Genomic DNA, 57,252 nt, shown 5'->3' on the forward strand with positions numbered 1-57,252 from the left:
TTGGCTGAGCTAGACTCCACCCTTTGGGAGTTTAGCTCAGCTGGGAGAGCATCTGCCTTACAAGCAGAGGGTCAGCGGTTCGATCCCGTTAACTCCCATATAGGTCCCGTAGTGTAGCGGTTATCACGTCGCCCTGTCACGGCGAAGATCGCGGGTTCGATTCCCGTCGGGACCGTTTAAGGTAACGGAAGTTATTTTAGACTCGTTAGCTCAGTTGGTAGAGCAATTGACTTTTAATCAATGGGTCACTGGTTCGAGCCCAGTACGGGTCATATTTGCGGGTTTGGCGGAATTGGCAGACGCACCAGATTTAGGATCTGGCGCTTAACGGCGTGGGGGTTCAAGTCCCTTAACCCGCATAATAGAAAGTAGCCGGCTTAGCTCAGTTGGTAGAGCATCTGATTTGTAATCAGAGGGTCGCGTGTTCAAGTCATGTAGCCGGCATTTTTTTATATAAAATAAGAGGTCGATGCGAACGTAGTTCAGTGGTAGAACACCACCTTGCCAAGGTGGGGGTCGCGGGTTCGAATCCCGTCGTTCGCTTAGAGAGGCCGGGGTGGCGGAACTGGCAGACGCACAGGACTTAAAATCCTGCGATTGGTAACGATCGTACCGGTTCGATTCCGGTCCTCGGCATATAATGATGAGCACCCTTAGCTCAACTGGATAGAGTACCTGACTACGAATCAGGCGGTTAGAGGTTCGACTCCTCTAGGGTGCATTTTTTTATTTAACGCGGGAAGTAGCTCAGCTTGGTAGAGTACTTGGTTTGGGACCAAGGTGTCGCAGGTTCGAATCCTGTCTTCCCGATTGAGTATGGGGATACTTAAGGGTATCTTTTTTATATGTGTTAAGGAGATTCTGAGAATCTTCTTTTTTGTTTTTAAGGAATGAATTTAGGAAAACTAGCAGTGCTTAAGGAATGATAGTGGCTATATATTTTCTTTAATTATGGTAAAATAGTAAGAGAATAATGTGAGGAAATTGAATGTCAAGTAAGTTTGAAATTTTAATGAATCAAATAGGAGTCTCTGATCAATTGAGACAGGATCCTGCTCTTGTTAATGCAAGTATTGAGTGTGTTGTGGTTCATAAAATTAGTAAGATTTGGGAATTTCATTTTGTATTTTCTAATATTTTACCGATTGAAATCTTTTTAGAGTTAAAGAAAGGGCTTAGTGAAGAATTTTCTAAGACAGGGAATCAAGCTGTTTTCGAAATCAAGGCTCTCTCTCAAGAATTTTCAAATGAAGTCTTGCAGGCCTATTATAAGGAGGCTTTTTCTGAAGGTCCATGTGCTAGTCAAGGGTTTAAGTCTCTTTATCAGAATTTGCAAGTTCGTGCAGAGGGAAATCAGCTATTTATTGAAGGTTCAGAGGTGATTGATAAGGAACACTTTAAGAAAAATCATCTTCCTAATTTAACAAAGCAACTTGAAAAGTTTGGTTTTCCAGCTTTTGTCTGCCAAATCGAAAAGAATGATGCTCTTACACAGGAGCAGGAAGCGGCCTTCCATACGGAGAATGAACAAATCGTTCAGGCTGCTAATGAAGAGGCTTTGCGTGCTATGGAACAACTGGAACAGATAGCTCCTCCTCCAGTAGAAGAGAAACCGGCCTTTGATTTTCAGGCTAAAAAGGTTGCGGCAAAACCAAAATTGGATAAGGCTGAAGTTACCCAGATGATTGATGTGACGACTGAGGAAAATCGTTTGGTTTTTGAAGGGGTCGTTTTTGATGTGGAGCATAAGGTGACCAGGACAGGGCGTGTTTTGATCAACTTTAAAATGACGGACTACACTTCAAGTTTTTCAATGCAAAAATGGGTTAAGAATGAAGAAGAGGCTCAGAAGTTTGACATCATTAAGAAAAATTCCTGGCTTCGTGTTCGTGGAAATGTGGAGATGAATAACTTCACACGAGATTTGACAATGAACGTGCAGGATGTGCAGGAAGTTGTTCACTATGAGCGGAAGGATTTGATGCCAGAAGGTGAGCGCCGGGTTGAGTTTCATGCTCATACTAATATGTCGACCATGGATGCTCTGCCAGAAGTAGAGGAAATTATTGCGACAGCTGCAAAGTGGGGACACAAGGCGGTTGCCATCACGGACCATGGGAATGTTCAGTCCTTTCCACATGGCTACAAGGCAGCTAAGAAAGCAGGAATTCAGCTGATCTATGGAATGGAAGCCAATATCGTTGAAGACCGTGTTCCTATCGTTTACAACGAAGTGGAGATGGACTTGTCAGAAGCGACCTACGTGGTTTTTGACGTGGAAACGACGGGACTTTCAGCTATCTATAATGACTTGATTCAAGTTGCGGCTTCTAAGATGTACAAGGGAAATGTTATTGCCGAATTTGATGAATTTATCAATCCTGGATATCCCTTGTCAGCCTTTACTACCGAGTTGACTGGAATTACAGATGACCATGTCAAAAATGCCAAACCACTGGAACAAGTTTTACAAGAATTCCAAGAATTTTGCAAGGATACAGTCTTAGTCGCCCACAATGCTACCTTTGACGTTGGCTTTATGAATGCTAACTATGAGCGTCATGGTCTTCCTAAGATTAGCCAGCCAGTTATTGATACGCTGGAGTTTGCTAGAAACCTCTATCCTGAGTATAAACGTCATGGTTTGGGACCTTTGACCAAGCGTTTTGGTGTGGCACTGGACCACCACCACATGGCCAACTACGATGCGGAAGCTACTGGTCGTTTGCTCTTTATCTTCATCAAGGATGTAGCAGAAAAACATGATGTGACTGATCTGGCTAGACTGAATATTGATTTGATTAGTCCAGACTCTTATAAAAAAGCTCGGATCAAGCATGCGACCATCTATGTCAAGAATCAAGTAGGTCTAAAAAATATCTTTAAGCTGGTTTCGTTGTCCAATACCAAATACTTTGAAGGGGTACCACGGATTCCGAGAACGGTTCTAGATGCTCATCGGGAGGGCTTGATTTTAGGAACAGCTTGTTCTGAAGGTGAAGTTTTTGATGCAGTCGTTTCCCAAGGTGTGGATGCGGCGGTTGAGGTGGCCAAGTATTATGACTTTATCGAGGTTATGCCACCAGCTATCTACGCTCCCTTGATTGCTAAAGAGCAGGTTAAGGATATGGAGGAACTCCAAACTATTATCAAGAGTCTGATAGAGGTCGGGGACCGTCTTGGCAAGCCCGTTTTGGCTACGGGAAATGTCCATTATATCGAACCGGAAGAAGAGATTTACCGTGAAATTATCGTCCGTAGTTTGGGACAGGGGGCTATGATTAACCGAACCATTGGTCACGGTGAACATGCCCAACCAGCTCCTCTGCCAAAGGCTCATTTTCGAACAACCAATGAGATGTTGGATGAATTTGCCTTTTTGGGCGAGGAACTGGCTCGTAAACTGGTTATTGAAAACACCAATGCCTTGGCAGAAACCTTTGAGCCTGTTGAGGTTGTTAAGGGTGACTTGTACACACCTTTCATTGACAAGGCAGAAGAAACGGTCGCCGAGCTGACCTATAAGAAAGCTTTTGAGATTTATGGAAATCCGCTGCCAGATATCGTTGATTTGCGGATTGAAAAAGAATTAACTTCCATTCTGGGGAATGGATTTGCCGTGATTTATCTGGCATCGCAGATGCTGGTGCAACGTTCCAATGAACGGGGCTACTTGGTTGGTTCTCGTGGGTCTGTTGGGTCCAGTTTTGTTGCGACTATGATTGGGATTACGGAGGTTAATCCCCTCTCTCCACACTACGTCTGTGGTCAGTGTCAGTACAGCGAGTTTATCACGGATGGTTCTTACGGTTCAGGTTTTGATATGCCTAATAAGGACTGTCCAAACTGTGGTCACAAACTCAGCAAAAATGGGCAGGATATTCCGTTCGAGACCTTTCTTGGTTTTGATGGAGACAAGGTTCCCGATATTGACTTGAACTTCTCGGGAGAAGACCAGCCTAGTGCTCACTTGGATGTGCGTGATATCTTTGGCGAGGAATATGCCTTCCGTGCGGGAACGGTTGGTACGGTGGCTGCCAAGACTGCCTATGGCTTTGTAAAGGGCTACGAGAGAGATTATGGCAAGTTCTATCGTGATGCAGAGGTGGAACGCCTTGCTCAAGGTGCTGCTGGTGTCAAGCGGACAACAGGACAACACCCGGGGGGAATCGTTGTTATTCCTAACTACATGGATGTTTACGATTTTACGCCTGTTCAGTATCCAGCAGATGACGTGACGGCTGAATGGCAGACGACTCACTTTAACTTCCACGATATCGATGAGAATGTCCTCAAACTTGATGTACTGGGGCATGATGATCCGACCATGATTCGGAAATTGCAGGACTTGTCTGGTATTGACCCTAATGAAATTCCCATGGATGATGAAAGCGTTATGGCTCTCTTTTCTGGAACGGAAGTTTTAGGGGTGACGCCTGAGCAAATTGGAACTCCAACAGGGATGCTGGGAATTCCAGAGTTTGGAACCAACTTTGTACGTGGAATGGTAGATGAGACACATCCGACGACTTTTGCGGAGTTGCTTCAGCTGTCTGGTCTATCCCACGGTACCGATGTCTGGCTGGGGAACGCCCAGGATCTGATCAAGCAAGGGATTGCGGACCTATCGACTGTTATCGGTTGTCGGGACGATATCATGGTTTATCTCATGCATGCTGGTCTTGAACCTAAGATGGCTTTTACTATCATGGAACGGGTACGTAAGGGCATGTGGCTAAAGATTTCCGAAGAGGAGCGAAATGGCTACATCGAGGCTATGAAGGCCAATAAGGTGCCAGAGTGGTATATCGAGTCCTGTGGGAAAATCAAGTACATGTTCCCTAAGGCCCATGCGGCTGCCTACGTTATGATGGCCTTGCGTGTGGCCTACTTCAAGGTTCACCATCCGATTTATTACTACTGTGCTTATTTCTCAATCCGAGCCAAGGCTTTTGATATCAAGACCATGGGGGCGGGTTTGGATGCCATCAAGCGCAAGATGCAAGAAATTGCTGAAAAACGGAAGAATAATGAAGCCTCTAATGTGGAAATTGACCTCTATACAACTCTTGAGATTGTCAATGAAATGTGGGAACGTGGTTTCAAGTTTGGCAAACTCGATCTCTACCGTAGTCAGGCAACAGAGTTCCTCATCGATGGGGATACCCTCATTCCACCATTTGTAGCAATGGATGGTCTGGGAGAGAACGTTGCCAAGCAGTTGGTGCGTGCGCGTGAAGAGGGAGAATTCCTCTCTAAGACAGAATTACGCAAACGCGGTGGACTGTCATCGACCTTGGTTGAAAAGATGGATGAAATGGGGATTCTCGGCAATATGCCAGAGGATAATCAGTTGAGTTTGTTTGATGATTTGTTTTAAGGATTAGAACGGAGAACATCTTTATGAAACTTAGAATCTTTGCGGAAGACAAACCTGCTGAAAAGATTTTTGACTATCAGCTAGAGCTGGCAGATGAAACAATTATCCTATCGACAGTGCTTCTGTCGGGTGCCATTGCTTTAGCAGGATTGTTTTCTGCTTTAAAAGAAAAATAGAAAAGGAAAAATAAAATGGTTTTACCAAATTTTAAAGAAAATCTAGAAAAATATGCGAAATTATTGGTTGCGAACGGAATTAACGTGCAACCTGGTCACACCTTGGCCCTTTCTATCGATGTGGAGCAACGCGAGTTAGCTCACTTGATCGTCAAAGAAGCCTATGCACTTGGTGCGCACGAAGTCATTGTTCAATGGGCGGATGACTTTATCAACCGCGAGAAATTCCTCCACGCGCCGATGGAGCGTTTGGACAATGTGCCAGAATACAAGATTGCTGAGATGAACTATCTCTTGGAGAATAAGGCTAGCCGTCTCGGTGTTCGTTCTTCTGACCCAGGTGCCTTGAACGGAGTGGATGCGGATAAGCTTTCAGCTTCTGCCAAAGCTATGGGACTTGCGATGAAGCCAATGCGCATCGCAACTCAATCCAACAAGGTTAGCTGGACTGTAGCAGCCGCTGCTGGACTTGAATGGGCTAAGAAAGTCTTTCCAAATGCTGCGAGCGATGAAGAAGCAGTTGATCTTCTTTGGGATCAAATCTTCAAAACTTGCCGTGTCTATGAAGAAGATCCAGTTAAGGCTTGGGAAGAACATGCAGCCATTCTTAAGAGTAAGGCAGAAATGCTTAATAAAGAGCAATTTTCAGCCCTTCATTACACAGCGCCAGGGACAGATTTGACACTTGGCTTGCCTAAGAATCACGTTTGGGAATCAGCTGGTGCAGTCAATGCACAGGGCGAAGGATTTTTGCCAAATATGCCAACAGAGGAAGTCTTTACGGCTCCTGACTTCCGTCGTGCAGAGGGCTATGTTACTTCTACAAAACCACTTAGCTATAATGGAAATATCATCGAAGGGATTAAAGTAACCTTCAAGGATGGTCAAATCGTAGATATCACTGCTGAGAAGGGTGATCAAGTCATGAAAGATCTTGTCTTTGAAAATACGGGCGCTCGTGCCTTGGGTGAATGTGCCTTGGTACCAGATCCGAGCCCAATTTCTCAATCAGGCATTACCTTCTTCAACACCCTTTTTGATGAAAATGCTTCAAACCACTTGGCTATCGGTGCAGCCTATGCGACCAGCGTTGTTGGTGGAGCAGAGATGAGCGAAGAAGAACTTGAAGCTGCAGGCCTGAACCGTTCAGATGTTCACGTGGACTTTATGATTGGTTCGAATCAAATGGATATCGATGGTATCCGTGAGGATGGAACACGCGTACCCCTTTTCCGTAATGGAGACTGGGCAAATTAAGGAGAAGCTATGATTGGAAGCATGTTTGCCGGCCTTTTAATTGGACTACTAGCAGGGGCTATCACCAATCGTGGAGAACGTATGGGATGCTTTGGGAAGATGTTTCTCGGTTGGATTGGTGCCTTTTTAGGACAATTACTATTTGGTTCTTGGGGGCCAAGCCTAAATGGTACAGCCATTATCCCAGCAGTTCTTGGTGCCATGATTGTGTTAGCTATCTTCTGGGAAAGAGGAAGTTAGCTTCCCGACTCTGAAAAGGAAAGGAGGTTGGCTATTGAGCCAGCCTCCTTTTGAGTATGATATAATAGTTCTATGAGATTAGATAAATTTTTAGTTGCCTGCGCTGTAGGGAGTCGGACAGAAGTCAAAAACTTGCTTAAAGCTGGGCGGGTGACGGTAAATGGTAAAAAAGAAAAATCAGCTAAACTGCAAATTAATGAAGTAAGAGATGAGATTCGCTTTGATGACCAAGTGCTGGAGTATGAAGAGTTTGTCTACTACATGATGAACAAGCCCCAAGGAGTCATTTCAGCGACTGAAGATTCCAAGCATAGAACGGTTCTAGACTTGCTGGATGATTTGGCTCGGACCAAGGAAGTTTTCCCAGTAGGGCGCTTGGATATTGACACGCATGGCCTCCTGCTTTTGACCAATGACGGCCAGCTTGCCCATGCTCTTCTTTCACCAAAACGTCATGTGGATAAGACCTATCTGGCACACGTCGAGGGAATTATGACTCAAGAAGATGTGGAGACATTTGTCAAGGGCATTCCGCTCAAGGATTTTACCTGCCAGCCAGCTAAGCTGGAGATTGTGTCGGTAGATTCAGTAAAGAATCAAAGTTTGGTTCGTGTAACCATTGCAGAAGGGAAGTTTCACCAGGTCAAACGCATGGTAGCATTCTGTGGCAAGGAAGTGGTGGACCTACAACGTTTGGCTATGGGAACTCTAGTCTTGGACGAGAACTTAGAACGAGGTGAATGGCGTCGCCTGACAAAGGAGGAGTTAGAGAATGTCCTTGCTAGTATTGCTTAGTTTGGATTATGTTAGAAAAGGTGAGGAGAATGTCCTTGCCTTTTTAAGTTTTTCGGTTGCTTCATTTGTGAAAAGAGTTATAATAGACAGTAGAATAAAAGGAGGAATCTATGAACGCGATTCAAGAATCATTTACAGATAAACTATTTGCCAACTATGAAGCAAATGTCAAATACCAAGCGATTGAAAATGCTGCCAGCCATAACGGAATTTTTGCAGCCCTAGAACGTCGCCAAAGCCATGTAGACAATACACCTGTTTTCTCATTGGATTTGACCAAGGACAAGGTTACTAACCAGAAAGCGTCTGGTCGTTGCTGGATGTTTGCAGCTCTCAACACCTTCCGCCACAAACTCATCTCTCAATACAAACTGGAAAACTTTGAGTTGTCACAAGCCCACACATTCTTCTGGGACAAGTACGAGAAATCCAACTGGTTCTTGGAGCAAGTCATTGCGACTGCAGACCAAGAATTGACGAGCCGCAAGGTTAGCTTTCTACTCCAAACTCCTCAACAAGACGGTGGTCAATGGGATATGGTTGTTGCCCTCTTTGAGAAATACGGTGTCGTTCCTAAGTCAGTTTACCCTGAGTCCGTTTCTTCTAGCAGCAGTCGTGAGCTCAATGCCATCCTTAACAAATTGCTTCGCCAAGATGCCCAAATCTTGCGTGACTTGCTCGCTTCTGGTGCAGACCAAGTGACTGTTCAAGCTAAGAAAGAAGACCTCTTGCAAGAAATCTTTAACTTCCTTGCTATGTCACTAGGACTTCCACCACGTAAATTTGACTTTGCTTATCGCGATAAGGATAACAATTACCAAAGTGAAAAAGGAATCACACCACAAGAATTTTACAAGAAATATGTTGACCTTCCTCTAGAAGCTTATGTTTCTGTTATCAATGCTCCAACTGCTGATAAACCTTACGGCAAATCTTACACAGTTGAGATGTTAGGAAATGTGGTTGGTAGCCGTGCAGTTCGCTACATCAACGTTCCAATGGAACGCTTGAAAGAATTGGCGATTGCCCAAATGCAAACAGGAGAAACTGTTTGGTTTGGTTCAGATGTTGGCCAACTTAGCAACCGCAAAGCTGGAATCCTTGCGACAGATGTTTATGACTTTGAATCAAGCATGGATATTCAACTCACTCAAGACAAAGCTGGACGTTTGGACTACAGCGAAAGTTTGATGACCCACGCCATGGTCTTGACAGGTGTGGACTTGGACGAAAATGGTAAGTCAACCAAGTGGAAGGTTGAAAACTCATGGGGAGACAAGGTCGGTACAGATGGTTACTTTGTTGCCTCAGACGCTTGGATGGATGAATATACATACCAAATCGTTGTCCGTAAGGAATTGCTGACAGCAGAAGAACAAGCTGCCTATGAAGCAGAACCAATCGTACTTGCACCATGGGATCCAATGGGTGCCTTGGCAGAATAAAGTATAAAGAAAAGAGGTTAGGGAAATCCTAGCCTCTTTTTAAGTTCTTCTTAAAGTGGCGATAGATGATGCTTGCCAAGGGAATTCTTCTTAGTTTGAGTATTTAAGTGACAGAGAAAAGGATATGTGTTACTATAGTAGTACAAAAGGATATCGGAGTAGAAATGAAGTATTTAAGTAGTCAAGACATCAAGGGGCGTCAACGAAATATCAGCGACATTAAACCTTATAAAACAACCAAGGAAATCATTTTTTCAAATATCTTTACCTTTTTTAATGCTATGAACTTGGCTCTGGCAGTTCTGGTAGCCACAACCTTGCGATTTGAAAATATGCTCTTTTTAGGTGTGATTGCTATCAATACAGCCATTGGGATTTTTCAAGAAGTGCGTTCAAAAAATGCTTTAGAAAAACTAAGTTTGCTTGGTAAAAGTAAGTACAAAGTCAATCGAGATGGTCAAACAATCGAGATTGATCCAGAGGACATCGTTCGGGGTGAGTATCTGCATCTCAATCTGGGTGATCAGGTGCCTGTCGATGCAGAAGTGCTTGAAGGAAATATTGAAGTGGATGAGTCTTTGCTGACTGGTGAGAGTGATTCTATCTTTAAAACGGTTGGTGACCAGCTGATGAGCGGAAGCAATGTCGTTAGCGGTACTTGTCTGGTTACGGCAACGGCGGTCGGACCCGATAGTTATATCAACAAACTCGCAAAATCCAGCAAGGAATTCAAAAAATACCCTTCTCAACTACGCGATTACATGGATAAGATTTTAAAAATCGTTTCCATCTTGCTGGTGCCAGTTGCCATTCTGCTCTATGTCAGAGGTTTTAGTCTAGGACGATCTTATGTTGAGATTGTCTTGGGAAGTTCTGGTGCCTTGGTCGGCATGATTCCAGAGGGCTTGATTCTCCTGGTCAGTGTATCCCTAGCAGTAGCTGCCATGAAGCTGGCTAGAAAGAATGTTCTGGTGCAGGAGCTATACTGTGTAGAGACCTTAGCGCGTGTAGATGTTCTTTGTTTTGATAAGACTGGAACCATCACTACTGGTAATATGAAGGTCCAAGAAATGGATTCTAATGTAGCAGAGAAACTATCTTCTTATCTGGCTTATTTCGAGGATGAAAATGCAACTTCCCGAGCTCTGAAGACTTACTTAACCTGTGAGAAAAAGTGGGAAGTTCAAGAAGTCGGTGCCTTTTCAAGCAAAAACAAGTATTCCTTTGTCCAAGTAAAAGATGGTGGGACCTATTTCTTCGGTGCCTATGAGTTTTTAGGCTTTACCCAGCCGATGGATGCCTACTATGAACATCTGAAGCAGCAAGGTTTTCGAATCTTAACACTTGCCCATAGTAAGGACCACATCACGAGTCCAGCCAATATGGAACTACTAGGGCACGTCGTTTTGTCGGATGAGATTAAGGACAATACCAAGGAAACCTTTGACTATTTCGAATCTCAAGGTGTTGAAGTGAAGATTATCAGTGGTGATAATCATGTGGCTGTATATGGGGTGGCTCGTAAGGCAGGTTTTAAGGAAGAAGCCCGTGCGATTGATATGACCAAGGTGAGCGATGATGACTTTGAGAGAGTGGTCTTGGAACACGAAATCTTTGGACGTGTGACACCTGAACAGAAAGAAAAGATGGTGGCTGTTCTACAAAATGCTGGTAAGACAGTTGCCATGAGTGGTGACGGGGTCAATGATGTTCTAGCTCTTAAGAAAGCAGATATTAGTTTCGCCATGAAGGGAGCAACGAGTGCAGCCAAAAGTGTATCCAATATTGTTTTTCTGACAGATGATTTTGCGGTATTTTATGATATCTTGATGGAAGGTCGCCGGGTTATCAATAACATCCAAAAGGTAGCCTCTCTCTTTCTGACAAAGACCTTCTTCTCCATCATGTTTGCGATTTTGAGTGTGATTTTTGGTTTGGAATTTGCCTTTATCCCCATTCAGTTTACAATCATTTCAGCCATTACGATTGGGATTCCATCCTTCTTCCTAACTTTTGAGTCCAATAAAGAAAGGGTCAGCACACATTTTATGCGAGATATTTTGACCGATGCTGCGATTGGTGGTGGCATTCTGGTTGTTAGTGTACTCTTGACGAACTTCTTTATCACTGTCCCAGGTCAAGTCAAATTCATTTGCTTCCTCCTTGCTTTGATCAATGGTCTGTGTCTAGTTGCCAAGGTCAGCCTACCTTTTAATCGATACAAACTAGCCTTGCTCACACTTTTGAGCCTTGCAGCCCTTGTTGGAGTGCTTGCCAATACCTTTATCCTGCTAGGAGCTTTTGTGCCTCTAGGAACCACTCGAGTGCTCTATGTAGCCGTCCTAGCAGTGGTGATTGGAGGCTTGCATTATCTGACTAGAAGAAAAAGTTGATACACAAAAAGAATCAGGATCAAATCCTGATTCTTTTTTTATCTATATTCTCGATGGCTTGGATTACATGATACCAAAGAAACGAGCTGCAATACCTACTGCAAAGAGAGCAAGGATGATTGCGATTGGTGATACTTTTTTCTTAAGCAACCACATGCAGAGGAAAGTAAGGAGAAGTCCCATCAATCCTGGAATCAATGAGTTCAACTGACCTTGAAGTGTTTGTGGTTGAACGCTATCCAAGCTCAAACCACTAAGAGCCTGACCAAGAATTCCCTTCAATTCTCCACCTGTTACAGGTCCTTCTGGGAAGTTGATGTAGGCACCTTCAGCCAATTGTTTACCAGGAAGGTTAACAGTGAAGTTGATAGATACCCAACGTTGTACAAGAACGGCAAGGATGAACATACCAAGGATAGATGCTCCTTTAGTGATGTCTTTCAAGATACCACCAGACATGTCTTTAGTGATTTCAGATCCAGCTTTGTAACCGAACTCTTGTGTGTACCATAGGAAGGCCATACGGATAGCATTCCATCCAAAGAAGAAGAGAAGGGGACCAACAATATTACCAGATGCAGCAAGTGATGCACCAAGGGCTCCAAGGATAGGACGAACTGTAAACCAGAATACTGGGTCACCGATACCAGCAAGAGGTCCCATCATACCGATCTTAACCCCTTGGATAGCCGCATCGTCGATTTCAACACCATTAGCGCGCTCTTCTTCAAGTGCAAGAGTAACCCCCATGATTGGAGCAGCTACGTATGGGTGAGTGTTGAAGAACTCAAGGTGACGCTCAAGAGCAGCCGCTTGGTCTTCTTTTTTAGTGTACAATTTTTTGATAGCTGGGATCAATGAGTAAGCCCAACCCAAGTTTTGCATACGTTCATAGTTCCAAGAACCTTGAAGGAATTGTGAACGCCACCAAACTTTTTGACGATCTGATTTTGATAATTGAATTTTTTCAGCCATGATTGTTCCCCTTTCTAGTAGTCTTCTAGGATATCACCGATTGGGTCGTTAGAAGTCGCAGCTCCGCCGCCACCGTTTCCACCTTGTTTTGTAAGGTTAAGGTAGATGAAGGCAAGGGCAACACCGATGACACCAAGGGCAATCAAAGTCAATTGAGAGATTGCTGCAAGAGCAAAACCGATAGCGAAGAATGGCCATACTTCACGAGTTGCCATCATGTTGATAACCATAGCGTAACCAACGGCAACGACCATAGCACCACCGACAGCCATACCACCATTCAACCATTCTGGCATTAGGCCAAGAGCGTCTTGAACAGCAGAAGCAGGGATAGCGATAAGGAAGGCTGCAGGGATAGCGATACGAAGACCTTGAAGAACAAGGGCAAAGTAGTGAGCGCGTTCAACAGCCGCAATGTTTCCTTCTTTTGCAGCTGCGTCAGCTGAGTGAACCAAGGCAACTGAGATTGTACGAACAATCATTGTCAAGAAAAGTCCAGCTACGGCAAGAGGGATAGCTGTGGCTGTTGCGACGGCGATACCTTCAGTAGTAAAGTTACCACCTTTGATCAAGATGATCGCTGCGGCAACAGATGCAAGAGCAGCGTCAGGAGCTACGGCAGCTCCGATGTTAGCCCAACCAAGGGCGATCATTTGAAGAGATCCACCAAGCATAACACCTGCTTCGAGGTTACCTGTTACAAGTCCGATAAGGGTACATGCGACGATTGGTTGATGGAATTGGAATTGGTCGAGGATACCTTCAAGACCTGCAAGGAAGGCAACAACTACAACCAAGATAGCAGAAATGATTGAAATATCTGACATGGTTTTATTCCTTTTCTATTTAGTTTTAATAAAGTATTTAATCCTGTTTTCAAAAATGATAGAAACAGATTAAAATTATTGAACGTTTGCTTTTTTAATCAAGTCAAACAAATCTTTTTTCGTGTCGTTTGGTACTTTACGTACGTCAAATTCAACACCGAGGTCACGCATTTTTTCAAATGTTGCAACATCATCTTTGTCCATAGACAAGACGTTGTTGATCATTGTTTTACCTGTTGAGTGGGCCATAGAACCAACGTTAAGGGTCTTGATTGGCACGCCACCTTCGATGGCACGAAGGGCATCTTGAGGTGTTTCAAACAAGATAAGAGCATGTGTGTTACCAAAACGAGGATCTTTTGCAACTTCAATCAATTTTTTGATTGGTACAACGTTCGCTTTTACTCCGTTAGGAGCTGCTTGTTTGATCAATTCTTTACGCAATTCGTCGTTTGCAACGTTATCTGAAGCAACGATGATACGGTCTGCTTTTGAATCTGGTGTCCAAGCAGTTGCGACTTGTCCGTGAAGAAGACGTGTGTCAAGACGGGCAAGATTGATTTTCAATTTACCGTCTCCGATAACAGTTCCTTCTGGAATAGCAGCTTGGGCAACTGGAGCAGCCGCAGCACTAGCCCCTTCCTCAACTGGATTGAGCTCTTCTGGAAGAGCTTTGATGCCATCTTTGGCTTCTTTAATGATATTCGCAGCGACTTTATCCACACCTGCAGTAGCGTCCATAAGGCGCTCAGTGTAGGCTTGAATCAACATCGGCAAGTTAAGCCCTGTGATGATGGCAAACTTACGCTCAGGATTTTCTCCCATCACGCGGCTAGCTTGGTTGAACGGAGATCCACTCCAAAGGTCAGCCAATACTAGAACCTCATCTTCTGCGTCAAATGCAGCCACAGCGTTGTTGAATTTAGCGTAAAGATCATCTGGACCTTCATTTGGCATAAAGGTTACAACTTGAACCTTTTCTTGTTCACCAAAGATCATAGATCCTGACTGATGAATACCCGCAGCAAATTCGCCGTGGCTCGCAATAATGATTCCGATACTCATTATTGTCATTCCTCCTTTTAAAATGTTTGACTTATAGGTTTCCTAAAAAACCTCAGACGTACCTAGTATAAATCGTTTTCATATAAAAATCAACTACTTTTTCGAAAATTGTAAAAGTTTTCAATGAAAATAGGCTTACAAAATGTTAATATATAAATAATTTCAAAAAATGTATGAAAATATCAATAGAAAATTTAATATAAAAATACTGAAAATGAGTGACCTTTATGAAAATAGAATGAAAATAAAAAGGAAAGATTGCAGGATAGCAATCCTCCTTTTTATAGGAATAAATTTTGTAAAGCGTGGGCTACCCCGTCTTCTTCGTTGGTCAGAGGAAGTTGTTCGTCTGCATATGGAAGAAGAGAAGGATTGGCGTTTTTCATAGCATATCCCTTGCCTGCAAATGCCAACATTTCCGTATCATTATGCTCATCACCAAAGGCGATTAAGTCTTTTTTATCACGATTCATCACATTGAGCAAGTACTCTAAAGCAAAGGCTTTGTTTACCCCCTTGGGAGTACACTCGAGGATGTTGAGGGGGCCACCCCAGGTGTTGATAGCTAGTTGGTGCTGATAAAAACGATTCATCTCGTCCGCTAGAGCGTATTTGTCTTCAACCCTTGTTTGCAAGAGAATGCAGTTAGGATTCTTGGTTACTCGTTCGGGTTTGAATTGATTTTCCGGTTGGAAGTTCTCTACGCCAAATAGTTTAGGGTCCGCAATTTCTTCATTCGGAGCTGTAATGTAAAATTTCTTACGGTATTCTCCTGCAATAAAGTCGGCCTGGATATCCTCTTTACGTTTGACCATATCTAGGAGGTATTTTTTGTCCAAGGTTAAGCACTTTTCATGCGCCCAATCCTGTCCTGGTAGATGGGTAAGGGAGCCGTTAAAGTTAATCATGGGAGTATGCAATTCTAGCTCACGGTAGAAATCTTTTGCCATACGATACGGACGACCTGTCGTGATGATAACATGGTGCCCTTTTTCTGAAATTTTTTTGATTGTCTCTTTGGTGAAATCGGAGAGCTTGCTTTCGCTATTCAACAGGGTTCCGTCCAAATCGACTGCGATAATTTTTTTAGTCATATAAACCTTCCTAGTCGTTTCCAGATAAGATGTCTACTATTATATCAAAAAGAAAGAAGAAAAGCAGACTCGAGATAAAAAACAAAAATTATTCCAATTTGGTAAATAAATCAAATAAACATATTGAAAAGGTGAATGATAAGTGATATAATACTAATATTGTTCGTAAAAAACAAAAGGAGATTCATAATGGATAAACTATTTAAACTAAAAGAGAACGGGACGGACGTTCGTACGGAGGTTCTCGCTGGTTTAACAACTTTCTTTGCAATGAGTTACATTCTCTTTGTAAACCCACAAATGCTTGCGCAGACAGGGATGCCTGCTCAAGGTGTTTTCCTAGCAACGATTATTGGTGCAGTGGCTGGTACCCTGATGATGGCCTTCTATGCGAACCTGCCATACGCTCAAGCACCAGGTATGGGACTCAATGCCTTCTTTACCTTTACAGTCGTATTTGGACTTGGTTATTCATGGCAAGAGGCCTTGGCTATGGTCTTTATCTGTGGAATTATTTCACTAATCATTACCTTAACAAATGTTCGTAAAATGATTATTGAATCCATTCCCAATGCGCTTCGTTCGGCTATTTCAGCAGGTATCGGTGTCTTCCTTGCCTATGTAGGGATTAAGAATGCTGGTCTTTTGAAATTCTCTATTGATCCAGGAAGTTATACAGTTGCTGGTGAGGGTGCTGATAAGGCCCAAGCAGCCATTACAGCAAACTCTTCAGCAGTTCCAGGTCTGGTTAGCTTTAATAATCCGGCTGTTTTAGTGGCTATTGCAGGTTTGGCGATTACGATTTTCTTTGTTATTAAGGGTATCAAGGGAGGAATTATTCTTTCTATCCTAACAACGACAGTTCTTGCTATCGCTGTTGGTTTGGTTGATGTATCAAGCATTGATTTTTCTAATAACCATGTGGGTGCAGCCTTTGAAGATTTGAAGACAATCTTTGGTGCAGCACTTGGCTCACAAGGATTGGGTGCTTTAATCTCAGACACTGCTCGTCTACCGGAAACACTTATGGCTATTCTGGCCTTCTCGTTGACAGATATTTTTGACACAATTGGTACCTTGATTGGTACAGGTGAAAAAGTCGGTATCGTAGCGACAAATGGTGAAAATCACCAATCAGATAAGTTGGATAAGGCTCTTTACTCTGACTTGATTGGTACTTCAATTGGTGCTATCGCAGGTACTTCAAACGTAACGACTTATGTTGAGTCTGCTGCCGGTATTGGTGCAGGTGGACGTACTGGATTGACTGCCTTGGTAGTTGCGATTTGTTTTGCAATTTCAAGTTTCTTTAGTCCACTTTTGGCAATTGTTCCATCAGCTGCGACGGCTCCAATTTTGATTATCGTTGGGATTATGATGCTTGGTAGCTTGAAAAACATCCATTGGGATGATATGGCTGAAGCTGTCCCTGCCTTCTTTACATCTATCTTCATGGGATTCAGCTACTCTATCACACAAGGGATTGCAGTTGGTTTCTTGACTTATACGTTAACAAAAGTTGTCAAAGGTCAAGCAAGGGACGTGCACGCGATGATTTGGATTTTGGATGCCTTGTTTATCCTTAACTATATCAGTATGGCGCTTTAAATGATATAATAGTAGAAAAGGGGTTACCCCCCTTTACTATAAGGAGGTATATCATGAAAGAAAAGACAATCTGGCAAGAGGTTTGGGACAGAGGGATGTGGATTCTCATCCTTTTAGCAGCTTTTGTCCTATCACAATTTCCTTTAGGGTTATCCGCTTGGTTGACTTCTAGACAATTTCCGCTTTTGCAGTCAGGATTCTTAGTTGGTATCTTGTCCATTGCCGTTCTGATAGTATTCATTATCGGTGCGCGGAAAACAAAGCTTGCTACCTTTAACCTATCCTTTTTTAAAGCTAAGGACCTAGCTCGCTTGGTATTGAGCTATCTAGTAATCTTTGCTACTAATTTGTTGGGCTCAGCTTTGCTTCGCATGATGAATGAAACAACGACGAGTAATCAATCAACGCTGAATGGTTTGGTTCAGAATAGTTCCTTGATTTCTACCTTCTTCTTGATTGTATTGGTTGCTCCGATTTGTGAGGAAATTTTGTGTCGTGGGATTATTCCCCAAAAGATTTTCCGTGGAAAAGAAAAACTAGGTTTTATTGTGGGTGCAATCGTCTTTGCCTTGCTTCATATGCCAACCAATCTACCTTCTGTGATTATTTATGGAGGAATGTCAACGGTTTTGACTTGGACAGCCTACAAGACGGAACGTTTGGAGATGTCAATTTTGCTTCATATGATTCTCAATGGTATTGCATTTTGTTTGATGGCCTTATTGGTATTGATTAGTAGAAATCTAGGCCTATCATTCTAAGCCATTGACCTACTTGGAAAAGATGAATACTAGCGTGTCCATCTTTTTCTTTTTATGGTAAAATAGAGAGATAATATGGTAAAGAACCTTAAGGAAGTGACCGTTATGTCCAATAAAGTCAACCACGGAAAAACAGCTATTTGTGGAATTATCAATGTAACACCAGATTCTTTTTCAGATGGTGGGCAGTTTTTTGCTCTTGAGCAGGCGCTCCAGCAGGCTCGTAAATTGATAGCAGAAGGAGCGAGCATGCTAGATATCGGTGGAGAATCGACTCGGCCGGGCAGTAGCTATGTTGAGATAGAAGAGGAAATCCAGCGTGTTGTTCCAGTGATTAAAGCTATCCGTGAGGAAAGTGATGTCCTCATTTCTATCGATACATGGAAAAGTCAGGTGGCAGAGGCTGCTTTGGCTGCTGGTGCCAATCTGGTAAATGACATCACGGGTCTCATGGGAGATGAGAAAATGGCGGATGTGGTTGCTAATGCTGGAGCAAAAGTGGTTATCATGTTTAATCCAGTTATGGCTCGTCCTCAGCATCCTAGCTCGCTCATCTTCCCTCGTTTTGGCTTTGGTCAGGCTTTTACAGAGGAAGAGTTAGCTGGCTTTGAAAAAATGCCAATCGAAGAGTTGATGGAGGCTTTCTTTGAACGAGCTCTAGCGAGAGCAGAGGAAGTCGGGATAGCAAGAGAAAACATTCTGCTGGATCCAGGAATTGGCTTTGGTCTGACCAAGAAGGAAAATCTGCTCCTTCTACGGGATCTAGATAAACTACACCAGCAAGGCTATCCAATCTTTCTTGGAGTTTCGCGTAAGCGATTTGTTATCAATATCCTGGAAGAAAATGGTTTTGAAGTTAATCCTGAAACGGAAGTCGGTTTTCGTAATCGAGACATAGCTTCGGCTCATGTAACTAGTATCGCTGCGAGACAGGGTGTCGAAGTAGTGCGTGTGCACGATGTAGCCAGTCACAGGATGGCGGTTGAAATTGCGTCAGCCATTCGTTTGGCAGATGATGCAGAAAATCTAGATTTAAAACAATATAAATAAGATGAACGAAATTCAAAACAATCAGTGGATTGCCCACTATCGGACGGACCAACCACATTTTGGTTTGGAGCGAATGGTAGAACTCCTAGCTTTACGTGGCAATCCCCATCTCAAACTCAAGGTTATCCATATCGGCGGAACAAATGGTAAAGGTTCGACCATTGCTTTTTTGAAAGAGATGCTGGAAAAGCTAGGCCTGAGAGTAGGGGTGTTCAGCTCGCCCTATCTCATTCATTATACAGATCAGATTAGCATCAATGGGGAATCTATCCCCGAGGCTAGGCTAGAAGCCCTCATGGCAGACTATCAGTCTTTGCTTGAGGGAGAATCGGCTGACAATTTGCAGGGACCAACCGAGTTTGAGATTATCACAGCTCTAGCTTATGATTACTTTGCCTTAGAGCAAGTAGATGTGGCTATCATGGAAGTCGGCATGGGTGGTCTTTTGGATAGTACTAATGTTTGTCAGCCAATTTTGACAGGGATTACGACCATTGGACTGGACCATGTAGCCCTACTTGGTGACACCTTGGAAGCCATAGCAGAGCAGAAGGCTGGTATTATCAAGCAAGGCATTCCCTTGGTGACAGGTCATATTGTTCCTGAAGCTTTGACTGTGATAGACTCTATTGCAAAAGCTAAAAATGCGCCTAGACTTGCCTATGGGAAAGATTACCAGGTCAGTCATCAAAAGAGTGTGGTGACGGGTGAAATCTTTGATTATACCAGTTCGGTCAGACAAGGTTGCTTTCAAACAGGCCTGCTTGGTTTACACCAGATAGAGAATGCGGGGATGGCCATAGCTTTACTTGATACTTTTTGTCAAGAAGATGGGCGGGAGTTGGCAAGTAATGACTTAATTGCTCAAGCTTTGAAAGAGACCAGATGGGCAGGGCGTTTGGAGGTCATGTCTAGCGACCCATTGTTGCTTTTGGATGGGGCCCACAATCCTCATGCTATCAAGGCTTTATTAGCAAACTTGCAAGAACGCTTTGCGGATTATCATAAGGAAATCCTCTTTACGTGTATTAAAACCAAGGCTTTGGAGGATATGCTGGATTTGCTAGAAACGGTGCCAGGTAGTCAATTGACTTTAACCCATTTTGACGATAGTCGGGCGACGGATGAAAGCGTGCTGAAAGAGACAGCCAAGTCTAGAAATCTCAATTACCAAAGTTGGCAGGATTTTCTAGAGCAGAAATTGACAGATAAAAATGAAGAGAAACAAACAGTTAGGATTATCACAGGTTCCTTGTATTTCTTGAGCCAAGTGAGAGCCTATCTGATGGAGAGGAAGAACGAGAATGGATACACAAAAGATTGAAACGGCTGTAAAAATGATTATTGAGGCTGTCGGTGAGGATGCTAACCGCGAGGGCTTGCAGGAAACACCTGCTCGCGTAGCCCGTATGTATCAAGAGATTTTTTCAGGTCTTGGCCAAACTGCTGAGGAACACCTGTCAAAATCTTTTGAGATTATTGATGACAATATGGTAGTGGAAAAGGATATTTTTTTCCACACCATGTGTGAACACCACTTCTTGCCCTTTTATGGGAGAGCGCACATTGCCTACATTCCAGATGGACGTGTAGCAGGCTTGTCTAAGCTAGCCCGTACGGTTGAAGTTTATTCGAAAAAACCACAAATTCAAGAGCGGTTAAATATCGAAGTAGCCGATGCCTTGATGGACTATCTGGGGGCTAAGGGAGCCTTTGTTGTCATTGAGGCGGAACATATGTGTATGAGTATGCGTGGTGTCAGAAAGCCAGGCACGGCAACCTTGACGACAGTAGCTCGTGGTCTATTTGAAACAGATAAAGACCTCCGAGACCAGGCTTATCGTTTAATGGGACTATAAAAGAATCCGCTTTAAGCGGATTTTTCTAGAAAGGACTAGTTATGGATCAACTGCAGATTAAAGATTTGGAAATTTTTGCCTATCATGGTCTTTTTCCTAGTGAGAAAGAATTAGGGCAGAAGTTTGTTATTTCCGCAAGCTTATCCTATGATATGACCAAGGCGGCGACAGACTTGGATTTAACAGCATCTATCCATTATGGAGAACTGTGTCAGCAGTGGACGACCTGGTTTCAGGAAACCACTGAGGACTTGATTGAAACGGTAGCCTACAAACTAGTTGAACGTACCTTTGAGACCTATCCTCTTGTCCAAGAGATTGAGTTGGAACTAAAAAAACCTTGGGCTCCAGTGCATTTACCGTTGGATACCTGCTCGGTAACCATTCACCGTCGTAAGCAACGGGCCTTTATCTCTCTGGGAAGTAATATGGGAGATAAGCAAGCAAACTTGGAACAAGCTATTGACAAATTGCGAGCTCGAGGTATCCATATTCTCAAAGAGTCCAGTGTCTTGACGACGGAGCCTTGGGGTGGTGTGGAACAGGATAGCTTTGTCAATCAGGTGATTGAAGTAGAAACCTGGCTACCAGCACCAGTCTTGTTAGAAACATTATTAGCCATTGAGTCAGAAATGGGACGGGTGAGAGAAGTGCATTGGGGGCCTCGTTTGATTGATTTGGACCTACTCTTTGTGGAGGACCAGATCATTTACACAGACGAACTCATCTTGCCTCATCCTTATATAGCAGAACGCCTCTTTGTCCTTGAGCCGTTAGTGGAAATAGCTCCCCATTTTATCCATCCAATCTTAAAACAACCAATTCGTTACTTGGTTGACCAGTTGGAGCAAGGAAATGCCTAAGCTTTCCGAGACCTATAGCAAGTGGAAGAGTATCGGGGAGGGACTACTTGCTATTGTTTTAGGGCTCCTCTTGATTCGTTTTGGACAAGTTATTCCGCGAATGGGGTACCAGTTGCTGATGGACTACTTTTCCTTATCAGCAGTTTGGCACTTGTTGACTCGCTGGTTTCAAGATAAAAAACGTCGGGAAAATATCTTTGTAACCTTGGGCAAGCTGGTGGTAGCAGCTCTCGTGTTTGACTCTATCATTTTGCAAGATTTTGCCCTCTATCTCTTGGTCTTTATCATTGCGAGCTACCAGTTGTTTACGGGCATCATTAGTCTTGTGACCTGGTCTCTCTATCGAAAAAATGCCATTCATCCTCGGATCCATCATCTCTTTGATGCTGTATGGATGATAGGATTCGGGCTTTATAGCATCTCTCCTTTTCATGATGCAGCGAATTTTGAATTGCTCTTGCTTGGATTTTACTTGCTCATGCTAGGAGCCAGTAGCCTCCGGGATGGTTTCTTTTTTGAAAGGATAGAAAACAATCCCAAGCTAAAACGACGAATGCGAATGACTTTGCCGATCTTTGTGACGGCTTTGATCCCTATCAGCACCTTGCGCAAATTGAATGAGTGGCTGTCAAATCATGAAAGTCAAGAAGGGAAAGTTCATTCAGAAAGAAAAAACGATCAGGTAGTTGATCTGGAAATTTTTATCCATACCTCAGAAACATCTTTCTTCCTCGCTATGGGACATGTGGATATTTGTTATCAAGGAAAGGTTATTTCCTATGGCTCGTATGACCCTCACTCGGAGCGTTTATTCGGTATGGTTGGAGACGGTGTTTTGTTTAAGGCCAATCGGGAAAAATACATCGAGCTCTGTAAGAGGGAAAGTCAGAAGACCTTGTTTGCTTATGGTCTGAGTTTGACGGACCAACAGAAAGCAGCCATCCAAGCGCGTTTAGCGGAGATAGAAGATCTGTTAATTCCTTGGGAACCAAGCTCGCAGTTGATGAAAAGAAGAGAGGGAGAGGTCAAGCATACCTACTCCTACCAACTAAAAGAGGAAGCAGATGCGACCCTCTATAAATTCAGCTCATCCGAGTTTAAGACCTACTTTGTTCTCAGTACCAATTGTGTTTTGCTGGCAGACTCTATCGTGGGAAAAGCTGGAACTGATATATTGAGTCCCCAAGGTTTCATTGTGCCAGGGACATATCAGGATTACCTTGATTTAGAGTATACAAAACCCAATGGTCTAGTAGTTAGTCGATCCATTTATTAGAAAAAGAAAACTCTAGTTCCTCAGCACTTTACGCCGAGAAGCTAGAGTTTTTAAAATAGGTCATTTTCTTCTGGAAGGAGGATGGTTTCTCTGCCGTCCATATCTAAAACAAGGACCCTAGGAGGATAAAGCGGATCGAAAGGATGATTGAAATCAAAATCGATGCTAGTCGGAAGGTGCTGGCTAGAAAAATGGAAGGTGATGGTCCCCTTATTGTTGAGCAGTTGAAACTCAAGTTCTTCTTCTAATTCAAAGACATTTTTCAGAAAATGATCGATAATATACCATAAAGAGTCAATGACATCGTCAGGCAGGCTGGTCACAACACCAAAACTAGCAGAACGTCTCTGAGTATTTGTAAAAGCCATAAGAGTCCCCTCCCCCTTTTATTTTTCCTTATCATACAGCAAAATATCTCAAAAATCAAGAAATCGTACTCGCTTTTTCAAAATGAGAATGAAGAATGAAATTTTTTCAAAGTTTCTCCTAAAAACACTTGAAAGTGTTTACAATAAGTGATAAAATGGAGTAAGTAGATGCGTGAAAGCGAAATTTTCATTATAGAAAGGAAACGGAATGAACACAGATGATACAGTAACGATTTATGACGTCGCCCGTGAAGCAGGAGTTTCGATGGCAACAGTTAGCCGTGTCGTTAATGGCAACAAGAATGTTAAAGAGAACACTCGAAAAAAAGTCCTAGAAGTGATTGATCGCTTGGACTATCGTCCCAATGCGGTAGCACGTGGTTTGGCTAGCAAGAAAACAACGACAGTCGGAGTTGTGATTCCTAACATTACCAATGGTTATTTCTCAACGCTTGCTAAGGGGATTGACGACATTGCTGAAATGTACAAGTATAACATTGTCCTTGCAAATAGTGATGAGGATGATGAAAAGGAAGTTTCAGTGGTCAACACTCTCTTTTCAAAACAAGTCGATGGGATTATCTTTATGGGCTATCACTTGACTGAAAAGATTCGTTCAGAGTTTTCTCGTTCACGTACACCGGTTGTTCTTGCTGGTACTGTGGATGTAGAACATCAACTTCCAAGTGTAAATATCGACTACAAACAAGCAACGATTGATGCCGTGAGCTACCTTCTTAAAGAAAACGAAAAAATTGCTTTTGTGAGTGGACCACTTGTCGATGATATCAATGGCAAGGTTCGTTTGATCGGTTACAAGGAAGCCTTGAAAAAAGCTGGACATTCTTATAGTGAGGGTTTGGTCTTTGAATCAAAATACAGCTATGACGATGGTTATGCCTTGGCAGAACGCTTGATTTCATCACAAGCTACAGCCGCAGTTGTAACAGGTGATGAATTGGCAGCAGGTGTGTTGAATGGTTTAGCTGACCATGGTGTATCTGTGCCGGAAGAGTTTGAAATCATTACGACAGATGACTCTCAGATTGCACGATTCACTCGTCCAAACTTGACTACTATTGCCCAACCTCTTTATGATCTAGGTGCTATCAGCATGCGTATGTTGACTAAGATTATGCATAAGGAAGAGTTGGAAGAACGTGAAGTTCTCTTGCCTCATGGTTTGACAGAGCGCCGCTCTACACGAAAACGTAAATAGAAAAAATCAGGAAATCGTGAGATTTCCTGATTTGCTTTCTAGAGAAGAGGTTTATCCTTCCATATAGTCTTTCAAAGCCTGTCCTTTTAATCCAGCATTAAGGGCAATTAATAATTTGAGGCGAGCTTTTTGAGCGTTGAGTTCTTTGACAAAGAAAACACCAGCTCGTTGCAACTGCACTCCTCCACCTTGGTAGGCGTAGACAGGTTCAGCAATGCCGTTAAAGCATCGTGAGACCAAGGCGACTGGAATTCCTTTTTGCAGGAGATTTTCCAACTTTTGAGCTGTTTCTTTGGGAACATTGCCTGCTCCAAAAGCCTGAATGACTAAGCCATCCAGTTGTTCCAAGTCTAACATATCGATCAGCTCGTCTGTCATACCTGCATAGGCTGAGATGATGGGAACCAGACCTTGAATATGCTCGAGATCAAACCGGACACGGGGTTCAGCCGTTTTAAAGTAGAGGATTTCTTGCTTCATGATGAGGCCAAGAGGTCCATGTGTTGGGGTTTGAAAGGTGCTGACGTTGGTCGTATGAGTTTTGGTAACATACTTGGCTGCGTGGATCTCGTCGTTCATGACAACCAGCACACCCTTGTCGGCTGCTTTATCATCACTGGCAACTCGCAGAGCGCTCAGATAGTTATATACACCGTCGCTACCAAGTTCATTAGAACTACGCATGGCCCCTGTTAGAACGATGGGGATGGGCGGAATTCTCATGGTATCAAGGAAGTAAGCTGTTTCTTCTAAGGTATCTGTACCATGTGTGATGACAACTCCATCGTAGTTGTCAGCTTCCTCTTTGATTTTATGATAGAGCGCAAGCATATGCTTGGGTTTGATATGAGGGCTTGGCAGATTAAAAAAGTCTAGGGCATGAACCTCAATCCCTTCAAGCGGATTGGAAACATGGTTCATGGGATTGTCCTGACTAGTTACAACTGCCCCAGTAGCGTCTGCTTGCATGGAAATAGTCCCACCTGTATGCAAAACAAGGATTTTCTTAGGCATGATTTAGTCACTCTTTCTGAAATGTGGTATAATCATTGTAACACAAAAGGGGAGAATGGGATAGGATGGAAGTCAAAGCTGTTTTTTTTGATATCGATGGAACGCTAGTCAACGATCGTAAGAGTGTTTTGAAATCCACTAAGGACGCGATTAAGATTGTCAAAGAGCAAGGTGTACTTGTCGGAGTAGCAACAGGACGAGGGCCGTTTTTTGTCAAGGAATTGATGGAAGACTTGGACTTGGATTTTGCGGTGACCTACAATGGCCAATACATTTTTAATAAGGAAAAGGTACTCTTTGCAAGTCCGATTGCTAAGTCAAGCCTGCGTCAACTGATTGCTTATGCTAAAAAGGAGCGTAAAGAAATCGCTCTTGGAACCGAGCATGCCGTTGTTGGTTCGAAAATTATGTCATTTGGTCTCGGCTCCTTTTCCCAACTGGTTAGTCGTTTTATTCCGACTGTGCTAACAAGAACCGTTAGTCGCTCTTTTAATCGGATGGTCAGCAAGGCAGTTCCTCAAAAGGAAGACGACTTGCTTAACTTGATTAATCAACCCATTTATCAAGTTTTGATGCTGATGACGCCAGAAGAATCTGAGAAAGCTGCAAGTGATTTTGAAGATTTGAAATTAACTCGAAGCAATCCTTTTGCAGCAGATATCATCAACCAAGGAAATTCTAAACTAGAAGGCATTCGCCGAGTCGGGAAAGAATATGGCTTTGATCTCAACCAAGTCATGGCCTTTGGTGATTCAGATAACGACCTGGAAATGTTAGCAGGTGTCGGTATGTCAGTCGCTATGGGAAATGGCAGTAGCAGTGCCAAAGAGGTTGCTAAACACATTACAGCAAGCAATCAACAAGATGGCATCCACAAGGCGCTTGAGCACTTTGGTGTTTTGGCTTCAGAAAAAGTGTTTGTCAGTCGGGACTACCACTTTAATAAAGTAAAGACCTTCCACCACACGATGGATGAACGAACTCAAGAAGAGCCACAAGCATGGGATGTTGAAGGTGCAACCCACCGCGCAGACTTTAAAATTGAAGAATTAGTAGAGTTTGTTCGCGCGGCAAGTTCTTCGGAGGAAGAATTCCAAGACTCCCTTGCAAGCATGCATGAGGCGCTTGATAAGGCAGCAGAGAAAGTGGCGAAAAAGACACCTGCGAAGCAAAATCTGGTTGGTCAAGTGGATGCTTTGATTGACACACTGTATTTCACGTACGGTAGTTTTGTTTTGATGGGAGTGGATCCAGAACGCATTTTTGATATTGTCCATGAAGCAAATATGGGGAAGGTTTTCCCTGATGGAAAAGCTCATTTTGACCCAGTCACGCACAAGATTTTAAAACCAGATGACTGGGAAGAAAAATATGCTCCAGAACCTGCCATTAAACAGGAGCTACAACGTCAGCTTAAGGCTTATGAGCGACATAAAGAAAGAAAAAATAAAAAATAAGAGAAAATTCTTTTCCCTGGATGAAAAATTCGGGGATCTTTTTGAATCTAAAAACCGAACGTTTATATGTACCACTAATTATTATAAGTATATTTATACTGAAAATAGAAAAGAAAGAATGAAAGGATAGTGAAAATAAAAAATAAGAAATTACGTTTTTGCAAAGAATATCAGAAACCGAGCCGGATTATTTGATATTTGAAACTTGATGTGTTAGAATAAATTCAGAAAGCGAATAAATATGAAATCCCTTATGTTGCTATAAAATGCTCTTTTATGAAAGGACAGAAAGTCAACTTGTTTATTTCAGGCCTGTTAACAAGCTGATGTGAAGAATTTACTCTAGTTTTGAGGTTTAGTTATAAAATTGTGCACAATTGCTTTCCAAATTTTTATTATTTTAATTTTCAAGTTTAAAAATTAAAGAATTAAGAGGTTGAAATGAAGAAAAAATATACCTATTTGACAGCTTCTGTTTTAACAGCTGTAACAATGCTTCCAACTTTTGCACCAAGTGAAGCTCACGCTGCTTACAATTGGAATGGAAATAATAGTTACTATACAAGAACTAGCCGCCGTTCAAGCAATCGTACTTCTAACCGTACTACTGCAAATCGTAGTCGCACATCAAACTATACTGTAAGAAGTTATGGCTACAACAGTTATTACCCAAGCTATAACTATGGCTACAATAGCTACTACCCAAGCTATAACTATGGATATGGTAGCTATTATCCAAGTTACAACTACGGTTACAATAATTGGAATAACTACTATGGCTATAGTAATGGTTATTATGGCTACAATAACTGGAATAACTATTATGGCGATGATAACAGTAGTAATTACTACGGCTACAACTATTGGAATAATTATTATGACTATGATAATGGCAGCAACTATTATGGTTACAACTATTGGAATAATTATAACAATCTTGCTAGCGATGAAAACTATATTTACTGGAATGGCAATCACTACTACCGTATGAACGATGGTAGCTACCGTATTTATCGTGACGGTCAGTGGAAACCTTTGACAAACAATAGTAACAACAACTCATCCACTAACAACTTGGAAAATGATCCGCATTATCGTTACGAAAATGGTTACCATTACTATGTATTGGACAATGGTGATTATTACTACTACCAAAATGGTAAGTGGGTATTGGTGAAAGATTCTGCTGATACAACACCAGCAGAACCAAAACCAGAACAACCAACAACTCCGGTTGAGCCAGCACAACCAAGTCAACCTGAAGTTCCTACTCCAACACCAGCAGAACCAGAGACTCCAACACCAGCTCCTAGTGATAAACCTGAAGAGCCAACAACACCAACTGAGCCAAAACCAGGACAACCAACAACTCCGGCTATCCCAGCAACGCCAGGTTTAGTAACGACTGATGAACCAAGTGAAAACCAAATTCCTGCCTATGTTGAAAAACCAGCTGAAGGATTGGAACACTTGGCTTGGGCACCAAATGGACAAACTCCTAAATTGGTTTACCCACCAGGAAAACCAGGAGACGAAGCTCTTAAGAATGATAAAAACTACTACTTCGACGGTAGTACACATTACTACTATGTACCATCTAACTCAGAGCGTACAGGTTACTCAGCATACTGGAAGTGGCTTGGAGGAAAATGGAAACTTCAAGGTATGACTGATCCAAACGATCCAGCTCTTGATCCGAAACTTCACGAAAATACTGCTGACGATGAATACATGTACAGTGATCAAAAGTCTAGCGTGAAACTCTATTCAACTAACCTAGTAACAACTGCCAAAGCAGGTCAACCATTACCATTCAAAAATGTTGAAGAATTTAAAAACTATGTCATCGAAAAAATGAATCCTAAGTTCCTTGATAACTCTGGTTGGGATGCTAAAGTTGAGTGGGAAATCGAAGATCCAGAAATCTTTGAGAAGACCAAAGAAAACCCATATGCTAAAGACTATGTCTTGGTCGCAAACCTCAAGAGTGGTGTTGAGGACAAGAAATACAGTGATGTAGAATTTGGTTATGTGAAGTTTATTTACCGCGTTGAAGCGACAAACGATACAAACTATGACTATGTTTCAAAAGCGAAAGAAGCTTTTGCTAAAATCAATGAAACTCGTAAAGCTCAAGGGTTGAAAGAATTGACTTGGTCGGAAGATATTTATCAAAATCAAGCACTTCCAAAAGTAAATGAAATCTCACGTCAGTATGATAGCGCAGGCTTTGTCGGACGTCGTGACGAAGATGCAGCTACTGTTGTTAAGAAATGGGCAAACAGTGGTTTGAGAGAATTGCTTCTTGATCCAAATGTCACAGAAGGGGCTGTAGCCACAGTCGTTGACGGAAACGGTGTATACTACTGGGCCTACAGTTACAAATAATTCGATCTTTTGGAATTGATCACTTTCTAAATAAGACAAAGGCTTTAAATAATTGTTTAAAGCCTTTTTGTGTAGATTAATCAGGGCAAACAAAAAGGAGTTCTAGGCTCCTTTTCTTACTATTTACAATGTTTTTTCACTTTCTCTTACGACCAGCAAATCGACTTTTGCATGGCGGAGAATATATTCAGATGAAGAACCGACTAAGAGGCGTTCAAAGGCATTGAGACCTGTAGCACCAACTAAAATCAAGTCAACATTTTCTGCGTCCGGAATCGTCCGAGCGAGGAGAGTTTTTGGATTTCCCATTTCGATGACGATGTGGATATCCGTTAAACCAGCGTCTTTTGCACGCTTTTCATACTCTTTCATCATACTTTCAGCATCGGCTTGGAGTTCTTCGTAAACTTCAGCATCAAAGGTAGATACGCTTTGAAGAGCGCGTGTGTCAATAACATGGACAATGGTGAGCTTGGATTCATTGCGTAGAGCAGTGTAAACACCTTTGACGAAAGCCAAGTCCGCTTCTTTAGAACCATCAATTGCGACCATAACATTTTGGTAACGTTGTGCCATAATGAAACCTCCTGAAATTTTCTTACTTTTATTGTAACCCTTTTCACTAAAGAAGTAAAGTAAAAATCATATTTTAAACCATATTGTTGGCCATAGACTTAGTAAGTATATAGAAATAAAAGAAAAGAGAATTGGTGAGAATTCCCATTGTCCATTTTTTTCTTTTGATTCCTTGTTTATGGAAGCTTGTCGCAGCGACTTTCTAGTGGTATAATGTTACTATCCTGACGAATTGAGGAAAAAAGATGAAAGAATTTAACAAATCTAGCAAGCTAGAGCATGTTGCTTATGATATCCGTGGTCCTGTTTTAGAAGAAGCCATGCGTATGCGAGCAAACGGAGAAAAGATTTTACGCCTGAATACAGGGAATCCAGCAGAATTTGGCTTTACAGCGCCAGATGAGGTCATTCATGACTTGATTATGAATGCGCGTGATAGTGAGGGATATTCTGATTCCAAAGGGATTTTCTCAGCCCGCAAGGCCATCATGCAGTATTGCCAACTGAAGAAATTCCCAAATGTGGATATTGATGATATTTACCTTGGAAATGGTGTCAGTGAACTGATTGTCATGTCCATGCAGGGGCTTTTGGACAATGGAGATGAGGTCTTGGTTCCTATGCCGGACTATCCTCTCTGGACAGCGGCTGTCAGCCTAGCTGGAGGAAATGCCGTCCACTATATCTGTGATGAGGCTGCAGAATGGTACCCAGATATTGACGATATCAAGTCAAAAATCACTTCAAATACCAAGGCTATTATTCTCATCAATCCAAATAATCCGACAGGAGCTCTCTATCCCAAGGAACTCTTGTTGGAGATTATTGAGATTGCCCGTCAAAACGATTTGATCATCTTTGCGGATGAAATTTATGATCGCATGGTGATGGATGGGCATGTGCATACGCCTGTGGCTAGCTTGGCACCAGATGTTTTCTGTGTCAGCATGAATGGTCTGTCAAAATCTCATCGCATCGCTGGTTTCCGTGTAGGATGGATGGTCTTGTCTGGTCCTAAGCACCATGTCAAGGGCTATATCGAAGGGCTCAATATGCTGTCCAATATGCGTCTTTGCTCTAACGTTTTGGCCCAGCAAGTCGTACAAACTTCACTAGGTGGGCACCAGTCAGTGGATGAATTGCTCCTTCCTGGTGGACGGATTTACGAGCAAAGAAACTTCATTTACAATGCCATTCAAGATATCCCAGGTTTGTCTGCGGTCAAGCCGAAGGCGGGTCTTTATATCTTCCCTAAAATCGACCGCAATATGTACCGCATTGATGATGATGAACAGTTTGTCCTCAATTTCTTGAAGCAAGAGAAGGTTCTCTTGGTTCATGGTCGCGGTTTTAACTGGCAAGAACCAGACCATTTCCGTATTGTTTATCTTCCTCGTGTAGATGAATTAGCACAAATCCAAGAAAAGATGACTCGTTTCTTGAAACAGTATCGTAGATAGGGCTTACATGAGAAAAAGCTGGAAACATTTGCCTAGAGCTATTGACAAAAGTATCAGAATCAGATAGAATAGTAAAGTATGTTTAGTAACTGATCACTTTATAGCCGGCTAAACGAATACAAAATCTATGAGGAGGTATTCATCGTGAAACGTACTTATCAACCAAGTAAAATTCGTCGTGCGCGCAAACACGGATTCCGTAACCGTATGTCAACTAAAAACGGTCGTCGCGTATTGGCAGCTCGTCGTCGTAAAGGACGCAAAGTTTTGGCTGCATAATCCAAACAAATTCAACAAAGAAGTCAGTAGGAACTCGAGTCTACTGGCTTTTGTTTTGCTCAACAAGTGTAGTTAGTGAAAGATTCATACATTTCAGTATAAGTTTTGTATCATGAAATAAGTCACTGATCTATAAGAAAATTTGAGAATTTTAGATAAAAAAGCTCAAAATCAAAAACAAATGATTTTGAGCTTTTGTTTATTCTTTTAAGTGATAAGAGTAGCTAGCGACAACGACGTCTTCGTGCCATCTGAGAGCGTATTTTAGTTTGAGGCTCATTTGATTGTGGAGGATATTTTGCCAAGGCTTGTTAGGGATGAACTGTGGGACAAGGACTGTAACAGTGTAGTTTTTTTGCTTAGCTTCTTGGGCGATTCGTTTGACATACTTAACGCTAGGGGTGATGATGTCGCGGTAGCTGGTGTTGATATTCTTCAGAGTGATATTTGGGAAGTAATCGGCAAATTCCTGAAGAATTTCTTGGTCTTTTTCTGCCGTTTCTTTAGTAGAAATGTGCATGGCTAACACTTCGTCACCGATACTTTGAGCGTAGTTAATGGCTCCGACACTTACTCGAGTAACATTTCCTACTAGGACAAGGACAAGGTTGCCGTCATAAGTGCGCTTTTCAATTCCTTCGTAGAGTCGTAGTTGTTTAGCCACCTTTTGGTAATGGTTGTGAATGGACAAAAAGAGGAAGGTTAAGACTAGAATAATTGGGAAGAATGGCCAGATATCACCCAGTCTGAAGAGGAGTAAAATGAGGACAATGGCATAACAAATGATGGCCCCAAGGATATTAGCGAAGGCAGATTTTAAGAAGTTTACTCCTTTTTCCTTTTTCCAATGGCGAATCATCCCAGTCTGAGAAAGGGCAAAGGGAACGAAGACCCCGATAGTATAAAGAGGAATCAAGCGTTCAGTATTCCCATTAAAAATGAGAAGAAGGATCATAGCCCCAAAGGCCAGAGTTAAGATACCGTTGGAGTAGCCAAGGCGATCCCCTTTTTCCATAAAGAGATGAGGCATGTACTTGTTTTTGGCCATATTGTAGGACAGCATAGGGAAGGCTGAAAAGCCAGTATTTGCAGCTACAGCTAGAATTAAGGCTGTTGAGAACTGGAAGAGATAGTAGCTAGCATGGCCAAAGAATGAATCACCAAGAATACCCTTGGCCATTTGCGAGAGGATGGTTTCTCCGTGTTGAGGCGTGATACCCATCCAGTAGTTTAGGAAGGTAATGCCTGCAAAAAGAAATCCTAAAATCAGCGACATGATGGTCAAAGTCTGAGCAGCATTCTTTTCTTTCGGAGTTTTAAAAAATGGTACCGCATTTGAAATAGCTTCAACCCCTGTCAGAGAGGCAGAGCCACTGGTAAAGGCTCTTAGTAGGAGAACGATGGAAAGACTCGGAACAGTTTGTCCAATGGTTGAAGTCGCCTGATAGTTTAGGGAACCTGTAAATAGTTGAAAGAACCCATAAAGTAAGAGAAAGACGGTACTGAAGATAAAGAGGTAGACGGGAATCATCAGAGAGCTGGCAGATTCTTTCAAGCCTCTTAAATTCAAGAGCATGAGCAGGCAGACTAGGAAAATAGAGATATGAAGATTGTAGGGATGGAGGGCAGGGATGGCTGCAGTAATAGCATCAGCTCCAGAAGCAACGGATACGGCTACTGTCAGCATATAGTCAACAAGGAGGCTGCCCCCTGCAATCAAGCCTAGTTCAGGGGAGAGGTTTTCCCGAGTGACCATATAAGCCCCACCACCTTGAGGATAGGCGTGGATGATTTGACGATAGGAAATGGTCAAACTAGCGAGCAGTAAGAGGACAAAAATACCGATAGGGAGGCTCCACCAAATGGCGAGAGGAGAGAGACTAACTAAAACGAGAATGACTTGTTCAGGCCCATAGGCAATAGAAGACAAGGCATCACTGGATAACATTGCAAGTGCCTGCATTTTTCCAAGTAATCCCCCTTCGCCGTCTGTGAGAGACTTGAGTGGTCGACCGATAAAGGTATATTTTAATTTTCTAAACATTTTCTTTTCCTTTGATGAAAATTTCAATAAGTGATATTATACTGCTTTGAAAAAGGGCAGTCAAGGGAGAATGACTGATTTTTGGATATTTTTCCAAGCCGAGGGATGCTATTTTTGGTATAATAGATGGAAGAATGAGGTTAGAAGAGATGATTTTTGATACGCACACACATTTAAATGTAGAAGAATTTGCAGGACGCGAGGCAGAAGAACTCGCCCTGGCTGCTGAGATGGGTGTGACTCGGATGAACATTGTTGGTTTTGATACACCGACCATTGAGCGAGCCCTAGAATTGACAGATGAGTATGAGCAACTCTACGCAACTATTGGCTGGCATCCGACGGAAGCAGGGACTTACACAGACGAGGTCGAAGCTTACTTGCTTGAAAAACTAAAACATCCCAAGGTCGTTGCCTTGGGGGAGATTGGTCTGGACTACCATTGGATGACAGCACCTAAGGAAGTGCAGGAGCAGGTTTTTCGCCGTCAGATTCAGTTGTCTAAGGATTTGAATTTGCCTTTTGTGGTCCATACCCGTGATGCGCTAGAAGATACTTATGAGATTATCAAGAGCGAGGGCGTTGGTCCTCGTGGTGGCATCATGCACTCATTCTCAGGTTCTTTGGAGTGGGCTGAGAAGTTTGTCGAGCTTGGCATGACCATTTCTTTCTCAGGTGTGGTGACCTTTAAGAAAGCGACGGATATCCAAGAGGCTGCTAGAGAACTTCCGTTAGACAAGATTTTGGTAGAAACGGATGCGCCCTATCTGGCTCCTGTTCCTAAACGTGGCCGTGAAAACAAAACAGCCTACACACGATACGTGGTGGACTTTATCGCCGACTTGCGTGGGATGACGACCGAGGAATTAGCAGCTATAACAACTGCAAATGCAGAGCGTATCTTTGGATTGGATAGCAAGTAATGAAAGAAAAAATTTCCCAAGTCATCGTGGTCGAAGGTCGCGATGATACGGCCAATCTCAAACGTTACTTTGATGTAGAGACCTATGAAACACGAGGTTCCGCAATAAATGACCAGGATATAGAGCGGATTCGTCGCCTGCATGAACTGCATGGAGTCATTGTCTTTACAGACCCTGACTTTAATGGGGAGCGCATTCGTCGCATGATTATGACGGCCATTCCAACAGTGCAGCATGCCTTTCTCAAGCGAGATGAAGCTGTTCCCAAATCTAAGTCCAAGGGACGTTCTCTGGGAATCGAACACGCCAGCTATGAAGATCTAAAAACAGCGCTGACTCAGGTGACAGAGCAATTTGAAAACGAGAACGAGTTTGACATCAGTCGTGGTGACTTGATTCGCCTAGGTTTCTTAGCGGGAGCAGACAGTCGTAGGCGCAGAGAGTATCTAGGCGAACAGCTCCGCATCGGCTATTCCAACGGTAAGCAACTCCTCAAGCGCTTAGAGTTGTTTGGCGTAACCTTGGCAGAAGTGGAAGAAGTTATGACAAAATATTCAATTTAAAGGAGTAAAGAATGGAAAAAGTAATTATTACCGGTGGTAACAGTGGCATCGGTTATCAAGCTGCAAGGCAGTTAGCTGAGAAAGGGTGGTCAGTGACCCTATTTTGTAGGCGGCAAGAGGCTGCCGAGCAAGCTTGTGAGGAAATTCGTCAGCAGACAGGAAATCCACATGTAGATTATATCTTGGCTGATTTATCTGATATGAAGAGTGTCAGGAAAGCAGCGGAACAGTATATTCAAAAAGAAGACGTTCTAGACGTTCTAATTAACAATGCAGCTGACTTTGATTTATCAGTCAAAAAGCCCATCCTGACTAAGGATAGACTAGAAAAACAATTTGCGACCAATGTTGTTGCGCCCTTCCTGCTTTCTTTCCTGTTGAAAGGTTTGTTGGAAAAGTCAGAGAGTGGACGGATTATTAATATTTCTTCCCAGGGGCTAGTGCTTTATCCCTTCATGAAACTTGATTTTGAAAATTTAGCTGGTCAAAAACATTACAGTCCTGCTAAGACTTATTATCAGAATAAATTAGCCTTGTTGATGCTGTCGCTTTATATGCGGGAACATTGGAAAGATATTAAAATTCAGGCAATTCGTGTGACCAATGTCAAAGTAGATATGCGCCGCTATAATCACCTCAGCGCTTTTATGAAAAATCTTTATAAAATCAAGTCAAGATTTTCGATTAGTCCTGAAGAAATGGCGAAAGTCTACACAGCCTTATCTACAGAAGACGGATATGACGGTTTTTTGTATGACGAGAAATGTAGGGAAGTAAAGGCAAATAGATCTGCTTACGAAGAAGAGGAGCAAGCAAAACTTTATTCCTTACTTGAGCAATTGACTTTTTCAAACGATGAATGATAAAGATTTTAAAAAATAGAACAGATTTTACAAGTTGTTTCAATAGTGAGTGAAAATTCCGTATATGGAGTTGTTTGATGTGTTCCTAATGAAAATGGAAGAAGCCAGGATAAGTTAAGGGATGTTAAATAGTTCCTCGTATATATGACGATGTATTATAGTTGATTTATTTCTAGGGCTATTTATTTTGATAGCGTTAAAATAGAAACTTATAAGGACAGTGCGAAATGAAAATTCGAGTTAATAGAGATTCTGTATGTATGGGGGACGATGTATTGCCTCATGAGACAGAATTTGAGATTCCTGAAGATATGACGGTGAAAGAATTTTTTGACTTTCTAGAAAAGGAACGTTATTTGCCGTCTGTTCAAGGAAACAATGTCGCTTGGGAACTCCGTAATCGAAATGGGGAACAAGGTGTTTATTTCACCAAAACACGAGAGATTATTCATCCAGATGCGGTCTTAAAAGAGATGTTGGAAGGAATTACTGAGACTCCCTTATTTGTTTTGCTCTATCATTATACCCCGGAAGCATACTATATTAGAAAAGAGAATAGATGAGAATTGCAGATTATAGCGTGACCAAGGCAGTGCTGGAGCGTCACGGTTTTACCTTTAAAAAGTCCTTCGGGCAAAATTTCCTGACGGATACCAATATCCTTCAAAAAATCGTGGATACAGCTGAAATTGATGATCAGGTTAACGTTATCGAAATCGGGCCAGGGATTGGTGCCTTGACAGAATTTTTGGCTGAGCGTGCAGCTCAAGTCATGGCATTTGAGATCGACCACCGTTTGGTACCGATTTTGGCAGATACCCTGCGTGATTTTGACAATGTAACAGTAGTCAACGAGGACATTCTCAAAGTTGACTTGGCGCAGTATATCAAGAATTTCAAAAATCCTGAATTGCCGATTAAGGTAGTTGCCAATTTGCCCTACTACATTACGACTCCTATTCTCATGCATTTAATCGAGAGTGGCATTCCTTTTAGTGAGTTTGTCGTCATGATGCAAAAAGAAGTGGCGGATCGCATCTCAGCACAGCCCAATACCAAAGCTTACGGTAGTTTGTCGATTGCTGTTCAATATTACATGACAGCCAAGGTTGCCTTCATCGTGCCTCGTACGGTCTTTGTGCCAGCCCCAAATGTGGACTCAGCCATTTTAAAAATGGTGCGCCGTCCAGAGCCTGCTGTAGCAGTGGAAGACGAGAACTTTTTCTTTAAGGTTTCCAAGGCTAGTTTCACCCATCGTCGCAAGACCTTATGGAATAACTTAACAGGCTACTTTGGCAAGACTGATGAAGTCAAGGAAAAGTTGACCAAGGCTTTGGATCAGGCAGGCTTGTCTCCATCTGTGCGTGGGGAAGCACTTAGCTTGGAAGAATTTGCTAGCCTTTCAGATGCGCTTAAAGGACAAGGACTCTAAGATGCAGGGACAAATCATTAAAGCCTTGGCGGGATTCTACTATGTGGAGAGTGATGGTCAGGTTTATCAGACACGTGCGCGTGGGAATTTCCGTAAAAAAGGCCATACACCCTACGTCGGGGACTGGGTAGATTTTTCTGCCGAGGAAAATTCAGAGGGCTATATCCTCAAGATACACGAACGGAAAAACAGTCTGGTTCGTCCGCCTATTGTCAATATCGATCAGGCTGTGGTAATCATGTCCGTCAAGGAACCGGACTTCAACAGCAACTTGCTGGATCGGTTCTTGGTTCTTTTGGAGCATAAGAGCATCCATCCTATTGTTTATATTTCTAAAATGGACTTGCTGGAAGATAGAGGAGAACTGGATTTTTACCAGCAGACTTACGGCGCCATTGGTTACGACTTTGTGACCAGTAAGGAGGAACTTTTGCCCTTGTTAACAGGCAAGGTTACGGTCTTTATGGGGCAGACAGGTGTTGGGAAGTCAACCCTTCTCAATAAAATCGCACCGGACCTTAATCTTGAAACAGGAGAAATCTCAGATAGTCTAGGTCGTGGTCGCCATACCACTCGAGCTGTTAGTTTTTACAACCTTAATGGAGGTAAAATCGCAGACACGCCAGGCTTTTCATCACTGGATTATGAAGTGTCAACGGCTGAAGACCTCAATCAGGCCTTTCCAGAGATTGCTAGTGTCAGTCGAGATTGTAAGTTCCGTACTTGTACCCATACCCATGAACCGTCCTGTGCGGTTAAGCCGGCTATAGAAGAAGGCGCTATTGCGACCTTCCGTTTTGACAACTACCTGCAATTCCTCAGTGAAATTGAAAATCGCAGAGAAACCTATAAAAAAGTCAGCAAAAAAATTCCAAAATAAGGAGAAACCTATGTCTCAATACAAGATTGCTCCGTCAATTCTGGCAGCAGATTATGCCAACTTTGAACGTGAAATCAAACGCCTAGAAGCAACTGGGGCAGAGTATGCCCATATCGATATCATGGATGGGCACTTTGTACCACAAATCAGTTTTGGTGCAGGTGTGGTTGAAGCTCTTCGCCCCCATAGCAAGATGGTCTTTGACTGCCACTTGATGGTATCAAATCCTGAGCATCATCTAGAAGATTTTGCGCGTGCAGGAGCGGATATCATCAGTATCCATGTGGAAGCAACGCCTCATATCCATGGCGCCCTCCAAAAAATTCGCTCTCTCGGTGTTAAACCTTCTGTGGTTATCAATCCTGGGACACCTGTCGAGGCGATTAAGCATGTTCTTCATCTAGTTGATCAAGTCTTGGTCATGACGGTTAACCCTGGATTTGGTGGGCAAACTTTTCTGCCTGAAACCATGGACAAGGTTCGTGAGTTGGTTGCCCTTCGTGAGGAAAAAGGTTTGAGCTTTGAGATCGAAGTCGATGGTGGGATTGATGTTCAAACCATTTCTCAGGCTAAAGAAGCTGGTGCTACCGTTTTTGTAGCAGGGTCTTATGTCTTTAAGGGAGATGTCAATGAACGAGTGCAAACTCTCAGAAAACAATTGGACTAGGGTTGCCGTTTTTGCCGGCGGAGATCGCGGTCATTATCGGACGGATTTTGATTGCTTTGTCGGTGTGGATCGAGGCTCGCTCTGGGTCTTGGAAGAAGACCTTCCTCTCGACCTAGCAGTTGGAGATTTTGATTCGGTGACTGCAGACGAACGTCAGTTGATTCAAAAACGTGCCCAGCATTTTGTTCAAGCCCAGCCAGAAAAGGATGATACGGATCTGGAACTAGCACTTTTAACGATTTTTGAAAAAAATCCTCAAGCCCAAGTGACCATTTTTGGGGCTTTGGGTGGTCGTATTGATCATATGCTGGCTAATGTCTTTCTGCCTAGCAATCCCAAGTTGGCACCCTATATGCGCCAGATAGCGATTGAGGATGGGCAAAATGTGATTGCCTATTGTCCAGAAGGGACCAGTCAGCTAGAGCCCCGTTCAGACTACGATTATCTAGCCTTTATGCCAGTTCGGGATAGCCAGCTGACTATTCTTGGTGCCAAGTACGAATTGACAGAGGAGAATTTTTTCTTTAAAAAAGTGTACGCTTCTAACGAATATATAGATAGGGAAGTTGCGGTAACTTGCCCAGATGGCTATGTCGTCGTGCTGCATAGCAAGGACAGGAGGTAGGATGGAGACTGTATTACTACTATTATTAATTGCCAACCTAGCTGGGCTCTTTCTGATTTGGCAAAGGCAGGATAAGCAAGACAAATACCTAGCCAAGAGTTTGGAGGATCAGGCAGACAATCTTTCAGATCAACTGGATTACCGCTTTGAACAAGCAAGACAAGTCAGCCAGCTGGATCAAAAAGATTTGGAAGTGGCTGTCAGTGACCGCTTGCAGGAAGTACGAATGGAATTGCACCAAGGCCTGACGCAAGTTAGACAGGAGATGAACGAGAATCTCCTTCAAACCAGAGATAAGACCGACCAACGTCTCCAAGCCCTGCAGGAGTCCAATGAGCAACGTTTGGAACAAATGCGTCAAACTGTCGAGGAAAAGTTAGAAAAGACCTTGCAGACGCGCTTGCAGGCTTCCTTTGAGACAGTTTCAAAGCAACTAGAGTCTGTCAATCGAGGTTTGGGAGAAATGCAGACAGTTGCCCGCGATGTTGGTGCCCTCAACAAGGTTCTCTCTGGGACCAAGACGCGAGGCATTCTGGGAGAATTGCAACTGGGGCAAATCATTGAAGACATCATGACACCTGCCCAGTACGAACGAGAATTTGCAACGGTTGAAAACTCTAGCGAGCGAGTAGAGTACGCCATCAAGTTGCCTGGGCAAGGCGACCAGGAATACGTCTATTTACCGATTGACTCCAAGTTTCCACTGGCGGATTATTACCGCTTAGAAGAAGCTTATGAAGCAGGCGATAAGGACGAAATCGAACGTTGTCGCAAGTCACTCCTAGCAAGCGTCAAGCGCTTTGCCAAGGATATCAAGAGCAAGTACATAGCGCCACCTCGGACGACCAATTTTGGAGTCTTGTTTGTTCCGACAGAAGGTCTTTATTCAGAGATTGTTCGCAATCCGGTCTTCTTTGATGATTTGAGGCGGGAGGAGCAGATTATTGTCGCAGGTCCAAGTACCCTATCAGCCCTGCTCAACTCCCTATCGGTTGGCTTCAAAACTCTCAATATCCAAAAGAGTGCCGACCATATCAGCAAGACTCTTGCCAGCGTCAAGACCGAGTTTGGCAAGTTTGGTGGCATTCTGGTCAAAGCACAAAAGCATCTCCAACATGCCTCTGGCAATATTGATGAATTATTAAACCGTCGTACCACAGCTATCGAGCGGACGCTCCGTCACATTGAATTATCAGAAGGTGAGCCTGCGCTTGATCTACTCCATTTCCAAGAAGATGAGGAAGAATATGAAGATTAGTCACATGAAAAAAGATGAGCTGTTTGAAGGTTTTTACCTGATTAAGTCAGCTGACCTGAGACAGACACGAGCTGGGAAAAACTACCTAGCCTTTACCTTCCAAGACGATAGTGGCGAGATTGAAGGGAAACTCTGGGATGCCCAACCTCATAACGTTGAGGCCTTTACCGCTGGGAAAGTTGTCCACATGCAGGGACGCAGAGAAGTCTATAATAATACTCCTCAAGTCAATCAAATTACGCTTCGTTTACCTCAACCTGGGGAACCCAATGATCCAGCTGACTTCAAGGTCAAGTCACCAGTCGATGTCAAGGAAATCCGTGACTACATGTCGCAAATGATTTTCAAGATTGAAAATCCTGTCTGGCAACGTATCGTGCGTAGTCTCTACACCAAGTACGATAAGGAATTCTACTCCTATCCAGCTGCCAAGACCAACCACCATGCCTTTGAAACGGGTTTGGCCTATCATACAGCAACCATGGTGCGCTTGGCAGATGCCATTAGCGAGATCTATCCTCAGCTCAATAAGAGCCTCCTCTATGCCGGGATTATGCTGCATGATTTGGCCAAGGTTATTGAGTTGACGGGACCAGACCATACGGAGTATACAGTGCGAGGCAATCTCATCGGCCATATAGCCCTCATCGATAGCGAAATTACCAAGACAGTCATGGAACTGGGCATTGATGATACTAGAGAAGAAGTGATGCTACTGCGCCATGTCATCCTCAGTCACCATGGCTTGCTGGAGTATGGAAGTCCAGTCCGTCCACGCATTATGGAGGCAGAGATTATTCATATGATTGACAATCTAGATGCCAGCATGATGATGATGTCAACGGCTCTAGCTTTGGTGGACAAAGGAGAGATGACCAATAAAATCTTCGCTATGGACAATCGTTCCTTCTATAAACCAGATTTAGATTAATAATTTAAGAAAAACGAGCATTTTTTACGCAATAATGTTCGTTTTTTTATGTGAATATGGTATAATGGATAAAATATTAAAATTAAATGGAATGGTAAATAAAAATGAAATTAAGAAGAAGTGATCGGATGGTTGTCATTTCCAACTATTTGATTAATAATCCATACAAACTAACAAGTCTCAATACCTTTGCAGAAAAGTACGAATCTGCCAAATCCTCTATCTCAGAGGATATCGTGATTATCAAGCGTGCCTTTGAGGAAATTGAAATCGGTCATATTCAGACTGTGACTGGAGCAGGTGGTGGCGTTATCTTTACACCATCAATCTCGAGTCATGAAGCCAAAGAAATGATCGCAGACTTGCGTGACAAACTTTCAGAAAGCGACCGTATCTTGCCAGGTGGCTACATCTACCTGTCTGATTTGCTCAGTACACCTGCCATTTTGAAAAATATTGGGCGCATCATTGCCAAGAGCTTTATGGACCAAAAAATCGATGCCGTTATGACAGTAGCAACAAAAGGTGTGCCACTCGCAAATGCAGTTGCCAATGTCCTCAATGTTCCATTTGTCATTGTGCGCCGTGACTTGAAAATTACCGAAGGTTCAACGGTCAGCGTCAACTATGTATCAGGTTCCAGCGGTGACCGCATTGAGAAAATGTTCCTTTCAAAACGCAGCCTCAAGGCAGGCAGTCGTGTCTTGATTGTGGATGACTTTTTGAAAGGCGGCGGAACTGTCAACGGGATGATTAGTCTCTTGCGTGAGTTCGACTCTGAACTAGCCGGTGTCGCAGTCTTTGCAGATAATGCCCAAGAAGAACGTGAAAAGCAGTTTGATTACAAGTCACTCTTGAAAGTAACCAATATTGATGTCAAGAACCAATCCATCGATGTTGAGATTGGAAATATCTTTGACGAAGACAAATAAGAGATAGAACTAAAGGTTGGAACGATTGTCCCAGCCTTTCTTTGCAAACAGAATAGAAGGATGCCTATGAAAACACCATTTATCAGCCGTGAAGATTTAGAAACAATTGTTGCAGAGTTCCCGACTCCCTTTCACCTGTATGACGAGAAGGGGATTCGTGAAAAAGCAAGAGCAGTCAACCAGGCCTTTTCTTGGAATAAGGGATTCAAAGAATATTTTGCCGTCAAGGCCACTCCAACACCAGCTATCTTGAAAATCCTCAAAGAGGAAGGTTGCGGTGTGGACTGTTCTAGTTACGTGGAGCTCTTGATGAGCCATAAACTGGATTTCCCCGGTTCTGAGATCATGTTCTCTTCTAACAACACGCCAGACAAGGAATATGCCTATGCGCGTGAATTGGGCGCAACTATTAACTTGGATGCCTTTGAAGACATTGAACGTCTAGAGCGTGCAGCAGGCATTCCAGAAATCATCTCTTGTCGTTACAATCCTGGTGGCGTTTTTGAGCTAGGAACAGATATCATGGACAATCCTGGGGAGGCCAAGTTTGGGATGACCAAGGACCAGCTTTTTGAAGCCTTTGCGATTTTGAAGGAAAAAGGAGCCAAGACTTTTGGGATTCACTCTTTCCTAGCATCCAATACTGTCACCCATCTCTACTACCCAGAGTTGGCGCGTCAGCTTTTTGAATTAGCTGTTGAAATCAAGGAAAAGTTGGGTATTTCGCTAGACTTTATCAATCTTTCCGGCGGAATCGGAGTCAATTATCGTCCTGAGCAGGAGCCAAATGACATCGCTGTGATTGGTGAAGGGGTGCGTAAGGTTTATGAGGAAGTTCTTACACCTGCAGGACTTGGTCAGGTTAAGATTTTCACAGAATTAGGCCGCTTTATGTTGGCCCCTCACGGAGCTTTGGTCACAAGAGTCACTCATAAGAAAAAAACCTATCGTACCTATCTAGGTGTGGATGCATCAGCAGTCAACCTCATGCGCCCCGCCATGTATGGAGCCTATCACCATATCACCAATCTGACTCATCCAGACGGACCTATTGAGGTGGTAGACGTGGTCGGTTCACTCTGTGAAAACAATGATAAATTTGCAGTGAACCGCGAACTACCTCATACAGAAATCGGTGATTTACTGGTGATTCATGATACAGGTGCACATGGATTCTCCATGGGTTACCAGTACAATGCCAAACTACGCTCGGCAGAAATCCTCTATACCGAAGAAGGAAAAGCCCGCCAAATCCGCCGTGCAGAGCGCCCTGAGGACTATTTCGCAACCTTGTATGGTTTTGATTTTGAATCGGATCAGTAAAAGAAATTGAAAATGAAAGTGAAAAACAGATTGCTTTCTAAAAAATAGACAAAAAAACCTTGTTTTTCACCTTACTCGTGATATAATAAAACTATAAAACGGTTTCAAGGAAGGTGACGATATGTCTGAAGAAACAATTGACTATGGACAAGTGACAGGAATGGTGCATTCGACAGAGAGTTTTGGGGCGGTAGATGGCCCCGGGATTCGTTTCATTGTCTTTTTGCAGGGTTGTCACATGCGTTGCCAGTACTGCCATAACCCTGATACATGGGCTATGGAGACCAATAAATCACGCGAACGGACAGTAGACGATGTCTTGACAGAAGCCCTTCGCTACCGTGGTTTCTGGGGAGACAAGGGGGGAATCACTGTTAGTGGAGGAGAAGCCCTCTTACAGATTGATTTCCTAATTGCCCTCTTTACCAAGGCCAAGGAAAAAGGAATCCACTGTACCTTGGATACCTGTGCCCTTCCGTTCCGTAATAAACCACGTTATCTCGAAAAGTTTAATAAACTCATGGCGGTGACAGATTTGGTTCTCTTGGATATCAAGGAAATCAACGATGAACAACACAGAATTGTTACCAGCCAAACCAATAAAAACATCTTGGCTTGTGCAAAATATCTATCAGATATTGGGAAGCCTGTGTGGATTCGCCATGTGCTGGTTCCAGGCTTGACAGATAGAGATGAGGACTTGATCGAACTTGGTAAATTCGTCAAAACCCTCAAAAACGTTGATAAGTTTGAAATTCTACCTTATCACACTATGGGAGAATTCAAGTGGCGTGAACTTGGAATTCCATACTCACTTGAAGGGGTAAAACCACCAACAGCAGACCGTGTCAAGAATGCCAAAAAACTCATGGATACGGAAAGCTATCAAGACTATATGAAACGTGTACATGGATAAAAAAGAAGCCTGATGGAAACATCAGGCTTTTGTGATGCAAAAAAGGCCTAGCCTTTCAGCTAAGCCGTTACCTTATTTTCTAGAATGTTGTTTACCAGCATTACGTTTTTTATGTTTCTTAGTAGTCGTAATTGCAGTTGCTTGGTTAGGGGTGACATCTTTTCGCCCGCCTGTAGTTGATGCTGAACTTGCTTTTGGTGGATTTTTGGCAAATTCTTCACGTACTTTTTGACGAAGTTTTGGACGAACAACATAGTTAACGATGAACTGTTGGAGAATCATCATGAAACCACCGACAACCCAGTAAAGTGTCACACTAGCTGGTGCGAAGAGGGAGAAGACGACAATCATGAGTGGGCTCATGTAAATCATTTTCTTGAGTTGATCTCTTTGCATCTCGTCTTCTACTCCGTGAAGTGAAAGGAGTGATTGGAGATAGTAGAGGATACCAGCGAAGGCGACAAGGATCATACTTGGGGAACCAAGATTGATACCCAAGAAGGTAGAGCTAGATACTCCATCAGTATACTGGGCTGCAAAGTAGATAGCAGAGAAGAAAGGCATCTGAATGAGGATAGGGAAGCATCCTACACCACCGAACATGCTGATGCCGTTTTCTTTTTGTGCAGCAAAGAGAGCCTGTTGTGCTTCTAGTTTTTCTTCTTGAGTTGTTGCCTCTTTAAGGCGTGTTTGATGTGGTTCAAGGACATGTTTGAGGGCATTCATCTTTTCAGAGTGAAGCGTTGCCTTCCATGATTGGTAGATACCAAGTGGCAAGATAATCAAGCGCACGATGATGGTTACGATAATGATAGCCACACCAAAGCCTAGACCTTTATCAGTAGCGAAGTACTTAATAGCCTCTGCCATAGGCGATCCGATAGTGTTCCAGATAAAACCAGTGGGTTGTCCTGTGGCTTTGTCTACTTGGACACAGCCTGACAAGACGAGTAGCATAGCCACTCCCATAGCAGAGAGGGCAAAACGTTTAATAGATTTCAATGTTTTCATTCCTTCTTTAAAAATTATACCTTTCTATTCTACTGTTTTTTTGTAAAATATACAATAGTTCTAGAGACCTAATTTGCGACTTTGAAGTCCGAATAGGATGAAAAGTTGCTCATTTGTACATCTAGATAGGTGACTTTTGAGAAAGGTGTCGGACCTTTTCGGATTTCTTGGATAAATTTTGCCATAGTGGCAGAGGAGTCTGCCTGAGCAAGAATTTCCACTGTGCCATCGTCGTTATTCCAGACACGACCAGTGATGCCACCGATTTCAAGAGCTAAAGTATAAACACCCCAGCGAAAACCAACACCCTGCACCCTACCTTGGGCAATCATTCTAACCTTTTGCATACCAAACCCCTTTGATTGTGTTATAATATTTCTATGACTATTATAACCTCAAAAGCCAATTCTGTGGTAAAAAATGCCAAGAAATTACATCAAAAAAAATATCGAAAGTCTGCTTACTTGATTGAGGGCTGGCACTTATTTGAAGAAGCTGTTCAAGCAGGAGTAACGATTGAGAAGATTTTTGCCTTAGAAAGTTACCGAGATCAGCTAGTCGCTTTTCCTCAAACTATCTGGGTTTCAGAGGAGATTTTGCTGGATTTGGCAGATACGCAAACTCCTCAAGGGATTGTTGCAGTGATTCAAAAAGAGGAAATAGGACTGCCTGATTTTCGTCAGGGTAAGTTTCTATTTTTAGAGGAAGTCCAAGATCCTGGTAATGTTGGCACCATGATTCGGACGGCGGATGCAGCAGGTTTTACAGGGGTTATTGTTTCAGACAAGTCAGCGGATATCTACAGTCTCAAGACCCTTCGTTCCATGCAAGGAAGTCATTTTCACTTGCCCATTTACCGGATGCCTAGCCAAACGCTTCTTGAGGAAGCTAAAGAAGCGGGTATTCCAGTGCTAGCAACCACTCTTTCCAAGGATTCTAAAGATTATCGTGACTTGCCTTACTTGGATCAGTTTGTCTTGGTCATGGGAAATGAAGGACAGGGGATTAGTTCTGTCATGGCTGAGAGTGCTGATCAACTGGTTCATATTGGCATGAAAGGTCGAGCAGAAAGTCTCAATGTTGCCATTGCCGCAGGCATATTGATGTTTTATTTTAGCTGATTTATAAAATCTTTGTTATAATCAAGACATATTTATAGAGAAAAGGAGAATCAGAATGAATCAAACGATTATTCAAGAACGTTCAGGTCTCAATCAATTTTACGCTAAGGTTTATGCCTTTGTGGGACTTGGGATTGGTCTATCGGCTCTCGTGTCAGCTTTGATGTTGACAGTCTTTCAGTCCCAATTGGTCTACTTTTTAATGCATGGCCGTCTCTGGCTGATGATTGCAACTTTTGCAGAACTTGCTCTGGTCTTTGTTGCAAGTAGCATGGCTGCGAAGAACAGCCCAGCAGCTCTCCCAGTATTTTTAGTTTATTCTGTTTTAAATGGATTTACGCTTAGTTTTGTCGTAGCCTTCTATACACCTGGGACCGTCTTATCAGCCTTTGTATCTAGTGCCCTTCTCTTCTTTGTCATGGCGGTAATCGGAATTTTCACCAAGAAAGATTTGGGTGGAATGGGACGAGCTTTGATGGCGGCGCTTGTCGGCCTCATCATTGCCATGGTTGTGAATCTATTTTTAGCCAATAGCTTCTTTGACTACATGATTAGTATTGCCATGGTCTTGGTCTTCTCAGGTTTGATTGCTTGGGACAACCAAAAGATTCGCTATGTTTATGAGCAGTCACGAGGACAAGTAGCGACAGGTTGGGTCATCTCAATGGCACTCAGCATCTACCTAGACTTTATCAACCTCTTCCTTAGCATCTTACGAATCTTTGGTCGAAACGATTAATGAATGACAGAGTCAGTGTTCGAAAGAGCACTGACTTTTTCTCGTTTACTCTTTTCTTTTCTTGGAAATAGGTGTATAATGCTTTTAACTAATTTTTGAGGAGCCGTTTATGAAGAAAAGTTTTATCCATCAGCAAGAAGAGATTTCCTTTGTCAAAAACACCTTTACCCAGTATTTGAAAGATAAGTTAGAAGTTGTTGAAGTTCAAGGTCCTATCTTGAGCAAGGTTGGTGATGGGATGCAGGATAACCTGTCCGGTGTCGAACATCCAGTATCCGTAAAGGTCTTGCAGATTCCAGATGAAACTTATGAAGTCGTTCACTCACTAGCCAAATGGAAGCGCCACACCTTGGCTCGCTTTGGTTTTGGAGAAGGTGAAGGTCTATTTGTTCATATGAAGGCCCTTCGTCCAGATGAAGATTCGCTTGATGCGACTCACTCAGTTTATGTGGACCAGTGGGACTGGGAAAAAGTGATTCCAAATGGTCAACGCAATATCGCTTATCTCAAAGAAACTGTTGAGAAGATTTACAAGGCTATTCGTCTGACAGAGCTAGCCGTAGAAGCGCGCTACGATATTGAATCCATCTTGCCAAAACAAATCACCTTTATCCATACAGAAGAGTTGGTGGAACGCTATCCAGATTTGACACCGAAAGAGCGTGAAAATGCAATCTGTAAAGAGTTTGGTGCTGTCTTCTTGATTGGTATTGGTGGCGAGTTGCCTGATGGCAAACCTCATGACGGCCGTGCACCTGACTACGATGACTGGACAACAGAGTCTGAAAATGGCTACAAAGGGTTGAATGGCGATATTCTAGTTTGGAACGAATCTCTTGGTTGTGCCTTTGAACTTTCTTCTATGGGGATTCGGGTAGATGAGGATACACTTCGTCGCCAAGTGGCTCTTACAGGAGACGAAGATCGTCTTGAGCTGGAATGGCATAAAGCCCTGCTTAACGGCCTTTTCCCACTGACAATCGGTGGAGGTATCGGACAGTCTCGGATGGCCATGTTCCTTCTTCGTAAGAAACACATCGGAGAAGTTCAGACCAGTGTCTGGCCTCAAGAAGTTCGCGATACGTACGAAAATATTTTGTAGAGAATCGAACCGCAAGGTTCGGTTTTCTTTCTCTTTTTGCCTATAATTTGGTATAATAAACGGTATGAAAATCGTATCAGGAATCTACGGAGGGCGTCCTCTCAAGACGCTAGAAGGAAAGACGACGAGGCCGACATCAGATAAGGTTCGTGGAGCTATCTTTAACATGATAGGCCCCTATTTTGAGGGCGGTCGTGTATTGGATCTCTATGCTGGCAGTGGCGGCTTATCTATTGAGGCAGTCTCGCGTGGGATGTCCCATGCTGTCTTAGTGGAACGGGATCGAAAGGCACAAGCTATCATCGCTGAAAATATCCAAATGACCAAGGAAGTTTCCAAATTTCAGCTCTTAAAGATGGAGGCTGAACGAGCCTTGGAGCATGTGAATGGTCCCTTTGACCTGGTCTTTTTAGATCCTCCCTATGCCAAGGAACAAATCGTTGCAGATATCGAAAAAATGGCAGAAAGAAACCTTTTCTCCCAAGAGGTCATGGTTGTCTGCGAAACCGATAAGTCTGTAGAACTTCCAGAAGAAATCGCTTGCTTAGGCATCTGGAAGGAAAAAATATATGGGATTAGTAAGGTGACAGTCTATGTCAGATAAAATTGGATTATTTACAGGATCATTTGATCCGATGACAAATGGACATCTGGATATCATTGAACGTGCTAGCAAACTCTTTGATAAGCTCTATGTTGGGGTGTTCTACAATCCCCACAAACAAGGTTTTCTCCCTGTTGAAAACCGCAAACGGGCAGTCGAAAAAGCGGTAGCGTATTTAGATAATGTAGAGGTGCTGGCTTCTCATGACCAACTAGTCGTCGATGTTGCAAGAAGATTGGGTGCTAAGACCCTTGTTCGTGGCTTGCGGAATGCCACCGACTTGCAATACGAGTCTAGTTTTGATTACTACAATCATCAACTGGCTCCAGAAATCGAAACCATTTACCTATATAGTCGCCCAGAGCATCTTTATATTAGCTCTTCAGCCATGAGAGAACTTCTGAAGTTTGGTCAGGAGATTCAGCAATATGTCCCAAACAGTGTTGTGGAGGAATTAGAACATGAAGAAAAAAACTAGATGGCCCTTATATGTCATTCTAGCACTAGTATTGACTTTTTTAGCCTTTGTAGTACCTTTACCTTACTACATAGAAGTTCCAGGTGGAGCGGAAGATATTCGTCGCGTTTTGAAAGTCAATGAAACAGAAGACACAGAAGCAGGAGCTTACCAGTTTGTGACAGTCGGTATTCGACACGCAACCCTATCACATCTTGTCTATGCTTGGTTAACGCCTTTCACGGATATTAGAAGTGCCAAGGAGACTACGGGTGGCTCTACTGATGCAGAATTTATGCGGATCAATCAGTTCTATATGCAAACGTCCCAAAACATGGCCAAGTATCAAGGATTGAAGACGGCTGGAAAGGATATCGAACTCAAGTATCTGGGAGTCTATGTCTTGACCGTGACGGATAATTCAACTTTTAAGGGCATTCTGAACATTGCAGATACCGTGACGGCTGTTAATGATAAAACGTTTGACAGTTCAAAAGACTTGGTCGACTATGTTAATTCTCAACAATTAGGAGATACGGTCAAGGTAACCTATGAAGAAGACGGAAAAGTCAAGTCTGCAGAAGGTAAAATTATCACTCTCGAAAACGGGAAAAACGGGATTGGGATTGGTCTGATTGACCGTACGGAAGTGACCAGTGATGTTCCGATTCGTTTTTCAACAGCTGGTATCGGGGGGCCAAGCGCCGGTCTCATGTTTAGCCTAGCTATTTACACCCAGATAGCAGATCCAGGTCTTCGTAATGGTCGCATTGTTGCGGGAACGGGAACCATTGATCGCGATGGAAATGTTGGCGATATTGGTGGAATTGACAAAAAAGTGGTTGCAGCCTCTCGTCAGGGAGCCAACATCTTTTTTGCTCCTGACAATCCAGTCACTGAGGAAGCAAAAAAAGCAGATCCCAATGCGAAAAGCAACTATGAAACAGCCCTAGAAGCTGCTAAAACGATCAAAACAGAGATGAAAATCGTTCCGGTTAAGACCTTGCAGGATGCGATTGATTACCTTAAAAACAATCCCTAATTCGTAGAAAAATTGAAAACTAGCGCGCAAGCCGATAAGATGGTATAATAGTCAAATGATTCAATTATTATTCACTCTAAGTAGTCATCTACTCTTTATTTATTTGAGTTTTTACCTTTTGAAGGATCTTGTGAGATGGGAAAAGGTTTTAAAAGTGACCGCTACTAACACAAAAAAGGTTCGTTTGTTGGTCGGCTTCTTTAGTATTGTGATGGGCTACATCTTGAGTTCATTCTTTATCAGTTTGTACCAACTGTGGCAAGAAGCACTTAGAGGACTATTATAAAATCAAAAGTAAAGGAAATAACTATGGAAAAAATTGTGGTTCAAGGCGGGGATAATCGTCTGGTCGGGAGTGTGACAATCGAGGGAGCAAAGAATGCAGTCTTGCCCTTGTTGGCAGCGACTATTCTAGCAAGCAAGGGTAAGACAGTCTTGCAGAACGTTCCTATCTTGTCAGATGTGTTCACCATGAATCAAGTAGTTCGTGGTCTGAATGCCAAGGTGGACTTTGATGAGGAAGCTCATATTGTCGAGGTTGATGCGACTGGTGATATCACGGAGGAAGCTCCTTATAAATATGTCAGCAAGATGCGAGCATCCATCGTTGTCTTGGGACCAATCCTTGCTCGTGTAGGTCATGCCAAGGTATCCATGCCAGGGGGATGCACTATCGGGAGTCGTCCGATCGACCTCCATCTCAAAGGTTTGGAAGCTATGGGGGCTAAAATCACTCAGACAGCTGGTTACATTGAAGCCAAGGCAGACCACTTGCATGGTGCTCATATCTACATGGACTTTCCTAGTGTCGGCGCAACACAAAACTTGATGATGGCAGCAACTCTAGCTGATGGTGTGACAGTGATTGAAAATGCTGCGCGTGAGCCAGAAATTGTTGATCTCGCTATCTTCCTTAATGAAATGGGAGCCAAGGTCAAGGGAGCTGGTACCGAAACAATCACAGTGACTGGTGTCGAGGACCTCCATGGTACGACTCATACTGTAGTACAGGACCGTATTGAAGCTGGAACCTTTATGGTAGCAGCAGCTATGACTGGTGGAGATGTCCTCGTTCGTGATGCAGTCTGGGAACACAATCGTCCCTTGATTTCAAAACTACTTGAGATGGGTGTTGAAGTGACAGAGGAGTCAGAAGGTATCCGTGTTCGTTCTCAACTTGAAAATCTCAAGGCTGTTCATGTAAAAACCTTACCACATCCAGGATTTCCAACAGATATGCAGGCGCAATTTACAGCTCTGATGACAGTCGCAAAAGGGGAATCCACCATGGTGGAAACGGTGTTTGAGAATCGCTTCCAACACTTAGAGGAAATGCGCCGTATGGGCTTGCATTCAGAGATTATCCGTGATACAGCTCGTATTGTTGGGGGACAGGCTTTACAGGGGGCAGAAGTTCTATCAACGGACCTTCGCGCTAGTGCGGCTTTGATTTTGACAGGTTTGGTGGCGCAGGGAGAGACAGTTGTTGGTAAATTAGTCCACCTTGATAGAGGTTACTACCGTTTCCATGAGAAGTTAGCTCAGTTAGGAGCGAAGATTCAGCGAATTGAGGCAAATGATGAAGAATAAAAACTTACGCTATGTACTCCGTCGCCTACTGTTGATTTTTATTGTTCTCTTGATAGGTTTCCTTGCTTTAGGAATCGGCTTGATGGTAGGCTATGGCATCCTAGGAAAGGGACAGGATCCATGGGCAATATTGTCTCCGGCAAAGTGGCAGGAATTGATTAGCAAATTTACAGGAAATTAGACTGGGAGACCAGTCTTTTTCTAAAGAAATAAGGAGAAAAATGGACAAAAAAACAAGACAAGCTCTGATAGGGTTACTTCTATTCTTACTCTTGGCTGCTGGAAGCTACTATATCAAGCAGATGCAGACAGCGCCAAACACCCCTAGAACTAAGGTTAGTCAGAAAAAGCAAGCTTCAGAAGCTCCCAGTCAGGAGCTGGCTGAAAGTGTCTTAACTGAGTCAATTAAGAACCAAATCAAGGGGGATCTCGAGTGGAATGGAGCAGGGGCTTTTGTTGTCAATGGCAATAAAACCAATCTAGATGCAAAGGTTTCAAGCAAACCCTATGCGGATAATAAAACAAAGACAGTTGGAAAAGAAACAGTCCCAACTGTTGCCAATGCCATCTTATCCAAAACGACTCGGCAGTATAAAAATCGTGAAGAAACAGGCAACGGCTCAACCTCCTGGACGCCATCAGGATGGCATCAGGTCAAGAATCTAAAGGGAACCTATACACATGCAGTCGATAGAGGACACCTGCTGGGTTATGCCTTGATAGGTGGTTTGGATGGTTTTGATGCCTCTACCAGCAATCCCAAGAACATTGCAGTCCAGACAGCTTGGGCAAACCAAGCACAGGCTGAAGATTCGACAGGTCAGAACTACTATGAGAGTTTGGTCAGAAAAGCCTTGGACCAAAATAAGAGGGTCCGTTATCGGGTGACGCTCCACTATGCGACAAATGAGGACTTAGTTCCATCCGCTTCACAAATCGAAGCCAAGTCTTCGGATGGCGAATTGGAGTTCAACGTGCTAATCCCCAATGTTCAAAAGGGAATCCAGCTTGATTACCGAACAGGTCAAGTGACAGTGACGAATTAGAAACAATGGATACTATATAAAACAGTTCCTTTGTCTTCTAGAGGCAGGGGAGTTGTTGTTTAAATGAAAAATAATGTGAATCCTGAAGAATTTTATGATATAATGAAACACAAGATACTATTTTAGGAGAAGGACTATGGAAGACCCGAGCAGTCAGCATTTGTTGCTACAGTTTGTATTATTATTTATCTTGACCTTGTTAAATGCTTTTTTCTCAGCCACTGAGATGGCAATGGTGTCACTAAACCGTTCCCGAGTAGAACAAAAGGCAGAAGAGGGAGACAAACGTTACATCCGTTTGTTAAAGGTACTTGAAAATCCTAACCACTTTTTATCAACGATTCAAGTTGGTATTACGTTAATTACCATCTTGTCTGGGGCCAGTTTAGCGGAGACTCTAGGACGCGAAATTGCCTCTTGGATAGGAAACAGTGAAACAGCTTCCGCTATTGCAAGTTTTCTATCTCTGGCATTTTTGACCTATATTTCCATTGTTTTTGGGGAACTTTATCCCAAGAGAATTGCTCTAAATCTGAAAGATACCTTGGCTATCCGAACAGCGCCAGTCATTATTGGTTTGGGGAAAATTGTCAGTCCCTTTGTTTGGCTTTTGTCAGCCTCAACGAATCTATTGAGCCGTGTGACGCCAATGACCTTTGATGATGCTGATGAAAAGATGACACGTGATGAAATTGAGTATATGCTTACCAATAGTGAAGAAACACTGGATGCAGATGAGATTGAAATGCTACAGGGAGTCTTTTCTTTAGATGAACTAATGGCTCGTGAGGTAATGGTGCCTCGAACAGATGCCTTTATGGTAGATATTCAGGATGACAGTCAAACGATTATCGAGAGTATTTTAAAGCAAAATTTTTCACGTATCCCTGTTTATGATGGGGATAAGGATAATGTTATTGGTTTGATTCACACCAAGCGCTTGTTGAATGCCGCTTTTGTGGATGGCTTTGACAATATTGTCTGGAAACGAATTCTCCAAACGCCACTGTTTGTTCCTGAGACTATCTTTGTGGACGATCTTCTTAAAGAACTTCGAAATACCCAAAATCAAATGGCCATCTTACTAGATGAATACGGTGGAATGGCTGGTTTGGTAACTCTGGAAGACCTCTTAGAAGAAATTGTTGGTGAGATTGATGATGAGACTGACAAGGCTGAAATTGAAGTCCATCAAATAGGAGAAGACACCTATATCGTTCAAGGTACCATGAATCTTAATGATTTTAATGACTACTTTGATGTGGAACTGGAAAGTGATGATGTTGATACCATCGCCGGTTATTATTTGACGGGTGTGGGAATGATTCCAACGACTGAAAAACTCAGTTATGAATTGGTCAGCCAAAACAAACAAATCATCCTAACCAATGACAAGGTGAAAAACGGACGTGTTACCAAGGTAAAAGTCCAAATCACTGAAATAGAGACTGAAGAAGAAACAGAATAAAGCAGTGACTTGAGTCACTGCTTTATATTTTCCCCAAATTCGCCCCAAAAGTTTTTCGAAGTTATCCGTATTTATCTGAAGAAAAATAAAAAAAGCCCGATTTTACGGGCTTTTCATTCGGTTAATTCCTGTTAATTCAGGTACTGAAAGGCGGTAGACGGATTTGAACCGACGATCAAGCTTTTGCAGAGCCGTGCCTTACCACTTGGCTATACCGCCTCAACGTTTATTATTATACCTTGAAAATCATTTCCCGTCAATAGTTTCTTATTCTAAAATCCAATTTAAGAAGATAGATTATGTCATGTGAAGAAAAAAGGGGAAAGCAACTTGTAAAAATCAAGCTTACAGAGTTAGACAAATTAATTTTCTTTTCTTATAAATACAAATAAAGAATAAGGAAATTCTGACAAAGAGAAGTTTTTTGTAGATATACGCCTAAATATTCTGAAAATTCGTTTACTTTTTAGAAGATATATGTTATAATTTCCAATAAGCCTAAATTTTTCAAGAGGAGTTATATACATGAAAAAAAGCAGAGTATTGGTTGCAGCAGGGGTTGCCTTATTAGCGACTGGCGTACTAGCTGCCTGCGGTTCTTCTAAATCATCTGATTCAACAGCACCAAAAAATTATGGTTATGTCTATTCAGCTGACCCAGAAACGTTGGATTACCTCATTTCAGGGAAACAAAGTACTAAGATTGCCACTTCAAATGGTATTGATGGTCTCTTCACAAATGACAAATATGGGAATTTGACTCCCGCAGTTGCAGAAGATTGGTCAGTCTCAAAAGATGGATTGACTTATACCTACAAAATCCGCAAAGGTGTTAAATGGATGACATCTGATGGGGAAGAGTACGCTGAAGTAACAGCTAAAGATTTCGTGAATGGTTTGAAACACGCAGCAGATAAGAAATCCGAAGCTTTATATCTAGCAGAAACTTCTGTTAAAGGATTGTCTGATTATTTGTCTGGAAATTCAAAAGACTTTTCTACGGTAGGTGTGAAGGCAGTTGATGATTATACTCTTGAGTATACCTTGAACCAGCCAGAACCATACTGGAACTCTAAGATGGCTTACTCAATCTTCTGGCCATTGAACGAAGATTTTGAAAAATCAAAAGGATCAGATTTTGCCAAAGCAACAGATCCTACGTCATTGCTTTATAATGGACCGTTCTTGCTAAAAGGTTTGACTACTAAATCTTCTATCGAATTTGCTAAGAATGAGCAGTACTGGGATAAGGATAACGTTCACCTTGATAAAGTTACCCTTGCTTTCTATGATGGTTCAGACCAAGAGTCCATTGAGCGTAACTTTACAAGTGGAGCATACAGCTATGCTCGCCTTTTCCCTACAAGTTCAAACTACTCTAAGGTAGCAGAAAGTTATAAGGATAATATCTTTTACACTCCATCGGGACCTGGTATTTTTGGTTTAGGTGTCAATATTGACCGTCAAGGTTACAAATACACTTCTAAGACAACTGATGAAGAAAAGTCTTCTACTAAGAAAGCCCTTCTTAACAAGGATTTCCGTCAGGCCTTGAACTTCGCCTTTGACCGTACAGCTTACTCCGCACAAGTAAATGGGACAGAAGCTGCTTCTCTTGCAGTTCGCAACCTCTTTGTGAAACCTGACTTTGTTTCTGCAGGGGACAAAACCTTCGGTGACTTGGTAACTGATAAGATGGCTACTTATGGTGATGAATGGAAGAATGTAAACTTTGCGGATGGTCAAGACGGTCTCTTCAATGCTGATAAAGCCAAGGCTGAATTTGCGAAAGCCAAAACTGCATTGGAAGCAGAAGGAGCAAAATTCCCTATCCATTTAGACATTCCAGTAGACCAAACCAATAAGAACTATATTGCTCGTATTCAATCC

Annotated in this window: 54 protein-coding genes and 10 tRNA genes (1 of these 64 only partly in view); 53 read left to right on the forward strand and 11 right to left on the reverse strand. The window is 42.8% G+C overall.

What is annotated here, in order from left to right; all coding sequences use genetic code 11:
- Window positions 1-25 precede the first annotated feature (25 nt).
- The 16 genes from HMPREF1149_RS10750 to HMPREF1149_RS10830 all read left to right on the forward strand — a co-directional run bounded on the left by HMPREF1149_RS10750 (window position 26) and on the right by HMPREF1149_RS10830 (window position 11,686).
- A tRNA-Val gene (locus HMPREF1149_RS10750) sits at window positions 26-98 on the forward strand.
- A 4-nt stretch (window positions 99-102) separates the two neighbouring features.
- Window positions 103-175, forward strand: a tRNA-Asp gene (locus tag HMPREF1149_RS10755).
- A gap of 24 nt (window positions 176-199) precedes the next feature.
- Window positions 200-272, forward strand: a tRNA-Lys gene (locus HMPREF1149_RS10760).
- Window positions 273-277: 5 nt separating this feature from the next.
- A tRNA-Leu gene (locus tag HMPREF1149_RS10765) sits at window positions 278-359 on the forward strand.
- 12 nt (window positions 360-371) lie between these two features.
- Window positions 372-444, forward strand: a tRNA-Thr gene (locus HMPREF1149_RS10770).
- A gap of 27 nt (window positions 445-471) precedes the next feature.
- A tRNA-Gly gene (locus tag HMPREF1149_RS10775) sits at window positions 472-543 on the forward strand.
- Window positions 544-550: 7 nt separating this feature from the next.
- Window positions 551-636: transfer RNA gene (locus HMPREF1149_RS10780), tRNA-Leu, on the forward strand.
- A gap of 11 nt (window positions 637-647) precedes the next feature.
- Window positions 648-721: transfer RNA gene (locus tag HMPREF1149_RS10785), tRNA-Arg, on the forward strand.
- Window positions 722-736: 15 nt separating this feature from the next.
- Window positions 737-810, forward strand: a tRNA-Pro gene (locus tag HMPREF1149_RS10790).
- A 178-nt stretch (window positions 811-988) separates the two neighbouring features.
- Window positions 989-5,380 (forward strand): PolC-type DNA polymerase III, encoded by a 4,392-nt coding sequence (locus HMPREF1149_RS10795; RefSeq protein WP_000095429.1) that lies wholly within the window; start codon window positions 989-991, stop codon window positions 5,378-5,380.
- Window positions 5,381-5,403: 23 nt separating this feature from the next.
- Window positions 5,404-5,556, forward strand: coding sequence for a hypothetical protein (locus HMPREF1149_RS10800; protein WP_000776614.1), 153 nt, complete (start codon window positions 5,404-5,406; stop codon window positions 5,554-5,556).
- 15 nt (window positions 5,557-5,571) lie between these two features.
- A complete protein-coding gene (locus tag HMPREF1149_RS10805) occupies window positions 5,572-6,813 on the forward strand; it encodes an aminopeptidase (RefSeq protein ID WP_000243903.1) in 1,242 nt (413 codons plus the stop codon).
- 9 nt (window positions 6,814-6,822) lie between these two features.
- The gene (locus tag HMPREF1149_RS10810; protein ID WP_000580437.1) at window positions 6,823-7,053 is read left to right on the forward strand and encodes a GlsB/YeaQ/YmgE family stress response membrane protein; all 231 of its coding nucleotides are present in this window, start codon (window positions 6,823-6,825) and stop codon (window positions 7,051-7,053) included.
- A gap of 72 nt (window positions 7,054-7,125) precedes the next feature.
- Window positions 7,126-7,848 (forward strand): pseudouridine synthase, encoded by a 723-nt coding sequence (locus HMPREF1149_RS10815; RefSeq protein WP_001234914.1) that lies wholly within the window; start codon window positions 7,126-7,128, stop codon window positions 7,846-7,848.
- Window positions 7,849-7,958: 110 nt separating this feature from the next.
- A complete protein-coding gene (gene pepC / locus HMPREF1149_RS10825) occupies window positions 7,959-9,293 on the forward strand; it encodes an aminopeptidase C (protein ID WP_000991663.1) in 1,335 nt (444 codons plus the stop codon).
- 164 nt (window positions 9,294-9,457) lie between these two features.
- Window positions 9,458-11,686 carry an HAD-IC family P-type ATPase gene (locus HMPREF1149_RS10830; RefSeq protein ID WP_000876392.1) on the forward strand — a complete coding sequence of 743 codons (2,229 nt, stop codon included), beginning with the start codon at window positions 9,458-9,460 and terminating at the stop codon, window positions 11,684-11,686.
- Window positions 11,687-11,749: 63 nt separating this feature from the next.
- Here HMPREF1149_RS10830 and HMPREF1149_RS10835 read toward each other — a convergent pair whose 3' ends face one another.
- The 4 genes from HMPREF1149_RS10835 to HMPREF1149_RS10850 form a co-directional block, all read right to left on the reverse strand.
- Window positions 11,750-12,661 carry a PTS system mannose/fructose/sorbose family transporter subunit IID gene (locus tag HMPREF1149_RS10835; protein WP_000818319.1) on the reverse strand — a complete coding sequence of 304 codons (912 nt, stop codon included), beginning with the start codon at window positions 12,659-12,661 and terminating at the stop codon, window positions 11,750-11,752.
- A 14-nt stretch (window positions 12,662-12,675) separates the two neighbouring features.
- Window positions 12,676-13,488 (reverse strand): PTS mannose/fructose/sorbose transporter subunit IIC, encoded by an 813-nt coding sequence (locus HMPREF1149_RS10840; RefSeq protein ID WP_001280326.1) that lies wholly within the window; start codon window positions 13,486-13,488, stop codon window positions 12,676-12,678.
- A 75-nt stretch (window positions 13,489-13,563) separates the two neighbouring features.
- On the reverse strand, window positions 13,564-14,553 hold the full coding sequence (locus tag HMPREF1149_RS10845) for a PTS sugar transporter subunit IIB (protein ID WP_000021989.1): 990 nt from the start codon (window positions 14,551-14,553) through the stop codon (window positions 13,564-13,566).
- A 281-nt stretch (window positions 14,554-14,834) separates the two neighbouring features.
- A complete protein-coding gene (locus HMPREF1149_RS10850; RefSeq protein ID WP_000162373.1) occupies window positions 14,835-15,647 on the reverse strand; it encodes a Cof-type HAD-IIB family hydrolase in 813 nt (270 codons plus the stop codon).
- 189 nt (window positions 15,648-15,836) lie between these two features.
- Between HMPREF1149_RS10850 and HMPREF1149_RS10855 the strand changes: the two genes are divergently transcribed.
- The 7 genes from HMPREF1149_RS10855 (at window position 15,837) to HMPREF1149_RS10885 (ending at window position 23,064) form a co-directional block, all read left to right on the forward strand.
- A complete protein-coding gene (locus tag HMPREF1149_RS10855) occupies window positions 15,837-17,255 on the forward strand; it encodes an NCS2 family permease (protein ID WP_000359304.1) in 1,419 nt (472 codons plus the stop codon).
- A 53-nt stretch (window positions 17,256-17,308) separates the two neighbouring features.
- Window positions 17,309-18,016: a CPBP family intramembrane glutamic endopeptidase gene (locus HMPREF1149_RS10860; protein ID WP_000660807.1), complete on the forward strand. Its 708-nt coding sequence runs from the start codon at window positions 17,309-17,311 to the stop codon at window positions 18,014-18,016.
- A gap of 75 nt (window positions 18,017-18,091) precedes the next feature.
- The gene (gene folP, locus HMPREF1149_RS10865; protein ID WP_000240375.1) at window positions 18,092-19,066 is read left to right on the forward strand and encodes a dihydropteroate synthase; all 975 of its coding nucleotides are present in this window, start codon (window positions 18,092-18,094) and stop codon (window positions 19,064-19,066) included.
- Between the two features lies 1 nt (window position 19,067).
- Window positions 19,068-20,390: a bifunctional folylpolyglutamate synthase/dihydrofolate synthase gene (locus tag HMPREF1149_RS10870; protein WP_009068081.1), complete on the forward strand. Its 1,323-nt coding sequence runs from the start codon at window positions 19,068-19,070 to the stop codon at window positions 20,388-20,390.
- On the forward strand, window positions 20,371-20,925 hold the full coding sequence (gene folE / locus HMPREF1149_RS10875) for a GTP cyclohydrolase I FolE (protein ID WP_000380931.1): 555 nt from the start codon (window positions 20,371-20,373) through the stop codon (window positions 20,923-20,925). The genes HMPREF1149_RS10870 and folE overlap by 20 nt, the downstream gene beginning before the upstream one ends.
- A 41-nt stretch (window positions 20,926-20,966) precedes the next feature.
- Entirely contained in the window at window positions 20,967-21,788 is an 822-nt protein-coding gene (gene folK, locus HMPREF1149_RS10880; protein ID WP_000372497.1) for a 2-amino-4-hydroxy-6-hydroxymethyldihydropteridine diphosphokinase, read from the forward strand.
- Window positions 21,781-23,064: a hypothetical protein gene (locus tag HMPREF1149_RS10885; protein WP_001125356.1), complete on the forward strand. Its 1,284-nt coding sequence runs from the start codon at window positions 21,781-21,783 to the stop codon at window positions 23,062-23,064. Before folK ends, HMPREF1149_RS10885 begins: the two co-directional genes overlap by 8 nt.
- 50 nt (window positions 23,065-23,114) lie before the next feature.
- Here HMPREF1149_RS10885 and HMPREF1149_RS10890 read toward each other — a convergent pair whose 3' ends face one another.
- Window positions 23,115-23,432, reverse strand: a complete 318-nt coding sequence (locus tag HMPREF1149_RS10890; protein WP_000886046.1) for a DUF960 domain-containing protein — start codon at window positions 23,430-23,432, stop codon at window positions 23,115-23,117.
- A gap of 208 nt (window positions 23,433-23,640) precedes the next feature.
- Between HMPREF1149_RS10890 and ccpA the strand changes: the two genes are divergently transcribed.
- Window positions 23,641-24,651, forward strand: coding sequence for a catabolite control protein A (gene ccpA / locus HMPREF1149_RS10895; protein WP_001090635.1), 1,011 nt, complete (start codon window positions 23,641-23,643; stop codon window positions 24,649-24,651).
- A gap of 51 nt (window positions 24,652-24,702) precedes the next feature.
- Here the strand turns inward: ccpA and HMPREF1149_RS10900 are convergent, their stop codons facing one another.
- Window positions 24,703-25,665: an asparaginase gene (locus HMPREF1149_RS10900; protein WP_001124802.1), complete on the reverse strand. Its 963-nt coding sequence runs from the start codon at window positions 25,663-25,665 to the stop codon at window positions 24,703-24,705.
- 65 nt (window positions 25,666-25,730) lie between these two features.
- Between HMPREF1149_RS10900 and HMPREF1149_RS10905 the strand changes: the two genes are divergently transcribed.
- Both HMPREF1149_RS10905 and HMPREF1149_RS10910 read left to right on the forward strand, forming a co-directional pair.
- Window positions 25,731-27,122 carry a Cof-type HAD-IIB family hydrolase gene (locus HMPREF1149_RS10905; protein ID WP_000453119.1) on the forward strand — a complete coding sequence of 464 codons (1,392 nt, stop codon included), beginning with the start codon at window positions 25,731-25,733 and terminating at the stop codon, window positions 27,120-27,122.
- 441 nt (window positions 27,123-27,563) lie between these two features.
- Entirely contained in the window at window positions 27,564-29,510 is a 1,947-nt protein-coding gene (locus HMPREF1149_RS10910) for a CAP domain-containing protein (protein ID WP_000731512.1), read from the forward strand.
- Between the two features lie 123 nt (window positions 29,511-29,633).
- On the opposite strand, the gene HMPREF1149_RS10915 is transcribed toward HMPREF1149_RS10910, so the two are convergent.
- Window positions 29,634-30,086 (reverse strand): universal stress protein, encoded by a 453-nt coding sequence (locus tag HMPREF1149_RS10915; RefSeq protein ID WP_000079164.1) that lies wholly within the window; start codon window positions 30,084-30,086, stop codon window positions 29,634-29,636.
- 245 nt (window positions 30,087-30,331) lie between these two features.
- On the opposite strand from HMPREF1149_RS10915, the gene HMPREF1149_RS10920 reads away from it, so the two are divergent.
- Together HMPREF1149_RS10920 and rpmH are read left to right on the forward strand one after the other, a co-directional pair.
- Complete coding sequence (locus tag HMPREF1149_RS10920) at window positions 30,332-31,546, forward strand: pyridoxal phosphate-dependent aminotransferase (RefSeq protein ID WP_000657747.1); 1,215 nt, start codon at window positions 30,332-30,334, stop codon at window positions 31,544-31,546.
- 144 nt (window positions 31,547-31,690) lie between these two features.
- Entirely contained in the window at window positions 31,691-31,825 is a 135-nt protein-coding gene (rpmH, locus tag HMPREF1149_RS10925; protein WP_000831902.1) for a 50S ribosomal protein L34, read from the forward strand.
- A gap of 199 nt (window positions 31,826-32,024) precedes the next feature.
- Here the strand turns inward: rpmH and HMPREF1149_RS10930 are convergent, their stop codons facing one another.
- Window positions 32,025-33,869, reverse strand: a complete 1,845-nt coding sequence (locus HMPREF1149_RS10930; RefSeq protein WP_000488827.1) for an APC family permease — start codon at window positions 33,867-33,869, stop codon at window positions 32,025-32,027.
- Between the two features lie 149 nt (window positions 33,870-34,018).
- On the opposite strand from HMPREF1149_RS10930, the gene HMPREF1149_RS10935 reads away from it, so the two are divergent.
- The 13 genes from HMPREF1149_RS10935 (at window position 34,019) to pflA (ending at window position 45,182) form a co-directional block, all read left to right on the forward strand.
- On the forward strand, window positions 34,019-34,792 hold the full coding sequence (locus tag HMPREF1149_RS10935) for a TatD family hydrolase (protein WP_000575647.1): 774 nt from the start codon (window positions 34,019-34,021) through the stop codon (window positions 34,790-34,792).
- On the forward strand, window positions 34,792-35,355 hold the full coding sequence (gene rnmV / locus HMPREF1149_RS10940; protein ID WP_000659988.1) for a ribonuclease M5: 564 nt from the start codon (window positions 34,792-34,794) through the stop codon (window positions 35,353-35,355). Before HMPREF1149_RS10935 ends, rnmV begins: the two co-directional genes overlap by 1 nt.
- An 11-nt stretch (window positions 35,356-35,366) precedes the next feature.
- Complete coding sequence (locus HMPREF1149_RS10945) at window positions 35,367-36,218, forward strand: SDR family NAD(P)-dependent oxidoreductase (RefSeq protein ID WP_000416622.1); 852 nt, start codon at window positions 35,367-35,369, stop codon at window positions 36,216-36,218.
- A gap of 227 nt (window positions 36,219-36,445) precedes the next feature.
- Complete coding sequence (locus HMPREF1149_RS10950) at window positions 36,446-36,781, forward strand: hypothetical protein (RefSeq protein WP_025170473.1); 336 nt, start codon at window positions 36,446-36,448, stop codon at window positions 36,779-36,781.
- Entirely contained in the window at window positions 36,778-37,650 is an 873-nt protein-coding gene (gene rsmA / locus HMPREF1149_RS10955) for a 16S rRNA (adenine(1518)-N(6)/adenine(1519)-N(6))-dimethyltransferase RsmA (RefSeq protein ID WP_001216875.1), read from the forward strand. Before HMPREF1149_RS10950 ends, rsmA begins: the two co-directional genes overlap by 4 nt.
- A 1-nt stretch (window position 37,651) precedes the next feature.
- Window positions 37,652-38,530, forward strand: a complete 879-nt coding sequence (gene rsgA, locus HMPREF1149_RS10960) for a ribosome small subunit-dependent GTPase A (RefSeq protein ID WP_001161996.1) — start codon at window positions 37,652-37,654, stop codon at window positions 38,528-38,530.
- A gap of 10 nt (window positions 38,531-38,540) precedes the next feature.
- Window positions 38,541-39,197: a ribulose-phosphate 3-epimerase gene (gene rpe, locus HMPREF1149_RS10965; protein ID WP_000085000.1), complete on the forward strand. Its 657-nt coding sequence runs from the start codon at window positions 38,541-38,543 to the stop codon at window positions 39,195-39,197.
- On the forward strand, window positions 39,160-39,822 hold the full coding sequence (locus HMPREF1149_RS10970) for a thiamine diphosphokinase (protein ID WP_001001244.1): 663 nt from the start codon (window positions 39,160-39,162) through the stop codon (window positions 39,820-39,822). Before rpe ends, HMPREF1149_RS10970 begins: the two co-directional genes overlap by 38 nt.
- A 1-nt stretch (window position 39,823) precedes the next feature.
- Window positions 39,824-41,080: a DNA recombination protein RmuC gene (gene rmuC / locus HMPREF1149_RS10975; RefSeq protein WP_000450908.1), complete on the forward strand. Its 1,257-nt coding sequence runs from the start codon at window positions 39,824-39,826 to the stop codon at window positions 41,078-41,080.
- The gene (locus HMPREF1149_RS10980; RefSeq protein WP_000703208.1) at window positions 41,070-42,011 is read left to right on the forward strand and encodes a 3'-5' exoribonuclease YhaM family protein; all 942 of its coding nucleotides are present in this window, start codon (window positions 41,070-41,072) and stop codon (window positions 42,009-42,011) included. The genes rmuC and HMPREF1149_RS10980 overlap by 11 nt, the downstream gene beginning before the upstream one ends.
- 104 nt (window positions 42,012-42,115) lie before the next feature.
- Entirely contained in the window at window positions 42,116-42,943 is an 828-nt protein-coding gene (purR, locus tag HMPREF1149_RS10985) for a pur operon repressor (protein WP_002874197.1), read from the forward strand.
- Window positions 42,944-43,009: 66 nt separating this feature from the next.
- On the forward strand, window positions 43,010-44,266 hold the full coding sequence (locus HMPREF1149_RS10990) for a diaminopimelate decarboxylase (RefSeq protein ID WP_000856546.1): 1,257 nt from the start codon (window positions 43,010-43,012) through the stop codon (window positions 44,264-44,266).
- 121 nt (window positions 44,267-44,387) lie between these two features.
- The gene (pflA, locus tag HMPREF1149_RS10995; RefSeq protein WP_001288279.1) at window positions 44,388-45,182 is read left to right on the forward strand and encodes a pyruvate formate-lyase-activating protein; all 795 of its coding nucleotides are present in this window, start codon (window positions 44,388-44,390) and stop codon (window positions 45,180-45,182) included.
- A 72-nt stretch (window positions 45,183-45,254) separates the two neighbouring features.
- On the opposite strand, the gene yidC is transcribed toward pflA, so the two are convergent.
- Window positions 45,255-46,184 (reverse strand): membrane protein insertase YidC, encoded by a 930-nt coding sequence (gene yidC, locus HMPREF1149_RS11000; protein WP_009068078.1) that lies wholly within the window; start codon window positions 46,182-46,184, stop codon window positions 45,255-45,257.
- 77 nt (window positions 46,185-46,261) lie between these two features.
- Window positions 46,262-46,540 carry an acylphosphatase gene (locus HMPREF1149_RS11005; protein WP_001174620.1) on the reverse strand — a complete coding sequence of 93 codons (279 nt, stop codon included), beginning with the start codon at window positions 46,538-46,540 and terminating at the stop codon, window positions 46,262-46,264.
- Window positions 46,541-46,573: 33 nt separating this feature from the next.
- Here HMPREF1149_RS11005 and HMPREF1149_RS11010 point away from each other — a divergent pair, with 33 nt between their 5' ends.
- From HMPREF1149_RS11010 to HMPREF1149_RS11055, 11 genes are all read left to right on the forward strand, one after another.
- Complete coding sequence (locus HMPREF1149_RS11010) at window positions 46,574-47,314, forward strand: TrmH family RNA methyltransferase (RefSeq protein ID WP_000152687.1); 741 nt, start codon at window positions 46,574-46,576, stop codon at window positions 47,312-47,314.
- A gap of 55 nt (window positions 47,315-47,369) precedes the next feature.
- Window positions 47,370-48,053, forward strand: coding sequence for a Bax inhibitor-1/YccA family protein (locus tag HMPREF1149_RS11015; RefSeq protein ID WP_001076871.1), 684 nt, complete (start codon window positions 47,370-47,372; stop codon window positions 48,051-48,053).
- Between the two features lie 109 nt (window positions 48,054-48,162).
- A complete protein-coding gene (asnA, locus tag HMPREF1149_RS11020; protein WP_000747987.1) occupies window positions 48,163-49,155 on the forward strand; it encodes an aspartate--ammonia ligase in 993 nt (330 codons plus the stop codon).
- 64 nt (window positions 49,156-49,219) lie between these two features.
- On the forward strand, window positions 49,220-49,759 hold the full coding sequence (gene rsmD / locus HMPREF1149_RS11025) for a 16S rRNA (guanine(966)-N(2))-methyltransferase RsmD (RefSeq protein ID WP_000706941.1): 540 nt from the start codon (window positions 49,220-49,222) through the stop codon (window positions 49,757-49,759).
- On the forward strand, window positions 49,749-50,237 hold the full coding sequence (gene coaD / locus HMPREF1149_RS11030) for a pantetheine-phosphate adenylyltransferase (RefSeq protein WP_001280718.1): 489 nt from the start codon (window positions 49,749-49,751) through the stop codon (window positions 50,235-50,237). The genes rsmD and coaD overlap by 11 nt, the downstream gene beginning before the upstream one ends.
- Window positions 50,221-51,258: a SepM family pheromone-processing serine protease gene (locus HMPREF1149_RS11035; RefSeq protein ID WP_000730772.1), complete on the forward strand. Its 1,038-nt coding sequence runs from the start codon at window positions 50,221-50,223 to the stop codon at window positions 51,256-51,258. Before coaD ends, HMPREF1149_RS11035 begins: the two co-directional genes overlap by 17 nt.
- A 55-nt stretch (window positions 51,259-51,313) precedes the next feature.
- On the forward strand, window positions 51,314-51,544 hold the full coding sequence (locus HMPREF1149_RS11435) for a DUF1146 family protein (protein ID WP_081502351.1): 231 nt from the start codon (window positions 51,314-51,316) through the stop codon (window positions 51,542-51,544).
- A 23-nt stretch (window positions 51,545-51,567) separates the two neighbouring features.
- Window positions 51,568-52,848 carry a UDP-N-acetylglucosamine 1-carboxyvinyltransferase gene (gene murA, locus HMPREF1149_RS11040; RefSeq protein ID WP_000411912.1) on the forward strand — a complete coding sequence of 427 codons (1,281 nt, stop codon included), beginning with the start codon at window positions 51,568-51,570 and terminating at the stop codon, window positions 52,846-52,848.
- Entirely contained in the window at window positions 52,835-53,029 is a 195-nt protein-coding gene (locus HMPREF1149_RS11045; protein ID WP_000977279.1) for a DNA-directed RNA polymerase subunit beta, read from the forward strand. The genes murA and HMPREF1149_RS11045 overlap by 14 nt, the downstream gene beginning before the upstream one ends.
- A 40-nt stretch (window positions 53,030-53,069) precedes the next feature.
- The gene (locus tag HMPREF1149_RS11050; RefSeq protein ID WP_000359007.1) at window positions 53,070-53,894 is read left to right on the forward strand and encodes a DNA/RNA non-specific endonuclease; all 825 of its coding nucleotides are present in this window, start codon (window positions 53,070-53,072) and stop codon (window positions 53,892-53,894) included.
- A gap of 136 nt (window positions 53,895-54,030) precedes the next feature.
- On the forward strand, window positions 54,031-55,362 hold the full coding sequence (locus tag HMPREF1149_RS11055; protein ID WP_000390009.1) for a hemolysin family protein: 1,332 nt from the start codon (window positions 54,031-54,033) through the stop codon (window positions 55,360-55,362).
- Window positions 55,363-55,510: 148 nt separating this feature from the next.
- Here the strand turns inward: HMPREF1149_RS11055 and HMPREF1149_RS11060 are convergent.
- Window positions 55,511-55,581, reverse strand: a tRNA-Cys gene (locus HMPREF1149_RS11060).
- A 306-nt stretch (window positions 55,582-55,887) separates the two neighbouring features.
- Between HMPREF1149_RS11060 and HMPREF1149_RS11065 the strand changes: the two genes are divergently transcribed.
- A protein-coding gene (locus HMPREF1149_RS11065; RefSeq protein WP_000749719.1) for a peptide ABC transporter substrate-binding protein crosses the window boundary here: on the forward strand, window positions 55,888-57,252 show its 5' portion. The gene runs 615 nt beyond the window's last position; 1,365 of the gene's 1,980 nt are visible here — the first part of the coding sequence; it begins with the start codon at window positions 55,888-55,890; its stop codon lies beyond the right edge, outside the window.

The sequence above is a fragment of the Streptococcus sp. BS35b genome (assembly GCF_000286475.1).
Taxonomy (GTDB): domain Bacteria; phylum Bacillota; class Bacilli; order Lactobacillales; family Streptococcaceae; genus Streptococcus; species Streptococcus oralis_W.

Coding starts and splice junctions, on each gene's coding strand:
- HMPREF1149_RS10930 (WP_000488827.1), bottom strand. CDS start 33,869: ATGTTTAGAAAATTAAAATATACCTTTATCGGTCGACCACTCAAGTCT.
- purR (WP_002874197.1), top strand. CDS start 42,116: ATGAAATTAAGAAGAAGTGATCGGATGGTTGTCATTTCCAACTATTTG.
- rpe (WP_000085000.1), top strand. CDS start 38,541: ATGTCTCAATACAAGATTGCTCCGTCAATTCTGGCAGCAGATTATGCC.
- HMPREF1149_RS11050 (WP_000359007.1), top strand. CDS start 53,070: ATGGACAAAAAAACAAGACAAGCTCTGATAGGGTTACTTCTATTCTTA.
- HMPREF1149_RS10800 (WP_000776614.1), top strand. CDS start 5,404: ATGAAACTTAGAATCTTTGCGGAAGACAAACCTGCTGAAAAGATTTTT.
- HMPREF1149_RS10840 (WP_001280326.1), bottom strand. CDS start 13,488: ATGTCAGATATTTCAATCATTTCTGCTATCTTGGTTGTAGTTGTTGCC.
- HMPREF1149_RS11010 (WP_000152687.1), top strand. CDS start 46,574: ATGACTATTATAACCTCAAAAGCCAATTCTGTGGTAAAAAATGCCAAG.
- HMPREF1149_RS10810 (WP_000580437.1), top strand. CDS start 6,823: ATGATTGGAAGCATGTTTGCCGGCCTTTTAATTGGACTACTAGCAGGG.
- HMPREF1149_RS10835 (WP_000818319.1), bottom strand. CDS start 12,661: ATGGCTGAAAAAATTCAATTATCAAAATCAGATCGTCAAAAAGTTTGG.
- folP (WP_000240375.1), top strand. CDS start 18,092: ATGGTAAAGAACCTTAAGGAAGTGACCGTTATGTCCAATAAAGTCAAC.
- folK (WP_000372497.1), top strand. CDS start 20,967: ATGGATCAACTGCAGATTAAAGATTTGGAAATTTTTGCCTATCATGGT.
- ccpA (WP_001090635.1), top strand. CDS start 23,641: ATGAACACAGATGATACAGTAACGATTTATGACGTCGCCCGTGAAGCA.
- rsmD (WP_000706941.1), top strand. CDS start 49,220: ATGAAAATCGTATCAGGAATCTACGGAGGGCGTCCTCTCAAGACGCTA.
- HMPREF1149_RS10915 (WP_000079164.1), bottom strand. CDS start 30,086: ATGGCACAACGTTACCAAAATGTTATGGTCGCAATTGATGGTTCTAAA.
- HMPREF1149_RS10970 (WP_001001244.1), top strand. CDS start 39,160: ATGAACGAGTGCAAACTCTCAGAAAACAATTGGACTAGGGTTGCCGTT.
- HMPREF1149_RS10845 (WP_000021989.1), bottom strand. CDS start 14,553: ATGAGTATCGGAATCATTATTGCGAGCCACGGCGAATTTGCTGCGGGT.
- HMPREF1149_RS10850 (WP_000162373.1), bottom strand. CDS start 15,647: ATGACTAAAAAAATTATCGCAGTCGATTTGGACGGAACCCTGTTGAAT.
- HMPREF1149_RS10795 (WP_000095429.1), top strand. CDS start 989: ATGTCAAGTAAGTTTGAAATTTTAATGAATCAAATAGGAGTCTCTGAT.
- HMPREF1149_RS10860 (WP_000660807.1), top strand. CDS start 17,309: ATGAAAGAAAAGACAATCTGGCAAGAGGTTTGGGACAGAGGGATGTGG.
- HMPREF1149_RS10920 (WP_000657747.1), top strand. CDS start 30,332: ATGAAAGAATTTAACAAATCTAGCAAGCTAGAGCATGTTGCTTATGAT.
- HMPREF1149_RS10980 (WP_000703208.1), top strand. CDS start 41,070: ATGAAGATTAGTCACATGAAAAAAGATGAGCTGTTTGAAGGTTTTTAC.
- HMPREF1149_RS10815 (WP_001234914.1), top strand. CDS start 7,126: ATGAGATTAGATAAATTTTTAGTTGCCTGCGCTGTAGGGAGTCGGACA.
- rsmA (WP_001216875.1), top strand. CDS start 36,778: ATGAGAATTGCAGATTATAGCGTGACCAAGGCAGTGCTGGAGCGTCAC.
- HMPREF1149_RS10990 (WP_000856546.1), top strand. CDS start 43,010: ATGAAAACACCATTTATCAGCCGTGAAGATTTAGAAACAATTGTTGCA.
- coaD (WP_001280718.1), top strand. CDS start 49,749: ATGTCAGATAAAATTGGATTATTTACAGGATCATTTGATCCGATGACA.
- HMPREF1149_RS10905 (WP_000453119.1), top strand. CDS start 25,731: ATGGAAGTCAAAGCTGTTTTTTTTGATATCGATGGAACGCTAGTCAAC.
- murA (WP_000411912.1), top strand. CDS start 51,568: ATGGAAAAAATTGTGGTTCAAGGCGGGGATAATCGTCTGGTCGGGAGT.
- HMPREF1149_RS10945 (WP_000416622.1), top strand. CDS start 35,367: ATGGAAAAAGTAATTATTACCGGTGGTAACAGTGGCATCGGTTATCAA.
- HMPREF1149_RS11015 (WP_001076871.1), top strand. CDS start 47,370: ATGAATCAAACGATTATTCAAGAACGTTCAGGTCTCAATCAATTTTAC.
- HMPREF1149_RS10950 (WP_025170473.1), top strand. CDS start 36,446: ATGAAAATTCGAGTTAATAGAGATTCTGTATGTATGGGGGACGATGTA.
- HMPREF1149_RS11435 (WP_081502351.1), top strand. CDS start 51,314: ATGATTCAATTATTATTCACTCTAAGTAGTCATCTACTCTTTATTTAT.
- HMPREF1149_RS11035 (WP_000730772.1), top strand. CDS start 50,221: ATGAAGAAAAAAACTAGATGGCCCTTATATGTCATTCTAGCACTAGTA.
- rmuC (WP_000450908.1), top strand. CDS start 39,824: ATGGAGACTGTATTACTACTATTATTAATTGCCAACCTAGCTGGGCTC.
- HMPREF1149_RS10805 (WP_000243903.1), top strand. CDS start 5,572: ATGGTTTTACCAAATTTTAAAGAAAATCTAGAAAAATATGCGAAATTA.
- HMPREF1149_RS11005 (WP_001174620.1), bottom strand. CDS start 46,540: ATGCAAAAGGTTAGAATGATTGCCCAAGGTAGGGTGCAGGGTGTTGGT.
- folE (WP_000380931.1), top strand. CDS start 20,371: ATGGATACACAAAAGATTGAAACGGCTGTAAAAATGATTATTGAGGCT.
- rsgA (WP_001161996.1), top strand. CDS start 37,652: ATGCAGGGACAAATCATTAAAGCCTTGGCGGGATTCTACTATGTGGAG.
- HMPREF1149_RS10870 (WP_009068081.1), top strand. CDS start 19,068: ATGAACGAAATTCAAAACAATCAGTGGATTGCCCACTATCGGACGGAC.
- HMPREF1149_RS10855 (WP_000359304.1), top strand. CDS start 15,837: ATGGATAAACTATTTAAACTAAAAGAGAACGGGACGGACGTTCGTACG.
- HMPREF1149_RS11045 (WP_000977279.1), top strand. CDS start 52,835: ATGATGAAGAATAAAAACTTACGCTATGTACTCCGTCGCCTACTGTTG.
- HMPREF1149_RS11055 (WP_000390009.1), top strand. CDS start 54,031: ATGGAAGACCCGAGCAGTCAGCATTTGTTGCTACAGTTTGTATTATTA.
- HMPREF1149_RS10910 (WP_000731512.1), top strand. CDS start 27,564: ATGAAGAAAAAATATACCTATTTGACAGCTTCTGTTTTAACAGCTGTA.
- pflA (WP_001288279.1), top strand. CDS start 44,388: ATGTCTGAAGAAACAATTGACTATGGACAAGTGACAGGAATGGTGCAT.
- HMPREF1149_RS10830 (WP_000876392.1), top strand. CDS start 9,458: ATGAAGTATTTAAGTAGTCAAGACATCAAGGGGCGTCAACGAAATATC.
- rnmV (WP_000659988.1), top strand. CDS start 34,792: ATGAAAGAAAAAATTTCCCAAGTCATCGTGGTCGAAGGTCGCGATGAT.
- HMPREF1149_RS10885 (WP_001125356.1), top strand. CDS start 21,781: ATGCCTAAGCTTTCCGAGACCTATAGCAAGTGGAAGAGTATCGGGGAG.
- pepC (WP_000991663.1), top strand. CDS start 7,959: ATGAACGCGATTCAAGAATCATTTACAGATAAACTATTTGCCAACTAT.
- HMPREF1149_RS10900 (WP_001124802.1), bottom strand. CDS start 25,665: ATGCCTAAGAAAATCCTTGTTTTGCATACAGGTGGGACTATTTCCATG.
- HMPREF1149_RS10935 (WP_000575647.1), top strand. CDS start 34,019: ATGATTTTTGATACGCACACACATTTAAATGTAGAAGAATTTGCAGGA.
- asnA (WP_000747987.1), top strand. CDS start 48,163: ATGAAGAAAAGTTTTATCCATCAGCAAGAAGAGATTTCCTTTGTCAAA.
- HMPREF1149_RS10890 (WP_000886046.1), bottom strand. CDS start 23,432: ATGGCTTTTACAAATACTCAGAGACGTTCTGCTAGTTTTGGTGTTGTG.